Origin of the sequence: Terrilactibacillus tamarindi (genome assembly GCF_009718825.1) — a bacterium.
Classification (GTDB): domain Bacteria; phylum Bacillota; class Bacilli; order Bacillales; family Sporolactobacillaceae; genus Terrilactibacillus; species Terrilactibacillus tamarindi.
The window spans coordinates 1-57671 of record NZ_WNHB01000006.1 but is presented as its reverse complement, the minus strand read 5'-3'; the positions used below and the strand labels follow the sequence as shown (position 1 = coordinate 57671).

Here is a 57671-nt window from a genome sequence, read left to right as displayed (position 1 = left end):
CGATAAGGGGAATATTTTCTAAGTCTTTTAATAGAAAGGAAGACTGCGAGGGGCGCCAATTCCGTTTTTTGGGCACCACAAAGACAAAAGGATCGGAGGGTAGACTAAGAGTTGAATATCTAATTGGATCATAATTTGATTCAAAGGGCAGTCTTGTCAAGACCAATTCAATATTCCGGCTCTCTAAATACTCACCTAATACGGTATGATCCCCTTCTAAAATTTTAAAGGTGACGCGTGGATAGTGTTCACGAAACAAAGCTATTTTTTCCGGTAATAAGGATACGCATGAGAATACTGAACCAATGGAAAGCATGCCTTGGATTCCTTGATCTATTTCCTGTATCTCAGTCACCGTTTCATTGAGTTGTTGAATAATACTTTCTGCTTTAGCTTGTAAAATGGTTCCGGCTTCGGTTAATTTCATTTGTCTTCCACTTCGATCAAATAACGTGACACCGAGTTCTTCTTCTATCATTTTTAATTGCCGACTCAATGGGGGTTGTTCAATATTCAGTTTCTTTGCTGCCCGAGTAATTTGCCCTTCTTTGGCTATAGCTAAAAAATAGCGGAGCTGTCTAATATCCATCAATGATCCCCCTGACTAGTATACCTTTTAGGTATGATAAACAGATAAAACAGATATTATCCATATACCTAATAGGATGATATCATAAAATTATACTTAAAGAAATTTAATGGTGGACGGAAGAGTTGAGAAATTCAAGGAAGAGTAGCTTAGTGCACTGAAACATATGGTTGAGGAAAGGATAAGTAAGCTGACGTAGAAATCTGGCAGCACTTTTTCCCAGACTTTTTAAACATCATCTAAAAGAGAAGGAGGAATGGATCCCATGCAAACGCGCCAAATCTCGGTTATTGTTAAAGATCAGCCTGGAATATTAACTAAAGTGTCTAGTTTGTTTAGTCAATCGGGACTTAATATCGATACATTAACGGTTGGAAAGTATAAAGAACAACATACTTCCCGAATGAAAATTTCTCTTACAACAGAGGATAACAACCTTGAAAAAGTGTTAAAGCAGCTCGAAAATTTAATCGATGTCATTCACGTGAATGTCATTGATCAGAATCCCGCGCTGAATATCATTGGGAACCGATTAAATTCTATTTTTTCCAATCGTACCGTAGCATTTTGGCTGGTTGCCTATAGTCTATTCATCACGCTTCTCGGAACGAATATTCCTTCCCCATTGTTAGCTGTTTACCGTATAGAATGGCATTTATCACCAGGTATGGTTACGCTCCTTTTTGCCATCTATGCCATTGTTGTGATTCCAACGATTATTATATCTGGACAGTTATCAGACCAATTGGGGAGAAGAAAACTACTCATCCCAGGTGTGATGTTTTCGATCATTGGATCTCTGTTCTTTGTCCTATCAAACAATATTACTATGCTCTTAATCTCTCGCGTTTTCCAAGGTCTGTCCGTAGGTATGTTAAATGGGGTTGCCGTTGCAGCATTAACGGAATTAGATAAAAAACAAAACAGAATCAAAGCGGCTTTCATTGGCGCAATGGCTGTTACAGTAGGTAATGCACTTGGGCCAATATTATCCGGGTTCTTGGGCGAATATGCCCCGCTTCCGACGAAACTATCGTATCTCATCCATATCTTACTCGCCGTTCCAGGCTTTATTGGATTACTATATATGAGTGAAAAAGTTAGACCCCGAAAAACGATTCAACTTCATAAGCCTTTTGTGCCAAATGCCATTCGTGGACGATTCTATTTATCTGGGATGACATCTTTCGTGGCATGGTCAATCATGAGTTTAATGCTTTCGGTTATTCCGAGTTATACGAATCAATTAGTTGGGAGTTCTAATTTAGTTATTTCGGGAGCCATCGTTGCTCTTGTTCTTATTATTTCAACCGTTAGTCAACTCACTCTGAAAAAGTTACCCGTGCAAAGTTTAGTGTTAACAGGATATCTTCTATTAATCTTAGGGCTCGTAGCTTTAGTTTTAACATTATTAACACAATCGCTTGTCTTGTTATTTTTAACAACTGTTTTAATTGGCTTTGGACATGGTCCAACTTTTGCAGGTAGTCTGGCATTAACGAATAACATTTCGCCAGATCAACAACGTGGTGACATCATTGCATCGTTTTATGTATTAACGTATTTAGGCGTGAGTCTCCCTGTATTAGGTCTAGGATTTATTGCGCATTGGATTGGGCTAAATCAAGCTATTGAGTGGTATACAATATTAATGACAGGGATGATACTGCTTAGTATGTACTATTGGTTTATGGATAGAAAAGCAGAGAAACAAGTCAGAGAACTTACAGTAGAATAAGGTGAAAAAATGACACGACCCAATGAAAACGTTAAAAGGTTTTCATTGGGTTTATTTTGATTGGCATTCATATGGTGTTATTGTTCATTGATGACTGAGAGTATTTTCTACCTTATAGGTGTAGAAAGATGGTCTGACACCGTTTAAACAAGTGAAGATAAAGGTAAAATCAATAACAGATGACATATTTATATTCCAAAAAAAGTTGGTGACCTTATATGCCTTGTAAAACAAATAGTGAATTAGAAACATTTTTAAAAAAAGCAAAACATTACACCAAGATGGGAAAAGTGGCAGATTATATTCCGGCATTAAGCAAGGCAAATCGCGATGATTTATCCATTGCGATTTATTTTCCTGATGGAAAGTATGTTTCTGCAGGGAATGTAAAAGAAAAAATCACACTTCAAAGTATTTCAAAAGTATTGACGCTTGCGCTTGCATTAATTCAGCGTGGAGAAGAGCTTGTTTTCAGTAAAGTTGGCTATGAACCTACAGGTGACCCTTTTAACTCTATTGTGAAATTAGAAATGAGTAAGCCATCCAAACCGCTTAATCCGATGATCAATGCAGGAGCACTAGCTGTGACTCATATGATTAAAGGAAATTCTGTTGAAGAAAGATTTACAAGTATTTTATCTTTTATTCAATTGCTAACAGGAAATAAAGAGATCCACTATTCAAAAGAAGTGGCGCAGTCTGAGTTCGAAACGTCGCATTTAAATCGATCTTTATGTTATTTCATGAAACAGCATGGCATCATTGATGAAAACGTGGAAGAGCTGTTAGATTTATATACAAAACAATGCGCAATTGAAGTGGATTGCTTAGATTTGGCGAGAATTGGAATCGTATTTGCGTTAGGTGGCATCGATCCAGTTACAAAAAAAAGAATCATGCCAGCGCATGTTGCCCGTCTATGTAAAACGTTTATGGTAACATGCGGGATGTATAATGCATCAGGTGAATTTGCGGTCCGTGTTGGCATTCCGGCAAAAAGTGGTGTGTCCGGCGGCATATTAGGCGCTGTCCCAAACCGGTTTGGCATTGGCATTTCAGGACCTGCCCTTGATGACAAAGGAAATAGCGTTGCCGGGGTAAAATTATTAGAAATGCTGGCAGAAAAATATTCATTAAGTATGTTTTAATTGAACTACCCCGCGTAGCAAGCTTGAATGTAATGCACCCAGCTCCTCGAATCCTTAAGTCTTTGAAAGACCCCATCTCCCCGGTGATGATAGTAGAAGACTAGTACAATTTTTAGACATTGAATTAATACATTATTTTAAATATTGTGAAACGGTTGAATCAATTTCATAAATTAAACCCTTAGAGCCTCAAGGCTTCTGAGACGCAAAAAAAGGAGTACCTCCCCAAAATGTCGAAATGAGTAAGTAACCACACTAACTCTAAGACTGGAGGAAGACTCCCTATGACTATTATACGACAAGGAAGCCTATTTGACCTGCAAGAATTATATGATTTAGAACCTACCCAGCGATTTGAGGCTATTTTTTCTACTATTGACATTGATCCAATCTTTGCTTTAGTAACGAAAAAATCACGTTTTGGCAGACCGGTTGAGCTAAATTATGCAGCTATGATTTACTCCTTGGTTGCTAGAATTTCAGAACGGATTCCATTCATTAAAGATTTAATTAAACGCTTAAAGAATGATTTGATTTTCCGTCTTGACTGCGGTTTTTTGGTATCCGATTCGGTACCTTCAGAAGCTGCCTATTCAAGAATGATTACGATCATCAGTGAATCGAACGTTATGGAAGAGGTTCAAGAAACACTTCTTCATCAAGCGATCACAGAAGAATTTATCACGGACGATACAGTTGCCATTGATGCTACACACTTTGAAGCAAAAGATCAGGCACCTCCAAAAGAGGAAAAACCAAAAACTGAACCTAAGAAGCGTGGGCGCAAATCAAAGGAAGACCGCGAACAATGGTTGGTTGAAAAAGCAGAACGAGAAGCCAGTACCCCTCTTTTTGAAAAGAAAATTGAAGATCAGTTGGACGTTCCTTTAGCCGAGCTTCGTGCTGAGATTCCCCAAGATCCAGAGTGGGGCGTGAAGAAGAATAGCGAAGGGAAAAATGTCTTTTGGTACGGCTATAAGGCTCACTTAGCTGTTGGAACAACGAGCCAATACATTCTTCAATCGCTCTTCTCTTCTGGCAATCTGAATGACGGAAAGGCAGCGATTCCTTTATTAAAAGGGATTCAAGGGCGAGTGCCTATTCCAACTCTACGTTATGAAACAATGGATGCAGGTTATGATTTCGAACCTATTTATTCGCAAATTCATCGAATTGGACATCAAGCTGTTATTGCTTATAATAAACGGAATGAGCCTGAACCTATTGGCTTCGATAAACATTTCACACCTACTTGTGTCCGTGAGCATTCCTATCGTTATGATAGTTTTGATAAAAAATATGAAACACTAAAATACACTCGGCCTAGTGAATGCAAAGACTGTCCTTTAGCTAACGAAGGTCTCTGTCAAAAGGTGTACAAAGTGAAAATCACAACAGATCTTAGAAAATATACAGCACCAGCTCGAGGATCAAAAGCTTGGAAAACGATATTTAAACGTCGTACTGCTGTGGAACGTGTAAATGCTTATCTCAAGGAATACTTTCAACTGAACAATGTTCGTTATCGTACTGGAAAACGTGCCAAAGTTCATTTTGACCTAGTGACTTTAGTTTATAATGCTTCAAAATTAGCTGCTGATCGCATCAATGCCATGTTAAATCAACAACAAGTTGCTTAAACTTAAAATTTTTTAAAAGTATCAAAATTCTGCAGGTCTATGTTTCTTTAAAATATGGAATTATGAAATTGATTCAGTTATTTAAAAAATGTAACAAGATAAGAAGTAAATAGGTCCAATTATTTTCTGCTAAGGGAAACAATATTTTTATTAATAAATAGGGATTACACGGATGCGCTTAGTATGTCGTTGTTTTTATGCAGAGAGCGATACTATAAAATTTAAAAGTGAATTTTGAAATTTCTGGTTAAGACAGGATGTCTCCTTGAATATAGTTTCTACCATGAGACTTTTATTAACGGGGGTAGCGACTTGGGATATTACGTGAGAGTAGAGTCGGATGTGCATATTTATGTAGAGGATATCAATCGGATGAGCCAAAAGACGATCTTATTTATTCATGGCTGGCCGGCGAATCACAAGATGTTTGAATATCAATTTAATCAGCTTTCCCAAATGGGTTATCGTTGTATTGGCATGGATCTTCGAGGATTTGGCCAGTCAGATAAACCTTGGGAAGGATATGATTATGATCGCTTAGCTGATGATGTTCGAAGTGTCATTGGTGCTCTCAAATTACAAAATATTACGCTTGCAGGTCATTCTACAGGAGGAGCTGTAGCCGTTCGATATGTAGCGAGGCATCGTGGGTATGGAGTTTCAAAGCTAGCTCTTCTTGCAGCTGCGGCACCTAGTCTTATACAACGTCCGTATTTTCCTTATGGACTTAAAACAGAGGATGTCAAGCAAATTATTCAAGATACTTATCATGACCGTCCGAATATGTTACAGGGATTTGGTAACATGTTCTTCTTCCAACATATCACAGAGCCTTTTTCGGATTGGTTTTTTCAATTAGGATTACAAGCGGCAAGTTGGTCAACGGCAAAGGTTGCCAACACATGGTTATACGAAGAAAAGTTATTTCAAGATATGGGGGAAATTCAGATTCCTACACTCATTCTGCATGGCATTCATGACAAAGTATGTCATTTTCCACTAGCAGAGGCTCAAAAACAAGAAATAAAAAATGCTAAACTTGTCCCATTTGAATATAGTGGTCACGGATTATTTTGGGATGAGCGAGACAAATTCAATCAAGAATTAGCAAAATTTATAGGGTAATATAGGATTTTGGGGATATCTATGAGTCTATAATCCGTCGTGACTAAACGTGTTATAATAGATAAAAAAGTTAGAATGGGGGCGGAATATTGAAACATTATCGGACGCTTTTATTTGACGTAGATGATACACTTTTAGATTTTCAGGCAGCGGAAGATTTTGCTTTGCGGTCACTTTTTGAGGAACAAAGTATTCCTTTAACCATAGATATTGAGGCACGGTATAAACAAATAAATCAAGGATTATGGCGGTCTTTTGAAGAAGGGAAAATTGAGCGTGATGAAATTGCGAGTACACGTTTTTCCTTACTATTTAAGGAGTATGGACAAGAGGTCGATGGCTTTAGTTTAGGAATGAAATACCGTAATTTTTTGAAAGAGGGTCATCAGCTGATTAGTGGGGCAATTGAATTAATAGAAGATCTCAAAAACAAGTTTGATTTATATATTGTGACGAACGGTGTTGCTGAGACTCAGGACAAACGGTTGCGTGACGCAGGGCTATTTCCTTTGTTTAAGGATATTTTTGTTTCAGAAGACACAGGGTTTCAAAAGCCAATGAAGGAATTTTTTGATTATGTGTTTGCCCAAATTCCTCATTTTTCTTTGGAAGAAACCTTAATAATCGGTGATTCATTAACCTCTGATATAAAAGGTGGCGAGGTAGCCGGAATCGATACGTGTTGGTTCAATCCTGAAATGACACCTAACCACACCAAGATTAAACCAACCTATCAAATCCAAAAACTTGAGGAACTCTATGATATCGTGAATATAAAGTCTGTTAGTCAGTGCTGATCAATAAACGTTTAAAAAAGGGGGCAAAATTTAATTGACACCCCTTAAAAATAGCCTTTATCCCGCCTTAACGGGCAGTAAGACCCCCAAGATCCTGGAGTATTCAAAGAAGATAGGTGGGGGTCAACTGCCCGTAAAGGTCCGATTGGTTCAGCTAACCATCAGTGGGGAATGAAGAAAACCCACTGATGGAAGCTTCACTTTATTTATCAGAGTCTTTTTGATCATTTTCTGTTGATGTATTCTTATGAATTGAAGTTATAGATTCCAAATCAGCATGTACTTTTAATTCTGGCACTTCGGATCGAGGATGACCATTCAGTTGAACATAGATTTCTTCAATTTCCTCACCTGTAAGATCCCCGCGTTTCAATAATTCTTCTGCAATGTTATGAACGAATTCTGCCTGTTCTTTGACTAATGCTTTGACTTGATTCATTTGATCTTTCAAAAGCACGTTAATCTTTGGACGAAGTTGTTTAAGAGCATCAGCCGGAGAACCTATGGATAGCCAGCTGAATAGCTCATCACCCATGCCAACCATTCCGAGGTAAACACCAGCGAGCTCCGTGGCTTGTTTTAAATCGGATGTTACCCCATTTAATTTTTTCCCTAAAAACGTTTCTTCAGAAGCCCGTGCTGCTAAACAAACTTGGATTTCTGCTAAAATTTCACTGTCACTTCGATTATACCTCTCGTGTGTTGGCTTCGTCGCAGCTAGACCAAGAGCACCGCCTCGGCGAATAATCGTCACTTTCCAGACCCGTTCATGAGGCTTTAATAAGTACTGTGCAACGGCATGGCCGGCTTCATGGTAGGCGACGTTTCGTTTCTCATCTTCATTCATTGAGCGAAGTGGCTGCTTAAGACCCCACTCATAGGTCTCCATGGCGGAACGGAAATCTTCATAGCTGGCGTCTTGAGAGCCACGTTGATGAGCGATCACGATCGATTCGTTAACGATGTGTTTAATCTGTGCTGGACTATAGCCAATCGTATCTAATGCTGCTTTCTCCGGAGTTAGGGAATCGTCACAGTTCACCTTTTTAAGGTAATATTGGAAGACATCGACACGTCCATCATAGTCGGGCGAATCGACCCAAAGTTTTCGATCAAAACGTCCGGGTCGTAGTAAGGCAGGATCAAGAACATCTGGCAAGTTGGTTGCCCCAATGGTTAACACGGCACGTCGTTCGGCTTTCTTACGACGCAGTCCAAGGGAGCGAAGAAACTTAGCAAAGCGGGAATTATCAATGTTCGGCGGGTCCATCTGTAAGAGCAGTTCGTTGAGTAGACCCGAGCCACCGCCCATACCGAACATCGCCCCGAGTCCTCCTCCGCCTCCGCTTGCTTGCCTAGACATCCCAATGGCGTCGATTTCATCGATAAAGATGATGCAGGCACCGTATACTTTGGCTAGTTTTCTTGCCTTTCGGTAGAGATTCATCACTTTCAAGTTCCCTACACCAAAGAACATATTTTGAAAACTTGGAGCCGATGCATAGGCAAAGGGAATTTGGGCTTCATTCGCGATGACTTGAGCGAGATAGGATTTTCCTGTACCCGGTGGTCCGCAAAGAAGCATTCCCCGGATCGCTTCACCCCCCATTTTTTTAAATTCCTTTACTCCCTTAAGTAAGGTTACAATCCGTTTGGCATTTTCGACAATTTCAGGGTTACCTCTGTAATCATCCCAAGTGGACCCTGTCTCACCCGGCATAATCCAGTATGTACGGCCTCGAGCCAGAAACCAAAATAGTGCGACAAACTGAATGATGATAATGAGTACGGCAAAAAACAGCTGGAATAACATGCCTATAATCGCAAAAGCAATACCCCAAGATGTTGGCCCGCCTATCCATAACAAAACACCGATGATGACGACAATTGAGAGCCAAATAAGGAATGTTCGCCATTTAATCCAATGGTATCTCTTCATGACCTCGCTCCTTTTAGTGAATATTCATATAACTATGGAGGGTTAAGTAAAATGATACCACGTTTTTAATGAAAAGAGGTACTCCCTGATTTTGTAGAACTTTTTCTTTTTGAAATAGTAAGGTTCAAACCCATCATTTTAAATCTCTACGAAAAAGTTTTCTAACATTAAACATATTAGAAGAAAATGTGAGCATCCTTTTAAATAACATGTTTTTTAAGCAAAAAATAAAGTAAGGTGGTTAAAAATGATCTACGATTGCATTATTATCGGAGGCGGCATTGCTGGAATGCAAGCGGCTATCCAATTAGGAAGATACAAACATCGTGTGATGGTTATCGATTCGAATGATGGAAGATCAACTTTATGCAAGAGCTATCATAATGTTTTAGGGTATCCGGATGGAGTCAGTGGTCAAGAACTTCGAAATATTGGAACCGAACAAGCCAAAAATTTGGGAGTAGAATTTTTAAATGACAAGGCTGTCAAAGCGGAAAAAAATAAAGATCATTTTGAAATACAGACTGAATCAAATAGCATGATTTTAGGTCAAACGGTATTAATAGCTACAGGTGTTATGGATCGCATTCCTCACATCCCTAATTTGTTCTCCTGCTTAGGAATAAGTGTCTATATTTGCCCGGATTGTGACGGTTATGAAGTGAAAGATAAGCCAACATTGGTGATTGGTTCAGGAAATGTCGGTGCAAATATGGCGTTAATACTCACTTATTGGACAAAGGACCTTATTTATATTAATCACGAGCAAAAAAAGGTAAGTGAGACGATAATGGACAAACTTCACAGTCAACGTATTCAATACATAGAGTCTCCGGTTCAAGAGGTAGAAGCTGATGAATCGAAATTAAAAGCTGTCATTTTAACAAATGGTCAAAAAATAGCCGGGGAGCATGCATTTGTTGCTTTTGGAGGAAATGAAGTGAAATCGGATTTGGCTAAACAATTAGGCGTCGAGATTCTAGAAAACAAACACATTCTAGTCAATCCTAGAACAAAAATGACCAATATTCCTGGCGTTTGGGCTGCTGGAGACGTCGTCGCTCATTCAGAACAAGTGACCATTGCTATGGGAGATGGATCACAGGCCGCCATTTGGATTCATAAATGGTTGATGGGAGAAAGGAATGGGTAAAATCTTGGATCATGTTGAGAAAACAGGCACCAAGGTTTGGACTTTCCAGTCAACAAGATTTCTTCTGTGTCAGGACGCTAGGTGACAATGAAGGACACAATAATCTTTCTCATCTCTTGAGCAAATGTTTGATTGAAAAAACGGGATGATAAAGCAACATCCACATACCGGCGTAGCGCATCACCGTTTTTATTTTCCTACGGTATTCCGGACGGTAACAGTGAATCTTGCAGTTGGAACAGGCACTTTTCTTTTCGCCAAATGGGCAATAAGAAAGCCGCGTCAGCGCATAGTTCTTTAAGTTGTGGCAGTCGTCGCACAACGCTTGACGATGATGCTTCTTACGGCAATAAATCTCAATCATTTTCGTGATGGTTTCTTTCTCCATCTGAATGACCGGTCCATCATTGGTTTTTCTTGGCATGACACATCACCTTCTTTGAGTAAAATGACTTGAATCATTGTCCACCACACCTTCAATAGTAATACAGGAAAGTGTTATACGGAATGATAAAGATCACGACTTCGGACAGACTCAACCATAGAAAATGTCGTCCTTGGCTTCATTTTTTTATAAGTTTCCCCTCGTAACTAAGTGAAGGCGGGAGTCTCGAATAGGCGGTGCGAGTGTTCCCATTTGATTTTCCGATGTTTCATCTCGCTGAAACATGTTCACTCGACTAATTCGATTCGCTATTTCGAACCTAATGCACAGGGATCGTTACTAAATTTTCTGGCTTTAGAGATTTGTGATAAAAACCAGAATCCGTTTAAGGAATGATGAAACCCGAATATAAAACTTGAAAATGATAATCATTATCAGTAAAATATAAAGAGTTCCGAACGATAATTGTTTGGATCAATTTTGAACAGGTTGCAAATCTTTGACAAAAAAGCATAGATTTTTGATGGGTTGAGCAATTCCCCAAGATTATGGATTTCTGATTGGTTGATTGTGTTCGTAAATTATCAATAATCATTTTAAATATAACGAAAGATTTGTTATTGAGAGTTGGTACGTAAAGATGACGAAAATAGATGTTGGTATTGGGACAAGTAGCAGCAAAGTAATCCTGATCGGCGAACATTCTGTGGTTTACGGTCAGCCAGCGATTGCGATGCCCGTTCCCGCAGCACGCGCAGTTACGGAAACGACTGGATGCCAGGGAGCTATTCAGCTGCATTGTGCCTTCTATGATGGTATTTTAAGTGAAAGTCCGGATAAAATTGCTGGATTGAAGAAAATTATTCCGGTGACATTGCAGGTCTTGCATAAGCCTGAAGAAAACATAGCTGTATCTATTGACAGTACGATTCCAGTTGAACGGGGGATGGGATCGAGTGCTGCCATTGCTATATCAGTCGTACGCAGTCTTTTCGATTATTTTAAAACACCTCTGGATCAAAAGACTTTGCTTAGGCTAGTCGGCATCTCAGAGAAATGTTGTCATGGTAATCCGAGTGGGCTTGATGCGACTGCAGCTAGTGGCAGCCGTCCGATATATTTCACCAGAGAGAAAGGACCCGAGTGGATTAAGCAAACTCTTCGATCCTGCTTGGTCATTGCTGACACCGGGATCAAAGGTGAGACTAAAAAAGCGGTTGCTGCGTTAAAACAGCGCTGGACACAGGGGTTGAGTGTTCAAAGCAAAATCGAAAAGTTAGGTTTTCTCGCTTCGCATGCCCGCAAGGCACTTGAATCGGCAAAAGAAGAGCAATTCGGCCGTATCCTTCTGGATGCCCATCATCTTCTGCGTGAGCTTGGCGTCAGTCATCCTTTTGTAGACCAGCTGGTACACATTGCAATGACCGGCGGAGCCATCGGGGCAAAAATGACTGGAGGCGGCTGCGGCGGCTGCATGATTGCACTGGCTCCAAATGAGCATACAGCCAAACACCTCGCAGCAAAACTGATGCGTGCCGGAGCGCATCAAACGTGGATTCAGCCATTTGGCGATGAAATGAGTGCATAACTTCAGATAAACTCACTGGCCTATGCCAAGAGAAAGAAGGTGAACACTGTGCAGGCTGCCGCACGCGCATATACGAATATTGCCCTCATAAAGTATTGGGGTAAAAAGGATGAACAACTCATTTTGCCGATGAACAGCAGTTTATCATTGACGCTCAACGCTTTTTATACAGAAACCCGTGTTACACTGCAGCAGAGTTTATCGTGTGATGAAATAATAATGGATGGAAAAGTGTTAAGTGGTCATTCTGCTGAAAAAATCATCCGATTTATGAATCAAGTCCGGGATCAATCAGGAAATCGGACATACGCGCTGATCGTAACCAACAACCACGTCCCAGTCGCCTCAGGCTTTGCATCTTCAGCGTCAGGGTTTGCAGCCCTGGCAGCATCTGCTGCTCGGGCTTATGGATTGGACTGCTCCGGAGTTGCACTTTCACGGCTCGCGCGGCGCGGATCGGGATCCGCTTCACGTTCAATTTACGGCGGCTTTGTTAAGTGGATGAAAGGCACAAAGGATGAAGACTCTTATGCTGTTCCAATCGATCCAGCAAACTGGGGGATTCGTCTTGTGGTTGTTGCTGTCAATCGGCAGAAAAAAAAGATATCCAGCCGTTTAGGAATGAAGAGGACCGTCCAGACATCACCTTTTTACCCGATTTGGATGAAGGAAGCAGAAAAGGATCTCGGTAGGATGGAGCAGGCTATTCATCATCACGATCTGGAGATGATTGGGGAAATAGCCGAAGCAAATGCGCTGAAGATGCATGCCACAATGCTGGCTGCGACTCCCCCTTTCACCTACTGGGAGGAGGGTACATTGACCGTGATGCGGCGTGCTGCCCATCTACGTGAGCAGGGAATCCCGTGCTATTTTACGATTGACGCCGGTCCCAATGTCAAACTGATTTGTTCAGTAGAACATGTGGATCAGATTCTAGACGATCTATCCGACTTTTTCCCTTTAGAAGCATTAATAACTGCCGAGCCCGGTCCGGGTGTTCAGTTTCTAGAGGATCCTATTCATTAAAGGAGAAACAGACGTGTCATCTTTTATTCAGAAAGCACCTGGAAAGCTCTATATAGCAGGAGAATATGCAGTGACTGAACCGGGGTATCCGGCAATCATTGCTGCAGTCGATCAATTTGTTTCAGTCACAATCAGTCAAACTGAGAAGGTCGGACGTATTCGATCGTCGGATCAAGCCACCAGCTGGAAGCGCGAGAAAAATCATTTGCTTGTTTCTGACCAAAAGCATCCGTTTCGATTCGTTCTATCAGCGATCGAACATACAGAAAGCTACATACAAGCCATTGGCAAAAAGCTTACAGTTTATCAATTGACGATCAGCAGCGAGCTGGCGCATAGAAACGGCAAAAAATATGGACTGGGATCAAGTGCTGCGGTTACGGTTGCAACCGTTCGTGCCCTGCTTGCCTTTTATGGAATAAAGGTGGATCAGAGCATCGTATTCAAATTAGCAGCATTGTCTCATTTAACCATTCAAGAAAACGGCTCATGCGGAGATGTTGCTGCCTGTGTTTATGGTGGATGGATCGCGTACACTTCGTTCGATCGAATGTGGTTAAAGCAGCTCCTCCAATCAGAAAGGGATTGGCTCAAGCTGCTTCATCTAAATTGGCTGGGACTCTCGGTGCAACAGCTTGTGCTTCCGTCTGCTCTGCATCTGCTTGTCGGCTGGACTGGGACACCGTCCTCGACGCCCCAGCTTGTGAGTCAAGTGGAACAGGAAAGAAAGGGCAGGGAGGACGCCTATCTGGATTTTCTGAAGCAAAGCAAAACATGTGTTGACCAAATGATCGCAGGCTTTTTAACGCAGCGGCCAAAGGACATACTCAGTGGGGTTCGGGAAAATCGCAGGATTTTATCTCGATTTTCTTCACTTTTTGGTCTCTCGATCGAAACAGAAAAATTATATGAACTGTGTACAATTGCTGAAAAATATGGCGGAGCGGCTAAATCGTCGGGAGCTGGCGGTGGAGATTGCGGTATTGTACTTGTTGATCGCAAAACCGATGCCAGTGCGATCAAAGAGGCATGGAAGAAGGCAGGAATTGTGCCTCTGGAGCTCCATGTATGTGATAAGAAATACGAAATGAAAGGAAGCTAGGGAGATGGAATCACGTAAAGATCAGCATGTTCGACTGTTCGAGAAAACCTACCAGACGCATCAAACAAATGATTTTGATTCCGTTCGATTCGTCCACAATTCGCTTCCAGAGTTGAGTTTGTCAAAAGTTGACAGTTTGACGACGCTGCCGTTTGGCACTTGGTCGTCTCCTTTTTTCATTAACGGAATGACCGGGGGAAGTGAGAAAACAAAAAAGATCAATGAATCGTTGGCTCACGCGGCTGCTGCAACCGGTATTGCCATCGCATCGGGCTCACAGAAAGCGGCTTTAAAAGATCCGGCACTGCATGATACCTTTCGTGTGCTGCGCCAAGTGAATCCAAACGGATTTATTTTTGCAAATATTGGAGCTGAATTGGATGAAGAGGCAGCAAAGCAGGCTATTGATATGTTGGATGCGAATGGTCTTCAAGTCCATTTAAATGCCTCTCAAGAAGTTGTGATGCCAGAAGGAGATCGAGACTTTTCGTCCTGGCTGAAAAATCTGGAAAGAATCGCCCATTCCATCGACCTGCCGGTTGTTGTTAAAGAAGTGGGGTTCGGGATGAGCCGTGCAACTTTTCGAAGGCTCATTGATGCAGGTGTACAAATCATTGACGTGGCGGGTAAAGGCGGTACTAATTTTATCACGATCGAAAATCAACGCCGCGACCGAGCGCGCTTTGATTACTTACAGGATTGGGGACAATCGACCGTGATCTCAATGCTCGAAGCACAGCCGTATTTGGACCAAGCAACTTTTTTTGCATCTGGCGGTGTGCGTCACCCACTTGATGCCCTTAAAGGTCTTGCGCTCGGCGCACGTGCGATTGGTGTTTCCGGAATTTTTCTGCATACTGCGCTTTCGAGCGGTAGCGAGGGACTAATTACACTCATCGAAGAATGGAAGCAGCAAATGAATGAGATTATGTTGCTTCTTGGTTGTGCAAGTCTGGATGAATTGCGTCGGACAGATCTGATTCTCAGCGGGACGCCCGATCAATGGGCCAGACTTAGAGGTCCAAAGCCAGAAGAGATGGCCACGCGTTCACAAAGGATCAGCTAAAGCATTGTTTTTAACCGAGTAATTCGAGAGAGTCAAAGACTTTTGAAGAAAGGAGTCAGAAACGATGACATTACAAAGAAGAGATCAGTCGGATACCATTGAAATCTGGGATGATGTTGTGCGGATCAGGGATTTGATTCTTGCCATCATCATAAATAGTTTGACAACATTGGGCGGCTATTTTGCAGCACCTGATGATCCGCCTATGCCGTTATTATTTGGTTTAATCGGAGCAGTTACCGGATTCATCCTCAGTTCGTTCATTATTAAACCAAAACGGACTTTTGAGGAGAATGAAAGCGAGAGGTAATAAATGGATTTAGTTCTTATTGCCGAGATGATCGGTGCGGCAATTGCCGCGGCAATGATTTATACGATTATTGGGATTATTCCAGGGACGGATGAAACGGCTGTGTTGGTGCCTGTGACGCTAATTTTGGTACTTGCAGGTGTTCAACCGATTATTATTCTGTGTTTCTTTATTTCGGCTATTATTGCCAACAATTTGATGGATGCCGTCCCAGCAGCGGTTGCCGGTATACCCGGCGGTGTTATGACGAGTCCGATGGTGGAACATGCCCAGCTCTTGAAAAAGTACGGATTAGCTGGTCAGTCGCTGCGCAAAATGGCTGCGGGTTCGCTGATCGGGGTATTGGTCAGCGTTCCAGTCAGCTTGCTCTTAGCCAGCAGCTTAATTCCCTTTGCCCATTTAATCCAGGCCTATGCCAACCCGCTTTTTTTTATCGGCGCCATTGTACTTGCGTTGCTCAGTAAAAACAAAGCGTTGGCGCTTGCATCTATTTTGCCTTTTGCGCTTTTGATTGAAGGCATGCGTCATTTATACTGGGGAGTTGAAGCTATTCCCAGGGGGACGACTGTTTTTATTTCTTTCTTTTTAGGGATTACAATCGGACCGGTGATACTGACGTTATTTGAACTGCTGGATAAGGAAAAAAGGGAGTCCATGATACATGCGGAACCGCGAACGATTGTCTTAAAGAAAGACCGTTTTGAATGGAAATGGTTGAATCCATTTAAAATCGTTAATAAACGTGAATGGGTCACGAGCGGAGTGGCTTCCCTGATAAGCTGCTTCACATTTATACTGAGTCCGGTCGGGGTGACGATATTTCTCGGCGAACTCTTCGCAAGGCGCAGAAAGAACCCGGTTGAGCGATCATCGCTTGCGATTGTAACGATGAACGCTTTAGCGAATGCAACGTATATCTCGGGGACCCTCATCCCGCTCATCGCCTTGGGGATTCCCTTATCCCCTGTTGCGATTGGACCTGCGCATGCGTTATTCGATGCGCCGCCGGTTTTTACGGCAACTCGTAATATGCATCATCTTTTAACGACGGGTGATTTTATTTGGGCTACTGTGATTGGTGCAGGCATCGCAATCATCATGACCTATGTGATAACCGTCAAATATGCTCAGTCAATTTGCGCCTTTGTGTTTAAACATATTCCTCATGAGGCGATACTTGGCTTGTTTTGTGGCTTCGTTCTTTTGCTTGCTTATATGGATGCAGGCTGGATCAATATCGGCGGCGTGCTTCTGATCGGTTTGGTTGCGGGAATGCTGCACCGGTGGGGCGTGAACTACGGAATTTTATTTATGACTTTATATGCAGCCCCGTGGCTGGTTGGATTATTTGGGTAACAGCAAAGCAAACTACTCATTTGTCCAGCACGTAAAATGAAAAGACGACTCACTTTCAAGCTGCCTTTTTTTGCCAAATGATGAATTTTGTCACGGTGGAACGGTCAAAAGATTGTACTTTTACCGGGCGGGTTCGCTTACCGCTTCACTTCATTTGACGCACACCGTGACGTGACGAGCCGAACGCCTGGTTGTGCATCTTATGAAGGAAAATCATGAATTTTCGCATCTGCCGCTTCGCTATTTGAATTGGCTTTCCGTTGGCTTTTTTGTTGCTACAGGTGTCGTGAACAGGTTGTCTGAATCACAAAGATGTTGAATAGTGCCGCAGTGCTCCCGTTTTCCGCGGAAGGAGAAAGAACAAAACCAATGATGAAAAAGCTGGTGAGGTAATGAAAAAAATTTCAGACATATTAAATGCCACGAGCATAAATCTTGAACGCCAATTCGTCAAGGAAAAGAATTGTGAACGTTGCGGCAAGAAACGGAACGTGTACAGAATGCCCTTGATAGGCGGTCCTAAAAAGGGGCAATGGATGACTCTCACAGAACCGTGCGATTGTACGTTATCAAGACAGGCGGTGGCGTCAGTCCAAAAAAAGCGTCCTCAGTATTATTGGAGTCAGTCAACAATCAATGATGCACTAAAAGACGCAACACTTGAAAACTTTTTACCTGAAAATGACACACAAAGTCATGCCGTTAAAAAGGCAGCAGAATTTATAAAAAAAGTGGTGCATCATCAACAAGCACGTATGATCTTATATGGTGAACCGGGTGTTGGAAAATCCCATCTCGCTGTTGCTATTGGCAAAGTACTGGCGAATCGTTTCAATAAAGCTTGTTTGTTTATTGAAGCGACCGCATTAAAACAGATGGTTAGATCTACTTGGTCAAGAGAAAGCAAGCTGACGGAATCGGAACTTATGCGGTTAATTTTCGAAGCAGACTTAGTCATCCTCGATGATGCAGGATCAGAAGGAATGACGTCGTGGACGAGAGAGTTGTTGTTTTCTCTGTTGAATGCACGATTATCAAAGAGTCTGCTAGTGACCACAAATATGACAATTTCTGAAATCGAACAGGCATATGGTACAAAGATTATGGATCGACTGCTTGAGAATATGTCAAAGCAAGATCTCTTATTAATGGAAGCTGATTATAGTCATCGCTTAAAGCACTTGATCGAAGATGCCCCCCTTAAGTAAAAGGCATTGATTCCCTTTTAAAGAAATATTTTCGGTTTTAATGATCTTATCGTTGGTCTTGATAGATTGATAACTCTTGCGGTCATCAGTGCCATTCTTATCGTAGTATTCTTGAGCTGCAGCTGTTACCTTCCTGTTCATACCAAACGATTATCTGGAAGCAAGGACGAAGGTGAATTTAATGAATCAAAGAATCAAAGCAAAATGTTCCGTTCTCCCCGAGCAGCCCGGCTGTTATCTCATGAAGGACCGGCGGGGAACAATCATCTACGTTGGCAAGGCAAAAATTTTAAAAAGACGCGTTTCTTCTTATTTTACCCGCACACACGATCGAAAGACTGCACAGCTTGTCAAGCAAATCGCGGATTTTACCTATATCCTTACGGCATCAAATGTCGATGCGCTCATTCTTGAAATGAATCTCATCAAGAAGTACCGCCCGAAATACAATATTTTGCTGAAAGATGATAAAAGCTATCCATTTATCAAGATTACTGCTGAACGGCATCCGAGACTAATTATGACGCATGAGATTAAAAAGGATAAAGGGATATACTTCGGTCCTTTTCCTAATGTGCACGCCGCTTATCAAACCAAGAGGCTGCTTGACCGACTCTATCCGCTGAGAAAATGCCTGCTGAATACCAAAAGGCCTTGCCTTGATTATCAGATCGGACAGTGCATCGGCTGCTGCGCACGATCGGTGAGCGAATCGGAATACCGCCGCGTGATCCGACAAATCATGGATTTCTTTAATGGTGGGTTTAAGAATAGTAAGCGTGAATTAACGGAGAAAATGGATCAAGCTGCAAAAGAAATGAATTTTGAATCGGCAAAGAAATACCGCGATTTGATTTCAGCTATTGAAGCGACGATGGAGAAGCAAAGTATCAATACAATGGATTTCGCTGATCGTGACGTATTCGGATATGCCATTCAAAATGGCTGGATGTGCGTTCAAGTGTTCTTCATCCGCCATGGGAAGATGCTTGAGGGACGAAGATCGATCTTTCCAGTGTCCGAGAAACCGGAGACGGAGCTGCTGGCCTATCTCGAGCGTTTTTATCAGCCCAACTGTCATACTAAGCCAAGAGAAGTACTTTTGCCGGAGACCGTCAGTGGACATGCCGTACAGAAAATTTTGCAAACACACTGCATTCAGCCAAAGCGCGGGCAGAAAAAGAAAATAGTGGCGCTCGCCACTAAGAATGCGCGCGTGCAGCTGCAAAATAAGCGCTCTTTGGCCCCGTAACCGAGACGCATACGCGCTGTCAAGGCTGACTGGTCATGAATATTAATATAATTTAGAAGGAAACGTACTCCATAATTACATGGTCTCCATGGTTTTTAGTGATAATCACACGCAGCATTTGGCCTTGTGCTTCTTGTTCTCTAGTATTTTTTCATTATTTTAGCGACATTTCGGTAAATCTACACTTCATGTTATAAGCACTAACTTCATTAATATTTATCAAAACTAGTCTTTTAAATGATTAAAGTCTATAACGGTTTATTAAAAACCGCGTTTTCGACGAAACATGTTGAGAATTCCCTGATCTAAGATGTTCATGCCTTTCCGCATTATCCATATTAACAGCCTGTATATTGAACTACCTAAGCATAGGTAGTTTTTCTTTATGTGAATGAATGACTCTATACGATGAAATCTTTTTCGAATAAACTAAATATCTTTAAGAACGTCTTCAATTAGAACTTGAATTAAGGTTCTTATAATAATATGATAATTGGAAGAAACTTTAAATGGAGAAATTTAAAAAGGAAGGAAGAAGGACGTGGGTTCGATAACAACATCCGTACATAAGCAACCACAGTCTTTTCAAAAAGAGACTGGAACAATTTATAGTATATTATTTATTATTGGTCTTTGTCATCTATTAAATGATACCCTTCAATCTGTTACAACAGCGATGTTCCCAATTCTAGAAAAATCGATGGGACTAACCTTTACGCAGCTTGGGTTGATTGCTTTTACATTAAACATGGTGTCATCCGTTATGCAGCCCGTTATCGGCTGGTATTCAGATAAACATCCCATGCCATTTGCTTTACCTGTTGGATTAATGAGTAGCTTGCTTGGTATCTTAGGTTTAGCATTTGCGAATTCATTTTTTACTATTATTATAAGCGTTGTATTTATTGGACTTGGTTCCGCAGTATTTCATCCCGAAGGATCTCGAGTAGCCTATATGGCTGCAGGAAGTCGAAGAGGATTAGCCCAATCGATTTACCAAGTTGGCGGAAATTCCGGTCAGGCATTAGCACCCGTGATTACTGCACTTGTCCTCGTTCCATTAGGTCAATTTGGAGCCGTGTGGTTTACTATTGTCGCAGCTTTGGCTGTTTTATTTTTAGTTTATATTGCTAAATGGTATTCCAATCGTTTGTTAACCACTCAAATGATGAAATCAAAGAAAAAAGTTCAAGAACATCGCCCTGTCACGAAATCTATCATTCTCGCACTACTCATTATTATATTTCTTATTTTTGCTCGTTCTTGGTATGGAAGCGCGATCTCAAACTTTTATACCTTTTATGCGATAAAAAAATATGGTTTAACCATTGCTCAATCTCAATCTTACATTTTTGCTTTTCTCTTTATGGGGGCTGTCGGCACTTTTTTAGGTGGACCGCTAGCGGACCGGTTCGGTAAACGGAATGTCATCTTATTTTCATTATTAGCAGCTGCACCGCTTGCCCTGCTTCTCCCGTTCGTAGGACCGCATCTTGCCTTCATTATTCTAGCTGTCATTGGCCTGATCCTTATGTCCAATTTCTCTGTTACAGTTGTTTACGCGCAAGAACTCATCCCAGGCAAGGTAGGGACGATGTCAGGCTTGACAGTTGGTTTGGCTTTTGGAATGGGGGCGATTGGTTCGGTTGCGCTCGGTTCACTCATTGACAGTATTGGATTAAGACCAACCATGATTGGTATATCGTTACTTCCACTCATAGGGATTTTGGCTGTATTTCTGCCTAATGATAATAAATTAGAAGTACGATGAAGATTAATTGATAAAAAGTAAGACTTGTTAGAATCATTCTTATCTAAAAGGCTCTGTAAAGCTAATTGTTGATGTAGACACTTGATTAGAGCCGGTATGTGAAACTTCTTGCGGGAAAAGTGAGTCAAGTGAGACCCCCGCAGGAACAAAGCGTCAAGGAGCGTCTGATCACCCGCGGAAACGAATACCGGTGCAGAAATCAATAGACAAGTTAAACAGAATAATTTTACAAATCTAGATCACTTCATATGGTACAAGTTATAAAATCTTTTGTAACATGATTGAAGGGGAAGATAGTACGTTGGTATTAGTAAAGGATCCAAAAGGAAAAATGTATCATGAACTTTTAGATTTAGTCTTTGTAGTTTGTGATCAGTTTCAATTTATCTTTATAAAAAAGATATGGGGACGTTAACATCAATCAGACCGATTTTAAAATAAATCAAAAGCTTGTTAATAGCAATGAAAGAGCAATTCGAATGGGCGAGTACGACACTAGGTGAGGAAACAACGGAAGTATATTTTTATTGGACTGATGATAAGAGTATATACGTAGATTAGATGTTTGAGCATACAGCTCTTTGAGAATTTAATAATAAGAATAGCAAGATTTAATGGGGGACAGTCTACATTGTTGGTGGTAGGCCAAAATTTAATTCAATGCTAATCTATTGTCTAGTAGAATGTAAAAAAATCTCATGGGTCGACAGAACTAGGTTTGTTAAGTTATGATAAACGTAGGGATTTGCCTGTGAATAATAACATTGGTGTGATTATAACTAATAATTTTAAAATAATATAACCGTAACAGAAATGTATTTAAATTTAAAATGAAAAATATTAGCCAAATTTTATTCATTACTTGAACCTTAACATCAGATGTAAATAGTCAAAATTTAATAGTCTGAAAGTATTGACACTTTAGAAATATAGTAATATAATTAAAAAAACCATTAAAATGACTCGTTAAAATGAAATATATTCGAAAGAAGGAATGATAGTTGAATACAAACGAACTAATCATAACATCATTATTAAAAAAGGATTGTCATTTTAGTGAAAGTCAAGAAAAAATAGGCGGCTTTATCAGTGAAGCAATGTTAAAGGATCCTGAATTAAAAGCACTGCATGCTAAAGAAAGAATTTATAAGGGGTATGTCTTTTCTAATTTTTATCCGCTAGGAGAACAAGGAGTGTACAAATCAGGTCAGATCTATGTTTGGCGTATACGTGCTATTTCGTTAAGTCTTCTTAAAAAAATTAAAGTATGTATAACCAAATTAAATAGTCCTTTTATTAAAGTAATCGCCACAGAAATAAAAACCTCACCTCAGAAGCACATCTCCGAGTTATATACCATAAACCCTACTATTTTGACATTAAAAAACAATCAGCCATTCTTACCTAACTCTAATATCTCGCTCTTAATCAATACAATACAAGGAAATTTAGAAAAAAAGTATAAATATTTTATCGATCAAAATGTGGAATTTGGCTTTCCATTTATTAGATACATTAAAATACTTAATAAAAAGCCAATAAAAATAAGATATAAAAATATGTCTATGCTTGGAAACAAGGTGAAAATTCAAGTAAGTGAAGATGAAGGTTCTCAAAAGTTAGCTCAAATAGCAGTAAATTGTGGTATAAATGAAAAAAATTCCATACTTGGCTGTGGTTTTGTCTTTGCTAACTTTACATATTAATAGGAGGTGAGAAACTTGATTGTGGATTTAACAAAGAAATTTCTTGCGGCTGTTGAAGAGGACAAATCTATTATTTTAGATCAGTATAAACTAAAAGAAGGAATATATCTACTTCTAGATTATCGACAAACTTGGGAACAAAACTTATCAAATATTATAGAGCGTTTTACGATAATTGACAAAGATGATACATATGTCAATAAATCATTAAAAGAGAAATTTAGAGAATTAGATTATTATAGCAGTGTTTTGTTTGATGATAGTAATAAGATGATAGATTTACCTGCCCGGAAAATTCACAGTAGTACACCTTTGGCTTTTTTTATGAAAGAGCAGACTTTCTTGTTCAGTAAATCGGAAGAAGAAATGACAAATGCCGAGTTGAAAAAGGTTTTGTTTCCAGAGCAATTAAAGGAACACATCAAACAATTTTATGAAAAGATAGATACTTCTGATGAAAAATTTTTAGATTTATACCCAATTACTGCACGTATGAAAAAAGATAAAGAGATACAATTATTAAAACGAGACCAGTTTTTTTCAGAAAATTACCCTCAGCTAGTTTCAGCCATAACGAATAAGGAAAGAAAGGCTAGAAATTGCCAAATTAAAGATTTTCTAATAACAAATATAGATCATCTTATGAAATGGCTTAAAGATATTAAACAAAAACATCCCTACAAAAATTATGTCAAAATTTTTTTTGAAGCTCCTCTTGAAGATTACCAACTTGAAAACCAACTTTATTTAATTCCAAGAATATTTACTGTTAATCAATTTAGTGCCATTGATGGCTCTAATATTGTCGGTTTACCTTCCGGAGATATTACAGTCAATAGCAAGAAACCTTTTTTAAAACTCAAAACAATGCAAGCAGAAGTACCTTTAAGAATATCCGTTAACGAAGCCATTGCTAGAAAAGACCTTTATAAATGGCTAGAAAGTCAAGGGAAATTCAAAGTACAAATGTATCCTTATAATAAATTATTCAAATTTAATGATGACGATAAAGAAGGAATGTATCACTTGACTTTAGATGCTGATACAAGTGTTGTTTATTTTGAAAATGTACCTTTTAATCCAGCTCAGCAAAAGATAAATATACCTATAAAAATGGTTGAATATAATAAAGAGGAAAAAGAGTATAAAGAATTAGACTATAATATTACCGATCGTGAAGAACTTTATCATTATATTAATAGATGTTTTTTTAAAAAACAAATGAATGGAAATTGGTTGACTAAAGAGGTCGAAGTTAATGATTTTATGACGCCGACACTGCAGTCAATATTTCTTCAAAGTAGACAAGCCTGGTTTGATTTATTAAATAAAGGTACAGTATTGACGCTAAAGCCAATGGTAAATCGTATGACTTGGCAAATCATAAACGAACTTTTAATGCAATTCGAAGGTAATAATATGAAAGCCATCTTGCAATCATATTATCTTCGTTTGGGATTGTTAGATTTTCTTAACGAAAAAATAGGCGATATGAAAGGAAAAGATGTAATGGATCAATTATCAGAATTGTATAACGTAACAAATGAAGTTTTAGATAATAAAGAACTGTTTAAAATTCAAAGCGATAATCAATTTTATTATCTTGTAGGGCAACTTACCTATTATCTAGCCTCTCAAAGTGAATCAGCTAATATGACTCATGATTTATATAATCCAGTTTTATTAGCATTTGAGAAGGTAGATAAAATGAAAGAGAGACTTGAAGAACTAAGAAGCTTATATTCTTATCGTATCTATCATAGTAATTATCGATTTAATTACAGTTTTGCAGCAGTAATGGGTTATCAACCTAGCACAAAAGTATCACCTATAAATAAAGAGTTATTATTAGCTGGTCTGCTTTCTGAAAATCTATTTTTTAAGAAAAATAAGGAGGAAAAATAACTATGAAATTTAATCAACGTGTATATGGGATCATAGGTGTAGCAAGTTACATGGCAAATTGGAATGCTGATTTTACCGGAAGACCAAAGTCGACGTCAAGTGGACATGTATTTGGAAGCGATAAAGCTCTAAAATATGCAATTAAGCATTATTGGGAGCAAAATGAAGAAAAGGTGCTCTATATAAAATCCTACACCATCGGAAAGTCGTCTAAAAAATTTATTCCACGAGATCTAACAGAACGTTATCAATATATATTTAATGAAGAAGTGAAAAAGAAAGATGAATCTGAAAAAGTACTTTCAAATCTATTTTCAGCTATTGATGTTTTGAATTTCGGTGCAACATTTGCTGTTGAGGGACAAAATATTGGCTTGACGGGGATCGTTCAAATTGGTCAAGGGATTAATAGACTTGAGGATTCAAAAACAGAAATTCAAGATATCCTTTCACCGTTTCGTAATTCTAAAAAAGAAACTCCTGAAAGTTCAGAGCAAAAAGATGCTGCTTCAATTGGTAAAAAAGTAGTTAGTAATGAAGCTCATTATTTTTACCCATTCTCAGTCAATCCAAATCATTATGATCAATATATTGGTCTGGTTGATGGATTTGAAGGCTATACAGAAGAGGCCTATCATAAATTTAAAGACGCTGCTTTAGTGGCTGCTACTGCTCTTAATACCAACAGTAAATCTGGTTGCTCAAATGAATTCAGCTTATTTATTACATGTAAAGAAGGTTCCCACCTTTATTTACCACAACTAGATAATTATATTGATTATCAAAAAATGGATAATAAAAATGTTATAGATTTAGAAAAATTAGATGCACTCATAAAACCTTTTACTGAACAAATTGAACAAGTTGAAGTATTTTATGATCCTTATCACGTTGAGGTTGTAAATGCAGAAAACTTCATGTTAAAAAATATATTTACAAAAGAATTAGTTTAAAGAGGTGATTTTTCTTGGAAACAATCGCCTTTGAATTAAAAGGAAAAACGGCGTTTTTTAAAAAACCAGATGTGAATAGCAAAATTTATTTTACTTATTCCCATATCCATAAAATTGCACTAATGGGTTTGTTAGGTGCCATGTTAGGTTACGGCGGCTATACCCAACAAAAAGTTTCGATTGATCGAAATGGGAAAAATATAACTAATCAATATCCTGAATTTTATAAATATCTAAGAGATTTAGATCTCGCTATTGTTCCTCATGGCGATCGGGGTTATTTTTCTAAGAAGATTCAAGTGTTTAATAACTCGGTTGGTTATGCAAGTAATGAAGAAGGAGGAAATTTAATTGTCAGAGAACAATGGATAGAAAATCCTCACTGGACGATTTATTTGTTTAATAATGACAAAATTGAAACTGAAATTTTCGATAAACTTAAAAGAGCAATTATTAACCACGAAGTTGCTTATATTCCGTATTTAGGTAAGAATGATCACGTTGCTAATATAGAAAAACCTCGTCTTTGTGAAAGTGTATTGAAGGAACGAGTAGAGATAATAGACTCACTATTTTATCCAGAAGGAATCATCTATGATGATTTTGCTGATCCACCAGAAAATGAAACCTTTTACTACTTTGAGGAAATGATGCCTTATCAGCTAGATCCAGAACTAAATTATTATAAGTTCAAATCAATGGGTTATACCAATAAAGTTATTGAATCAATTAATTCTGATACAATTATTTACCAAGCTGAAGATCGGACTTTAGCTTTAATTTAATTTCCAAAGCTGTAATAGAGAGGGGGTGTTGTATTGAAACAATACATTAACCACTTGGACGATTTGCTTGCTCACACTAAAAATGGTCGTAAGGAAACATTGTTTCAACACTCGCAAAAAACACTATTTTATTTTCAAAAGTTGGAGAAAGAAAAACATCTAAATCCAATTATTAAACAAACGATAAGTCGGATAACTTTTAAAGAGGATTACTTAAACGAGACGGTAAAAGAATATATTTATAACATGTTCGTTCAAGCAATATATTTGCATGATATAGGGAAAATCAATCCAAATTTTCAATTAAAAAAACTAAAGAATAAAATAGTTCAAGGATTTAATTATTACGATACCAATCATTCTATGCTTTCTGCTGTCGTATATTTGGATCTTTTTTGGTGGGAAATTGAAAACTTAAACCTTAGTCGTAAAGAGATATTTATATTGCGATATTTCGCTTTTAGCTTCTCATATTGCATTTCTCGGCACCATTCACAGTTATTAAATGTAATCGGTAATGATAAAGAAGAAAAGACTTATATTAATGAAATAGAAAATTTTTACGATAAACTACGAGATCATCCAGAGTTATTACGATATTATAAACATACAAAACGAATTCTAGATCAGTTTCCTCTTGAAAAAATAAGGAATACACAAAAAAAGGTGTATGGGTATTTATCGGAATTTACAGTTTTTGTTTTGAATAAGCTTTGTTATTCCAGTATTGTTTCTTGTGACTTTTTTGCGACTCAAAGTTTTATGGCTAACCAAGATGTAGATATTTTTTCACTTAAAAAAGAAGACAAAGTATCCCTTTTCAATTGCTATGCTGAAACGAGCGTTTATCAGTCCATTCAACGGTATAAAAATAATAAAAGTAGTTTTAGTGGTGATCCGATAAATAAACTGCGATCAGATTTATTTATAGAGGCTGACGAAAATCTCCAAAACAATCTTAATAATCATCTCTTTTTTTTAGAAGCCCCTACAGGAAGTGGAAAAACAAATACTTCTATCAATTTGGCACTTTCTTTACTGAACAATGATAATACACTTCAAAAAATGATTTACGTTTTTCCATTTAATACACTGATCGAACAAACTAAAAATACCCTTGTCGGTATTTATCCACAAGAATTACAAAAAAAATATCCAATATCAGTTATTAATTCTATCGAGCCTATTATTAATAAGACTAAAGAAAAACAAATAGATGAAACTGTAGACTATGAGAATGAGTTATTGAAGTATCAAACGATTCAATATCCATTTATATTAACTTCCCATGTTAATCTATTTAATCATTTCTTTGGTACTAATCGAGAAGCTAACTTAGGGCTTGTACATTTGTCAAATAGTGTTATTGTTCTTGACGAAATACAAAGCTATAAAAATGAGTTGTGGCCAGCAATAGCTGAGCTTTTGAGTGAGTTTGCCCATTGTTTAAACTTAAAAATCATTATTATGTCAGCTACACTACCAAGAATAGACGAATTTCTACCGGATGAAAAACATTTTATCAATCTTATTAAAAATAGAGATTACTACTTTAACCACCCGCTATTCAAAGAAAGGGTTCGTTTGAATTTTGAGTTGCTTCATTTACCAAGAGAAGAATTGTTTGATCGTTTTTGTGAATTTATTGATGAACAAGGTTCAAAACGTTATTTATTTGAGTTTATTTATCGAAGTGTTGCACGTGATTTCTATGACAAGTTTTGTGAAAAATATCCTGACAAGCTAGTTGTTGAACTGACAGGTGATGATAACAATTTTTATCGTAAAGAAATGATAGACCAATTAAACAGTGAAACAAAAAATAGTTTTACGCTTAAAGATATCATTGTTGTTGCCACACAAGTTATTGAAGCAGGTGTAGATATTGATATGGATATCGGTTTTAAGGACATCTCTCTATTTGATAGTGAAGAACAATTTCTAGGAAGAATTAATCGATCTTGTAAAAGAGAAGGATTGGCATATTTTTTTAATTATTCCGACGCCAGTGTACTTTATAAAAAAGATGCTCGACTAGAACATGATTTAATGAAACCAGAATATCAGCAAGCATTAGTAGAAAAAAACTTCAAACCCTTGTATGAAATGGCTTTCGAGTGGCTCCGTCCGAATCGTAACGATAATTTATATTCTCAATTTAAAGCTTTACGCTACAAAGATGTTGAAACGAGTATGAGATTAATAGACCAAATTACAGTAACCATTTATTTACCATATAAATTAAAAACTAAAGATAAAGTTATTGATGGTGAAAAACTTTGGAAAGATTATAAATATTTAATATGGGATAATCAGCTATCCTATGCAGAGAAAAAAATTAAATTATCGCAAAAACAAGTAGAGATTAGTTATTTTACATATACATTATATTTAAAGCCTGGGGAAATACCGCTCTATTCAGATGAATGTATAGGAAATATTTATTATATTTCAAGTGGTAGCAGATACATGAAAAAAGATAAAAATACAGGATATTACAAATTTGATAGAAATAAATATGAACAAGACAGCGGGAGTGAATTTTTTTGAATCCTAAAATAACAGGAACAATGGTTAACTACTACTTTCATTGTCGTCGTCAATGTTGGTTATTTTCTAATAGAGTAAATTTGGAAGATAACAGTGAAGATGTTCGGATAGGACGGATTTTACATGCATTAAAAGCAGAAAAAGCAAAAAAGAAAGAGGTAGCTATTGAAAGCATAAAGATAGATAAACTTACACCAGAATATTTAGTTGAAATCAAAAAATCAGATGCAGACTTGGAAGCGGTAAAGTGGCAGACATTATTTTATTTGTATGTTCTAAAACAAAAGGGTATTAAGCGTAAAGGAAGAATTGAAGTTATAGAAAAGAAAAAGAAGGATCATAAAATCTATTATGTTGAGTTAAGTCAAGATATTATAAATCAAATAAAACAATTAATTATTGATATTCATGAATTAATTGAGGAGTCGGTACCGCCAAAACCTATTCATAAAACAAAATGTAAGAAGTGTGCTTATTATGAGTATTGTTATATTTAATTAACAATGGGGGATGAATGTGTCATGGCACAATCAACTAAATATTTAGTGACTATGGGAGAGTTAAAACGGAAAGATAATTCTTTAATATTTAGAAATGAAAAAGGGCACCGATATGTTCCTATTGAAGGAATAAAAGAAATATATTGTTTAAATGAAGTTAGTTTTAATACAAAACTACTTGATTTTTTATCTAAAGCGCAAGTGACAGTTCATTTTTTTAATTACTTTCAGCAATATTCAGGAACATTTTATCCTAAAGAAAATTTGGTTAGCGGTTGTTTGCTTATTAAACAAGTTCAACTTTTCAATGAAAGTCGCCTTGATGTTGCTAAAGCAATTGTTCAAGGCATTGCAAATAATGTCTATTATATTTTATACCATTATTATTCTCATGGTAAGACCGATTTGAAACCATTTTTACATTGGCTAAGAAAGAGTGTACCCCAATTACTCCAAAAAGAAATTAATATTAAGCAAATCTTATTTATTGAGGGTACTATTTGGAAGAAGTTTTATGATTCGTTTTCTCTTTTTTTACCGAAAGCATTCCTCATGAATAAACGAGTTAAGCGTCCGCCTGATAATCCGATGAATGCAATGATTTCATTTGGGAATTCCTTATTATATGCAAAAACGGTTTCACAAATATATCACACTCACCTTGATCAAAAAATTAGTTTTTTACATGAACCAGGTGAAGGGCGTTTTTCGCTTAGTTTAGATTTATGTGAGGTATTTAAGCCAATTATTGTCTATAAAACCATTTTTGAACTGGTGAATAATAGAAGAATCCAAGTAGGTAAACATTTTGATAAGGAATTAAATTACTGTTTACTTAGTGAAAAAGGAAAAATGATTTTTTTAAAAGCATTTGATGAAAGAATAAATCAAACATTTCAGCACCCAATTTTAAAAAGAAAAGTTTCATACCAAACTGCTATTAAGTTAGATGCATACAAGTTGATCAAAATGTGTATCGAGGGGAAAAAGTTTGTTCCATATGATTTTAAGGAGAAATGTTAAGTGAGAAAATTTAATGCAAATTATGTGTTCCTATTTTACGATGTTGGTGAAAAACGAGTTAATAAAGTATTTAAAATATGTAAGAAATACTTATATCCTTATCAAAATTCTGTTTTTAGAGGTCCAATCACTCCCTCACAATTGTTAATTTTAAGAGCTGAACTGTCAAAAAAAATCGACAATGAACATGATTTTATATCGATAATTACTTTTAAAAATCAATTGGATTTTAATGAAGAAATAATAGGCAGTAAAAAGGAAAATAACTCAGAGGATTTATTTTTATAAATTTACAAAACTATGTACAAGTAGGATCAAATCAACGTTTAGGATCGTTAGATAGTAAAAGATGTTTTTTGTAAAATATAACATTTTATAATACGATACACTTGGTATTAATTATTTTTCCAACCTAAAAAGGGAAAATGTATTTATATCAATTGTTTGAGCGTTTTTAAGAAAGTCATGTTTGGTTGGAAAAATATCGAAAATACGTTGATATAAAAGGGTTTATTATATATTATTAATTTCAGAAGGCTGATAACATAGGAGTAGAACATTAACATTAGATGTATTTAAATTGAAGATATTTTTTAATGCCACTGATACGGTTTTCTGTAGAACATTAACATTAGATGTATTTAAATAGTACAGAATTGAAAACAAAGACTTTATACCAATCGTAGAACATTAACATTAGATGTATTTAAATTATATCAAAGTAAATTCATTTTCTCGCTCAGTTGGGGTAGAACATTAACATTAGATGTATTTAAATAATGTACAAACTCCTTTCTTACATATATCGCCCTAGTAGAACATTAACATTAGATGTATTTAAATAATGCTACTTGAAGGCGGTTATTCTCTTCTCTTAGTAGAACATTAACATTAGATGTATTTAAATTCTTGCATTTCCTTGAGTTCATAATCCACATCATCCGTAGAACATTAACATTAGATGTATTTAAATGTCACAAGAGAAACTTGGTTTTCAAAAAGCTGTTTGGTAGAACATTAACATTAGATGTATTTAAATTTCTCTCAATCTCGTCGATTGCCTTTCGAGTCGCATGTAGAACATTAACATTAGATGTATTTAAATAGAAAAGGTGGTTCGGTTTCCGGTACACGCAAAATGTAGAACATTAACATTAGATGTATTTAAATTTATTAATCTGTGCAACAATATAGTTGTGTTTTCTCCATTGTAGAACATTAACATTAGATGTATTTAAATGTTATTGCGAAAAACTAACCCATATGACCATGAGTGTAGAACATTAACATTAGATGTATTTAAATATACAGGCCATAGAGTTATCAGAAAACCATTTTCTCGTAGAACATTAACATTAGATGTATTTAAATTTTCTACGGTTATTGAGTCATTGTTATTGCTCATTTGTAGAACATTAACATTAGATGTATTTAAATGAATAGATTGTTTAACAAGTTGCGTGACTGCGGTAGTAGAACATTAACATTAGATGATTTAAATTGTCCCATGACCCCTCAGTTAAGTTACCTACGTTCCGTAGAACATTAACATTAGATGTATTTAAATTAATTTAATTTACCCGCTTTTAATTTGTTTTCACGGTGTAGAACATTAACATTAGATGTATTTAAATTTCCATCCCCTTTCGTGGTTTTATTACATTGGCAATATGTAGAACATTAACATTAGATGTATTTAAATTTTACAACACCACTTATTATAATCACTGTATTGACGTAGAACATTAACATTAGATGTATTTAAATTCATACATGACCGTGTTCTTTCCATTTGTTGCCGCGTAGAACATTAACATAAGATGTATTTAAATCACTCTACTTGAGTGCGTGGGTTGAAATAAAGAATAGTAGAACAATAACATAAGATGTATTTAAATTTTACATTTCAATAATACGTAGATTAATACGTTAGAGTAGAACATTAACATAAAATGTATTTAAATCAATACCTATCGATAAACTCACGCTGTTCTGTAAAACATTAGATGTATTTAAATAACATTGTTCCTATGAATGGTGGTATTTCTGTTTGTAGAACATTAACATTAGATGTATTTTAATTTTCGATAGAATCAAAGTTAATTCTGGTGGAGGGAATCTTATGTCTGATTCCAGATTGTTATTGTTCAAGGAATTTGATTAAGAGGAATGCTCCTAGCCAGTTTATTAAAGACAACCTTAGGGTCAATGATCCAGTTAGGCCATCAAAATGACGAGCTTGTCACTCAAAAAATCTATCAGCATATTACGGGCTATTATATAGATGAACATGCTGATCATTGGCTGTAATCACAAACTAATTATCTTCCCTTACTTATGTTTGATGGCTTTACCGGTAATTGTATCAAGGCTATCCGTGCTGGTAATTTATATACGTCTCGGAATGTCGTTGGCTTTGTGCTCATTAATTGTACAAAGGTATGAAGTGGTAAACAGCATGGCATTTACTGGTACATTCCGTGTCATTCGATGATAAGATCTATGTCAGAGGCGGTACATTTCAGTGGCCGTAATCACCAAATACTGATGTCAATAGGAATATCATTAAGGTTTAAAGGATAAATATTTTCCCAACAAACTTCCTTCACATCGGACACGTTGTCAATAATCTAAGTCGATAACAATTCATCGCAGTTTCTCCTAAATGACCAAGTAGGTTGTAATTCGCATACGCACCGACAACAGCACCTATCCCAGGTACCAGCTGAAGCATCTTAGCAAAATCAATGTAATCGCGGTATTCTTGTTGGAATTCTCTCCAATTCATATCCATATAGTCCTTTTTAAGTTCCTCCCAATTTTCAATAATGGTCATGGTTTCATCTCTTGTCTGATCACTTGAAAAAGCGAGTTTGAAAATTTGTAGAATAAAAATTCGTTCTTCGTAGACACTTGTGTCAAATCCGTAGATAGAGGCGGTTGTAAATAGGAATTTTATTTTTATCGAAAGCAAAAGAGGAAAATCTGCCAATCCCAACAATAAACCTCCAGCACCAGTACCCGCTCCTTCTAGCATCGCTGTTTTACGGTAAGCGGCTATTTTTTCGACAACCTTTTGATCTCTTTCAGCGAGGGACAATCCACGGGATAAGTTTTTCTTCGTTGTCAGATTTGATCCTGTTAAGGTTGTTTGAACCATAGCTTTGATTGCATTGGTTATAACCACGTGAGCTTTTTCAGGAATTAATTGATTAACCTTCGTTTGAATCTTTTTCGACGTCCGATTAATCCATCCCGAGCGTTTAAGCATCTGACGTTTCCATTCCAATATGTCTTGATAGACTTTTACCTCATAGTCATTCAACAAAAACACTCCTTTTCTTTCCTATTTACGTGTAACTCCTACATAGTGTTTCAATTTGGCAAAGATTATAGTGTCTCTTCTCAATTTTATTTTTTATGGGAATCTTTCCTTTTTAGCTTAAAATTGGTTGGATAAAAAAGGCTAGAATCCAGTGTACCAATGTAAAAAATTAAGTTGAAAAAGTCAAATTGCGTGTTTTTTAGAATAATTCCTTTCGTTCATTCGGAGTATTTTTCTACATCTTTAGAGGTAACATGACCAATCGAATTATCTAATCTGCCAAAAGGTCATTAACATTTTTGGCTATTTTAACTAATGATTTAATGATAGAAATATCTTAATATTTAAATATAAAGTATATAGATATTATCTATTATTCGGGTAAGCAGAAAAAAGAAGGAGATGAGCCGTTTGGAAAAGAAAATTGGTCCACTCAAGTTGACTTCACTAGGATTACAACATGTCTTTGCCATGTATGCTGGTGCTATTCTAGTTCCACTTATCGTTGGAGGGGCATTACACTTAAATGCTCAACAATCAGCTTATTTGATTGGTATTGATTTATTAACCTGTGGGATTGCCACTTTGTTACAAGCTTGGAATAATCGGTTTTTCGGTATTGGTTTACCCGTTATATTAGGTAGTTCATTCGTTGCACTTACGCCTATGATTTCTATCGGAAGTCAATATGGTATCAGTGCAATATATGGATCAATCATAGCTGGTGGGTTGTTCATTGTTTTATTTTCAAAATATTTAGGGAAAATGTTAAGGCTTTTTCCACCTGTTGTGACGGGAACTGTCGTGACGATAATCGGAATGTCTTTGGTTCCATCAGCCATCCGAAACATGGCAGGAGGAGTGGGAAGTAAGGATTTTGGTTCTATTTCAAATTTACTTCTTGCATTTGGCGTTATCGCTTTTATTTTAGTCTTAAATCACTTCTTTACTGGATTTGTTCGTGCCCTTTCTGTATTAATGGGTCTTATCATAGGGACAATCGTTTCTTCATTTATGGGGAAAGTCAGTTTAGCCAATGTAGCAGAAGCATCATGGTTACATATTCCAAAACCATTTTACTTTGGTGCCCCTACCTTTGAAGTTGGACCGATTTTAACGATGATTTTGGTCTGTATTGTCATCATTATAGAATCTACAGGTGTCTTCTTAGCATTAGGTAAAATTTGTGACCGTCAGTTAACGGAAGAAGACTTCAAAAAAGGATATCGTGCAGAAGGCTTAGCAATTATATTAGGTGGACTATTTAATGCTTTTCCTTATAATACATTTGCTCAAAATGTAGGACTTGTCCAATTATCCAAAGTTAAATCAACAAATGTTATTGTAGCATCTGGATTTATTCTCGTATTACTTGGATTTGTTCCAAAAATCGCAGCCTTTGCGACCATCATTCCTGCACCTGTGTTAGGTGGAGCCATGGTTGTTCTCTTTGGAATGGTTATTTCATCAGGAATTAAAATGCTAAGTGTGGTCAATTTTGAAAAACAAAGTAACTTATTAATTATTGCTTGTTCCCTTGCGTTAGGATTAGGAGTAACGGTAGTTCCGGATCTATTTGCTAAACTGCCTGCCGCTTTAAAAATTATTGTAAGCGATGGTGTGATCACTGGAAGTTTAACGGCTATTATCTTAAATATATGTTTAAACATACTAGGGAAAAAATCTGAAGACGTTCATGTCGACGCTAAAGATTCAACTGAATACACAGAACCGATGTATGCCCAAAAGTAAAGGATTAAATTACGTCCAGATCAACTGTGATTTAAAGAGCGGGAATGTTCCGCTCTTTTTGTCGATTGCACCACTTCGGCAAGAATTACGCCACGACCAGTTTGCACTAAAATTGCACCGCTTCGAGAAAGAATTGCACCATATCACATCAGGATTGCACCACTACGACAATGAATTGCACCAGTTCACATCAGGATTGCACCACTATGAGAAAGAATTGCACCACTTCCTGTCTGTAATACTCAACATCAAATCCGATAATTAGATTTGAGTAGTGTCACAACTATTCTAAAGTTAGTCTTATTTTGGTGATAATTCACTTTCAACAACCCATTTATGATTTCTCACCATTTTTCCACCTGTTGTTGGGGTATAATCAACCATATAAACAGTGGTTTTCTTAGAAAAATCAATCGTGGCTTTAGCCCCTTTCATGCCTTCCATATGATCAGCTTCGATGATCACTTTTGTCCCGGGTGCTAAGGTTTTGTCACCTACGTTTTTTAATTCTTCTTGAATGACCCATTTATGATTAGTGACTCGCTTGCCACCATTGGTTGGCGTATAGGAAACGGCGTAGGCAGTCGTGTCGTAAGCGCCTACTATAGTGGCTGTGGCCCCTTTCATTCCTTTCATATGATCTGCATGGATAATGACCTCGCTCCCGACTTTATACTTGGGGTCTTTGGCGACCTTTAATCCCTTGGGAACAGTTGCACTAGAATGTAAATGTGAATGTGTTGTCGTAGTCTTAGACTCGGAGTGATTTCTTTGATCATCATTAGTGGAACATGCAGTTAGAGCGAGTAGTAATACCATAACAAGAGAAGTCATAACATAAATGCCCGAATTTTTTTTATTCATATTGAACCCTCCTCAAAATCTAATCGTTAGAAGTTAATGTTACTTATACTATACCCTTGTAGTGTATCCCCTAATCCAAAACAACTGAATTGTGTCTTCAATATTTATGACCAAAAAGATGTTTTATTTTCTCTTTTTATAAAATAGGCTTTGGAATTTTTTACAATTACATATCCTTCTTTTTCGGTGGCATACTAAGTTCGCAAAGGAGGGATGAATAAATGCCAAAACCAAAACCAGATGATCGTTCTGATAACGTGGAAAAAATCGAGAATAACATTGGTCATACTCTGCAAAACATGGATGAAGCGAATGACTATTTAAAAGCACATAGTGATGAAATCAGCGAGGAAGAGAAAGAACGAATCAAAGAAAAAAATCATCGCCGTGAAGAGAGTATTGAAGGTCTGCGTCAAGAAATTAAAGACGAAGCCGCTTATCAAGATCACCAATAAGGATAATTTAGCGAACAACGAACCCTTTTAAAATGAAAAACCCCCTCGGCGGATCAATCGATATAGTCCGAGGGGGTTAAATTTTAAGAAATACATATAATATAGACAATTCGATTGACAGGTGAAATAAAATAGGAGAAATATGAATGAATGGAGATAGATCAACTATCTAGCATCTTGGAGGTACCCATGCTAAACACACAGAAAACTCAAGTTCTTGACTGCACCATTCGAGATGGTGGACTTGTCAATAACTGGGACTTCAGCATCGATTTTGTGCGGGATTTGTATCACTATTTAAATACCGCTGGTGTCGATGTTATGGAAATTGGCTACAAAAACTCACCGAAGTTGGTGTCAACAGAAGGAGTTGGTCCATGGCGTTTCTTGGATGATCACTTCTTAAAAGAAGTGATTCCAAATAAGCAGCAAACCAAACTTTCTGCCATTGTAGATATTGGTCGAGTCGATGAAAATGACATGCTACCATGCACGGAAAGCCATTTAGATATGATTCGTATTGCGTGTTATTTAAAGGATATTGATAAAGCGATTAAATTAAATAATACGTTTAAGGCTTTAGGTTATGAGACAAGTGTCAACATCATGGCGGTCTCTAATGCCATGGAACATGATTTATCTGAGGCTCTGGTCAAATTGAATGAGAGCAGTGTTGATATCGCGTATATCGTTGATTCTTATGGAAGCCTTTATCCAAGGGATATTGCTTATTTAGTCGATAAATTCAGCCTGCAATGCCCTAATAAAAAACTGGGTATCCATGCTCACAATAATCTTCAGCTCGCTTATGCCAATACCTTGACTGCTATAGAAAAAGGGATTCAATATCTCGATTGTTCCGTTTATGGCATGGGAAGGGCGGCTGGTAATTGCCCAACAGAATTAATTTTAGGTTATTTAAAGGATCCTCAATATGAGGTCAAACCAGTATATGAAGGCATTGAAAAATTAATGATTCCACTAAGGAAAAAAGTTGAGTGGGGATATATTATTCCCTATACCATCACAGGTCAATTAAATGAACATCCGCGATCAGCGATGGCATTGAGACATAGTGAAAATAAAGATCGCTATAAAGACTTTTACGATCAATTAACCACAGTTGAAACAACTTTAGATTAAATATTTAGTGAGAGATAAGTTTTATGTGTCCCTCACTTTTTTTAATTACATGAGTAAAACGAAAGGGCTAAAAAACAATTGTGAATTAAACTCGTACTATTATCCTGATTTTCTTAATAATTCGTTTTAAAAAAAGTCATATATAGATGAATTAAGTCGGGAGATAGTTTGATAAAAACGCCGATGTTCTTCTATAATACGATTTTTATATCCAATTAATACCAAAATAAACCATAAAAAATAAAATAATCGACATATAATCCCAATTCACCTAAGATAATATCTATTTATCTGGGTATTTCTTTTTGTGTAACAATAATGTTAATAATGACCAAAATCACAACCGTTTTGACCTAGTTACAAACGACTATCGTTAACAATGTTGATTTTTTTGTAACATTAGGTCGAATTGACGCATCTTTATCATCCCCTGTAACCTATGCTGTGAAGAAACTCACTCAAAACTTAATTTAGAGTTTTTGCTAGTGATAATGCACACTTATACATAAAGTAATCTTTTAACCTTAGCACTTTAATCAAAAGTTAATGGTAAAGCTTTTATAAAAGGGTGTGCATGCTTGTTAGCCGATCTATCTAAATAAGGGATGGGTGTTTCTTAAGCTAAATGGATTGCTAACAATGCCTATAAAAGAATAGGTTCATTGTTTACAAACTTTTTAGTATTTGTTTTTATAAGAGAGGGAGGATTTTGATGAAGATCAGTAAGTATCTTAAACAAGCTACAGCAGTTACTTTTGCTGCAGCATTACTTGTGGGCGGAGGGGCCCAATCGTTTGCGAAAGAGAAAAATAGTACGGACTATAACGAGGATTATGGTATGTCCCATATCACACGTTATGACATGCACAAATTTCCAGAACAACAAAAAAGTGATCAATTTAAAGTTCCTTCATTTGATGCATCATCAATCAAAAATATTCCTTCAGCTAAAGATTATGATAAAAATGGGAATTTGATTGATTTAGATGTATGGGATAGCTGGCCTTTACAAAATGCTGACGGTACAGTTGCCACTTACAAAGGATATAACATTGTTTTCGCCTTGGCGGGGGATCCTAAAGATGGAAATGATACACATATCTATGTATTCTATCAAAAAGTAGGTGAAACTTCGCTAAATAGTTGGAAAAATGCCGGACGAGTATTTAAAGATAATGATAAATTTGTTCCAAACGACCCTCATTTAAAATATCAAACTCAAGAATGGTCTGGTTCGACAACTCTTACAAAAGACGGTAAGATACGTCTGTTTTACACTAATTTCTCTGGCGCACCAGAAGATGGCGGTACAGGTTATAGTAAACAAACATTAACGACGGCTCAAGTCAATCTCACGCAGCCAGATCACAATACATTAAAGGTCGATGGTGTAGAAGATTATAAATCAATTTTTGACGGAGACGGAAAAATTTATCAAAACGTGCAACAATTTATTGATGAAGGAGCTTTTGCTTCAGGTGACAATCACACGCTAAGAGATCCTCACTATGTTGAAGATCATGGACATAAATACCTTGTCTTTGAAGCTAACACAGGGACTGAAACAGGCTATCAAGGTGATGATCAACTTAATAACAGTGCCTTCTATGGTGGAAATAAAACTTTCTTCCAATCAGAAAAAAAGGCACTATTACAAGGCGCGAAAAAACATGATGCCTCACTTGCTAATGGAGCTCTCGGTATTATCGAAATTAATGACGATTATACGCTGAAAAATGTGATGAAACCATTAATCACTTCAAATACGATTACGGATGAAATTGAACGTGCTAACGTATTTAAAAAAGATGGAAAGTGGTATTTGTTCACGGATTCTAGAGGAGCTAAAATGACGATAGACGGTATTGGCACAAAGGACATCTACATGTTAGGATTTGTATCGAATTCTCTAACAGGTAAATACAAACCGTTAAATGGTAGTGGACTCGTTTTACACATGGATTTAGATCCATATGACATTACGTTTAATTATTCTCACTTTGTTATTCCAAATAACTCAAAAGATAACAATTTAGTGGTGACAAGCTATGCAACAAATAAAGGATACTTTAACGATCATCATTCTACGTTCGCACCAAGCTTCTTATTAAATCTTAAAGGATCAAAAACATCCGTCGTAAAAGACAGTGTTCTTAAACAAGGACAATTGACAAGATAACGTCTTGATTTATAGTAGAAAATTGAATAGAATATAGAAAATGCCGATAATCTGTTATCGGCATTTTCTTTCTTTAACAACATGATAGACAACAAAGCGAGGCATAGACGTGAAGAAAAAGATAACGCCTAAGCAAAAATATATCTGGTTTTTAGGTTCAATGATAGGTTTGATTGGTCTTATTATCGTTGGAGTAGTGCTTCTTCAAGAACCTCCAAAGAAAAAGGAAAAGGTCACTCAGCCTAAGGATCATAAGCCAACTTATCGGTCGACCTATCACTTTACAACACCCGATAAATGGATGAATGATCCGCAAAGGCCAATCTATTTAGATGGAAAATATCACTATTATTATCTCTATAATCGGGACTATCCCAATGATAATGGAACGGAATGGCGTCATGCCACGTCCAAAGATTTGGTACACTGGAAGGATGAAGGGATTGCTATTCCTAAATATACAAATAAAAATGGGGATCCTTGGACGGGCTCAGTCGTTATAGATCAGAACAATACAGCGGGCTTTGGAAAGGGAGCTTTTATCGCCATTGTGACTCAACCTTCAGCCGATGGCGGAAAGCAGGAACAATATCTTTGGTATAGTACAGACAAAGGAAAGACATTCAAATCATATCGTGATCATCCTGTGATGCCGAATCCAGGTACTAAGGATTTTAGAGATCCGAAAGTTATCTGGGACGATCAAGAAAATAAATGGGTACTACTTATGGCTGAAGGCTCTAAAATTGGTTTTTATGAATCTCACAATTTAAAAGATTGGCGTTACACCGGAGCATTCATGACACAAAATATCGGGATTGTTGAATGCCCTGATCTTTATCAAATGAAAACAAATGATGGGACATATAAATGGATTCTAGGTGCAAGTGCAAACGGTAAATCAATCGGCAAGCCAAACACCTATGCCTACTGGATTGGTGACTTTACTGGAAGTGGATTTAATACCGATCAAACTGAGCCTAAGTGGTTAGATCATGGCTTTGACTGGTATGGTGGAGTTACCTTTGAGAGCGGGAAAAAGAATGAAAAGTTCACCAAACGTTATGCGATAGCCTGGATGAATAGTTGGGATTATCCAAACGAAACACCTACAATGGATGAAGGGTTTAATGGGTTTAATTCGGTTGTTCGGCAGATTCAATTAAAGCACATTGGGAGCCATGATTACAGCTTGGTATCACAGCCCATATCATCACTTGAAAAATTGACATATAGAACAGATTCAATTCGTAAACTTAAAGTAAAAGGTTCGAGAAAATTAAAAGCATCAGGTGATGCCTACCAACTTGATGCGGATATCTCCTGGTCAGAAGCGAAAAATATCGGGATAAGACTGAGGGAATCAAAAGATAAATCGCGACATATAGATGTGGGAATCTTCCCTCAAGGTGGTTATTCATATGTAAACCGGGGATCTACTATTCAGCCTGATAAAAGCAATAAGTATGTCGAAAGCAGAGCGTATTTTGATAAAAATAAACACAACGTCCATTTAAAAATACTTGTCGATAAAACGAGTATTGAAGTGTTTATTGATGATGGTCAAGTTGTTCATTCAAGTGAAGTGTTTGCTCCCTTAGATGATCGAGAAATTTCATTATTTTCAGATGACGGTACGGCAATCTTTAAGAACGTAAAGATACAACACTTTCACTCGATCAAGGAAAACTAAAAAAATGGAATACACATTCGGTAAAGAAAACTTGCCGATTGCGGAAAGGCGTAGACAGAGCCCTAGTTGCACTTATACTTTCTTAAAGTATAAGAAAAGCTTGGAAAGAACTTAAACGTGTTCTCTCCAAGCTTCTTTGAATATATGGTTAATCTTCAATTGGAAACCATCCAGGTGTATTCATTATCGCTTGCCAGAGTGGGTCCGGAATAACTAATTTTTCTTGGTCATCCCTGTTTAGTTTAGTGATGATTTCATTCTCTCTTCCTTCTTTAATCTTTTGAACCCAGTCAGGATCAATGATTAATTCACGTCCGATAGCGAGTAATGGAATACCTGTTTCAAATGCTTTTAAAGCATCATCTGCTGTATAAATGGATCCAACACCAATGACTGGTACACGATCACCTATCCGCTCTTGGATGATCTCAATACGTGATCGAGTATCTTCAACTCCTCGTCTAGGTTTTGACCAGAAATCGAGGACGGATACATGAAGGTAATCTAGATTTTCATTTGTTAAAGCATCGACGAGTGCAAGTGTATCTTTCATTGTGATTCCAGGTGTTTCGGGTTCTTCAGGAGAGAAACGGTATCCGACAAGGAAAGGGTCTTTTGCATGGGTGTCTACTACTTTTTTTACTTCATTAACAACCGCAAGTGGGAAGGTTAAACGTTTTTCCAAACTACCGCCCCAACGATCCTCTCGGTGATTGGAGTGAGGTGAGAAGAATTGCTGAATCAGATATCCATTTGCACCATGAATTTCTACGCCATCAAATCCCGCTTCAATGGCTCTCCGAGTGGTTTCGCCAAAGTCATGAATAATCGATTCTATCTCTGAATCGGTTAGCTCTCGTGGAGTGGGTGAACCTTCTTGTTCGGCAGGAACAGCACTCGCACTGACAACATCGCCATTCGGAACTAAATCAGGAGGGCACATGCAGCCACCGTGAAAAATTTGCAGTACAGCTTTTGCTCCTTGTTCTTTAATGGCCGTTGCAAGACGTTTTAAACTAGGTATCATCTCATCTGTATGGCCAGCAAATTCGCCAGAGAATCCTTTCCCATTAGCTGAAACATAGGTGCAAGCAGTAATGACCATACTAACGCCTTTGGAACGACGAATGTAATAGTTCACTTCTGAGTCTGAAACCGTACCATCTTCATTTGAAGAGTAGTTGGTCATTGGCGCTAAGATAATCCGATTATCTAATTGAATGCCATTGGAAAAAGTAAATGGTTTGAATAGCCCATCATACTTTGGATTAGTCATAAAATTTCCTCCAATAAAATGTAATAAGAAAAATTACAGTTTTAAATCTATCTAATGAATAGTTTTATCCTAATCTAAACCACATATACCGTCAAAATAAATGCTCTAAACCTCGAAAGACCTTGCCATCCGAAATTTAGAGCTAACCTCTACAATTTTACTTTGTATTCTTTTGTTTCTTAAGACGAAGGACGTTGATAAAGAAAAGACCATGCCCAATAAAGTTTCTTTTCCACATTCTTCTAGGCTCTCGTGCCATTCGAAACAACCATTCTAAATTAAGTTTTCTCATTAATTTTGGCGCCCTAGGAACATTTCCCGATGCAAAATCAATAAAGGCACCGACAGCAAACCGTACTGGGGGATGGATCTCTTGATCATATTGACCAATAAATTTTTCTTGGAGAGGAACTCCCATACCTACAATTAGAACATCTGCTTTAGACTGATTGATTTTTTCAATTATCCTCTCATCGGAATTGAAATAGCCATGATGGTATCCTGCAATTTGAAGATGTGGATAAGAAGCTTGAATATTCGATACGGCGGCTTCAATATTCTCTTCTTTTGCACCTAGTAAAAAAATCGACGCACCAAGGTTTTCGCATGTCTTTAAGACGTGTGGCATTAAATCCGTTCCATTTAAATTTTCTTTTAACTCGATATTAAATAATTTGGCCCCAAGCGTAATTCCCAAACCATCATTTAAAACATAATCTGCATGATTTAAATAGTTAAGATAGTCGGCATCCTTTTGAGCGATATTAAAGCAGTGATCGTTTAAGAAAAAGATGTTCTTTTTGGATCCGCCTTTCATTTTTTCGACAAATTCGTTTAAAAAACGATCCTTAGTAATGACGCTGACGCCAATGTTCCCTATATATTTCTTGTTCATATTCGTTCCTCATTTGTAATTGACCTTTTTGGTTAATGTATCACTATTAATAATATAATCATAGAAAAGTCATAGTCAAGGTTGTAAGTTGAAGGGTTAGATCATGTATGTAAGATAAGAATCAATAAAAAACGCCGTTTTATAAAAATGTATATTACTTATTGTTTTCTTACGGATTGACCACTAAGCTTTTTTCTTATCATATTAAGAAAAACTAGTCATAATATCATAGGGCTAAAATAAGAACAAATGTTCTTTTTTGTGTGTTATACTAGAATAGTAAATAGAATAGTTCGAGGGCGGAACGCAAGCTGCCTCCTTTTAGTTAAAAGGAGGGGGGTGAGGCAATGACGACATTTGAAACGATCACGCTGATGATTAACTTCGCATCTTTAGTTGTTCTAATCGGGTCGTCTAAAGAAAAGCATAAAAAATAGCCCGCCCTCGAGCTGGCCACTCAAGCGGATTATTTTTTAATTGCAGTGCGATCGCCTTTTGAGCGATTCTGTTTACACTTCCGTCAGTGTTAGTGGCACTGACGGTATTTTAGAAATTTAGATCCTAATTCAGCTTAATTATACCTTATCTGATGGGTATAAACAATGAGATAGGGGTGATTAGGGCTTGGGTTGTTGCCCTGTAATACAATGAATATTTCCTCCCCCTAGGGCGATTTCTTTCGTGTTTACTTGGATAACTTTCCGATCAGGAAACAAGGCTTGTATTTGTTCAAGGGCATTTTTGTCCTGTTTATCTCCAAAGGCAGGCATGACGACTCCTCCATTGCAAATGTAAAAATTGACATAGGTAGCAGCAAGGCGTGTGCCTGACCCGCGCCTGTAGCTTTGTTTGGCACGATCAATTAAGCGAGCTTCTTCATCGGAAAGGACGAGTTGCTTAGGTATTTGGATTTTGTGTATGTCAAGTTGTCTTCCTTTTGCATCTTTTGAATGTTTTAACACTTCATAAGCGGCATTTAATACCTCATTTTGTGGATCACTCATGTCTTCAGTCCAACTCATACAAACGACGCCGGGTCTTACAAAAGTAACCACTTCATCGACATGTCCATCGGTTTCGTCATCAAGCATTCCATTTTTTAACCAAATGATTTTTTGTACATTTAAGTAATCGCATAAAAGTAATTCAATATCTTCACGTGTCAAATTTGGATTTCGGTTCGGATTTAGTAAGCACTGTTCTGTTGTAATCAATGTCCCCTCTCCGTCAACCGTGAAGGCTCCTCCTTCTAAAATAATATGACTCGCATCATAACGAAGTTTCCTCTCAATATCGAGAACTTTCTTTTTCACAAACAGATCCTGATCCCATGGAAAGTACAAGCCGTCTTTGAGTCCTCCCCACGCATTAAAACCCCAATCAATTCCCCGTACCTCTCCTTGCCCGTTTTTAACAAAAGTTGGACCGATATCTCGCATCCAGGCATCGTTGTAGGAAAGTTCAACTACACGGACCTGCGGAGGGAATAGGGACCGAACGTGTTCATACTGCTGACTCATAACGCCCATAGTCACTGGTTCGAATTGGGAGATTGATATCGCAACATCGTAAAAAGCCATTTGAGCAAGTTTGGCACCAAGTCGCCAGGTATCTGTTCGAATAGGCCACAACATCCACGTTCCTTCATGAGGTTCGAATTCGCCTGGCATCCAGAAGCCATCATGGGTGGGCTTGTTATTTTGAATGGTTGACCCTATTGTTAAAGGTTTCATTTTATACACCTCATATTTGTTTCTTTTAATTAGTGACGGACATTTTCATAAGTTCCTTTTAAAACCCTCATAAAAAAATGGTGAACATTCCAAAAAAGATTTGATCAGATCATATGCGGCACCTCCTAACTTAACGAAACATCTTTTTCTGTCTAAACAACTATCATGTCTTTTCTATAACATGATCATAAACTCTGGGGTAACACTAAAGTCAATAACCTTTTTAGAAATTTTCAGTTATTGTAAAAGTTAAATGATTTATAGTATAAAAGTAAGAGAGAGGGATACGGGGGATAAGTCATGAAGAAATTAACCATAAGTAAAATGGCTCAACTAAGGGGATTAAGCGTAGATACGTTAAGACACTATGATAAAATTGGTTTGTTTAAGCCTTCTGAAGTCGATCCGAGGACAGGCTATCGTTATTATTCAATTTTACAGTATGAAGTTTTAGGTACTATTAAAGAACTTCGCCAAATTGGTATGCCGATCAAGGAAATAAAAGCGTTCATGAGCAATCGAAATGTTGAACAATCACTTAATATATTAAAAAAATCGATTGCTGACATAGAGAGTCAGATCATCGAGCTAAAGAAAATTTCATCTATATTAAGTCAACGTGTTTCGCACATCGAGCAATTTAAAGATACCTACAGAAAGGCTAGTATTGTTCTTAAAAAGTTTAAAAAAAGAGAATACATTCTCCTGCCTAGAATTGTTAATATGGATGATGAAGAGACGTCGTCCTATGGTTTTATAGAGTTAGAGAATAAGGTCAAAGGGACCATACCGATATTGGCAAGTAATCGGTTTGGGGATATCCTGACAAAAGACTATCTTAATCAAGTACGTCAGACGTCTTCAGCCATAAATATACCCAAATCAGAGATGTTCATTATTGTAGAAGGGGATGCGGTGGATCAGAATACAAAGACGTTTGAAGAAGGTACTTTTATATGTTCGTATTATCGAGGGTTTGATCCCCAAAAAAGATTTGGGTGTTTGAAATCGCTCATAGACAATTGTGATGATCAAGGTTGGGACATTGTAGGGGATGCCTTGCATATTATTCAAATTGACATCACTATTACTGACAATGTAGAAGAGGCTTGTTACGAAATACAGATCCCTGTTAAAAGGCGTCAATCATAAAGTGAAACTTCAATTATTGTTTTTTTTATTTCCCACCTTTTCAGAGGCTGGGACTTACCAAACCTGTTAAAAATGGTGAAAACCATGTCATATTTACTACTGAATGTCGTTACGCTGATCTAGTTGAGGTCAACCCACAGTACGATTCAACGCAAACGACAAGCTTAATTTAAGGCTTTTAGTGTAGGTTTATGATGAGAAAATGATATATTTAAATGATAGAATGTTATGATAAATATAGCATGAAAATATATTTTAGATTGGAGTAAAAGTCAATGAAAGTACATATTATTCAGCATGTTCCCTACGAGAGTCCGGGGTTAATAGAAGATTGGTGTCATGAGAATAACCATGCTTTGGAAATCATTAAACAATATGAGTCAGATCAAGCACCGAATGTAGAAGACGTTGAATTCTTAGTTATCATGGGCGGCCCCATGAATATTTATGAAGATAACCGATATCCCTGGTTAACAAAAGAAAAAGAGTTAATCTCTGATTGTATTCTGCAAGGGAAAAATGTATTCGGTGTTTGCTTAGGGGCTCAATTAATTGCGGATACGTTAGGAAGCAAGATCTATCAAAATAAAGAAAAAGAGATAGGCTGGTTTCCTATCCAAAAATGCACTGATTTAAATGTTACTGATCACATCCCTCAGGAATTGATGGTTTTACACTGGCATGGAGACACCTTTACTTTACCTGATAAAGCCACGAGACTTTTTGAAAGTGAAGTTTGTGAAAATCAAGGATTTATATATGATAAACATGTTATAGGTTTGCAATTCCATGTTGAAATGACGGAAGAGAATCTAAAAGAAATTGTCAAACATAGTCAAGCTGAATTCCAAGAAAAGGGGGACTATATTCAAACAGAACAAGAGATTATGAAGTTTACTATTCCGAAAGAAAATAAAACGTTTCTTTTTGGTTTACTAGATAAAATGGTCAGAAAGTGAATTATCAAAAAAAACGAGCGGCTCGTTTTAACGCCTCCCTTAGTGCGATCGCAAATCATGCTTCATCAGCTGAAGTATGATTTACGATCTGAATCTCATCAAAGTTTATATTTTCACGTAATGCTAATCCAATTTCGGGCGTTATTTCTTCGTTATCTAACATATCTTGTACGATATCCCGCTTCATTCGTATCACTAAAATAAGAATATCATGAAATTGACGATTAAATTGGTCCTCTTGTTCGGGTGTTAATTCAAGTAATTGTATATCTCTTTCATATTTTTGTCTGATAAATTCTGCTTCTTTTTGGTTCGCTTGGGTTCTGTATTTTTTTATAGCATTAAGAGCTGCATTTAGGACGATTTTCTGCGTATCTCTAAAATGCTTATAAATAGCCAAGTCATCATTTATATCTATATTATCTTCTTGATCTATATTTCTTATTGATTTTCGTTTTTTGAAAAAATACCGGATATTTAACCAAAAACGGTAGAAATCAGGTAATTGTTCAAATTGCTCTCTTTTTTGTAAGTAAACAATATAAGCTTCTTGGAGATTAGGTGATATTTTTTTCTCTCGAGCAAGCGCTAAGAGTTTATCTTGTTCTGCTTGATAGGATAAAAAATATAACTTTTTGATTCGCTGGGCTGATTGGCTATGATTAATTCCTTGTTCAGTATATAAAAGTTGTTCTTTTATGTCTTTGATAACATGGTTCAAAGCCAATTGATTATCGTCAGATTGTTTTTTATTTAATAGAGAGATTGTTCTTTGTAGCATTAAACGATTCGCTTCATGGAAAGTCATTTTACCTTTTTGACTCTCTTTTGGCCTTTTTAACATTAATGGTAAAGTAATGGCGGCAAAAAGCAAGCTCAATAAAATGACCCCTGCTGCAATAAATAAGATGGTATTTCTTAAAGGGAAGGGCGCCCCATTTGATAACTTATATGGAATAGATAGCGCGATGGTCAATGTAATTGTTCCATTGATACCGCAAGTCGCTCCAATGAAAGCATAGCGAAGCCGAGAAAATTTTTCTGACATCATTGGGTCTAATTTGACCTGTACTTTACTAGACTTGATTTTAATAAATGGGTTTGTCCCTTCTTTTCCGAACCATTGATGTAGGGAAAAAATCCAAAGAAATCGGATAATGAATAATAACAAGGCAATCAAAAAGGTCATGAGAATCACTTGACCAAAGTTATCTTCTTTAAATAAATTTCTAAAGACGTTGGGTAAAAGGAAGCCAAGTAATACAAAAACAAAACTATTTAATGTATAGCCGAAGAAAGTCCAAGTGTTTGTTGAAACAATTTGCAAGTTCGGTGTCGTTCGTCTGAGCCGATCTTTTTCTATGGCATGCATGATGCCCGCAGCTACAACAGCTAAGATGCCAGATACATGTAGCTCCTCACTAATATAGTAGATGATGAAAGGGGTTAGAATTTGAATGAGAACAATCATCGGTACTTCTTCAAATTCATATTTATGCAAAACTAACCTTAATTTTAAAACCGTGTAACCAAGGATCATTCCAACAATGATTCCACCAAATGAAATAAATAGAAAGTTAACAATGGCTCCGTGTATGGTAAATACACCTGTTAATGCTGCCGCTAGAGCGACTTTAAATGAAACGATCCCAGCAGCATCATTAAGCAACGATTCACCTTCCAGGACCGGCATCATTCCCTTTGGCAAGGGAAGGCCTTTAGTTATGGATTTCATTGCAACATTATCTGTAGGTGAGAGAATGGCTGCAAGAGCAAACGAAACAGCAATTGGCATTGCAGGAATTAACCAATGAATAATTAACCCAACTAAAAGAACCGTCGTAAAGACAAGTCCTAAAGCCATTAGTATGATAGGAAATTTATATTTCCACATTTCTCTTGGCGATGCATGCCAAGCGTCACTAAAAAGTAAAGGTGCGATAATACATATTAAGAAAAGGTTAGGATCAAAATCGAATGATAAATGAAGAGGTAAAAATGATACAACAGCCCCTAAAATAATTTGACAGATCGCAGATGGAATAGCAGGTATTTGCCTATTTAATATTGTTGCTACAATAATAACCGTAAAAAAGATAAATAAAGCTAGTAGGAAAGTCATAAGTATCACCTCACACAATTTATTATCTATATTTAATCATGTCAATTTAGATTGAAAACAACAGATAACTTTTATATACCTCAATCTAATTTAATGAAACTTTAAAGAGATACCATTCTATAATTGGGCCCAATATATTAACCCTACTTTGGATAAGGTTGGTAGTTTAGATGAGATTTTAATGAATAACTCCCATATTAACTTCCAATTTTAGCCGTTTAATAATATCGTTCTTTTGTCCCATTAAATTTGACATATATATTACAAGAATTGCAAAATATTAAAAGAATGACATGGCTGTTTTGTGAGAAAAAAGGGATTAAATGATAATGTGACGGCAAAATGGTATAGGTTTGAAGATTATAGATTGAAAAATTAAAATTTTGAGTTCTTAAAAATGTTTACAAGTCCTTCATAAAAGCAAAAAAGATAATAGTAAATGTTACCTAGGAAAAATGATTTAAAATAGGTCATTAAGTATAATTCTAATCTTTTAGAACTAATTGACGAAAAGGCACGATCTAAGTAATCTTGTGTTGTTGAAGTAAACCTAGTTTTTTGGATTGTTAACCGGATAGTTTCTAGATTATCAAAAAACAATTCTAAGGAACCTATAGGATGTTTCCTTGAAAATTAACCATACACAAAATTCCACATCAACTTTGAGAGGGGAACATCATGAATATAAAAAAGTTTGTCAAACAAGCTTCAGTATTAACCTTTACTACGGCAATTCTCTTAGGCGGTGCGACACAGACTTTTGCAAAGGATAAGGATAGTAAGAGTTATAATGAGGACTTTGGAATTTCTCACATCACACGTTCTGATATGCTTAAGTTTCCAGAACAACAACAAAGTGATCAATTTAAAGTCCCTCATTTTGATAAAAATACAATTAAAAACATTCCTTCAGTCGATGGTTTAGATGTATGGGATAGTTGGCCATTGCAAAATGCTGACGGAACAGTGGCTAATTATTATGGTTACCAGATTGTCTTTGCCTTAGCGGGAAATCCAAAGGTTGGAAGTGACACGTTCATTCATGTTTTTTATCAAAAAGTAGGCGAGACATCTCTTGATAGCTGGAAACATGCGGGGCGTGTATTTAAAAAAGATGATCATTTGATACCGAATGATCTCATACTAAACGACCAAGCAGAAGAATGGTCTGGATCTGCTACGTTAACATCTGATGGAGAAATTCGTTTGTTTTATACAAACCGTGACAGTTATGCTCCGGAATCTGGACATTATGGGAAACAAACCTTAACGACAGCCCAAGTCAATGTCTCTCAACCAGACTACGATACTCTAAAAGTTGATAGTATAGAAGATTACAAATCTATCTTTGATGGTGATGGTAAATACTATCAAACCGTTCAACAAGGGATTGAATCAGAAGGTGATAACCATACGTTAAGAGATCCTCATTATGTTGAAGACAATGGTCATAAATACCTTGTTTTTGAAGCTAATACAGGAACAGACGTTGGATATCAAGGCGATGATTCTCTATTTAATCGAGCTTATTATGGCCATGGCAATAAGTTTTACAAAGATGAAAAGAACAAACTAATGCAAAGTCCTAAAAAGGTAGATGCGACATTGGCGAATGGTGCCTTAGGTATTATCGAATTAAATGATGATTACACGTTAAAAAAAATCATGAAACCATTGGTAGCATCGAATACAGTAACAGATGAAATTGAACGAGCTAACATTTTCAAAAAAGACGGGAAATGGTATTTATTCACAGACTCACGTGGATCTAAAATGACCATTGATGGAATCGGTAAAAAAGATATTTATATGTTAGGTTATGTCTCAGATTCTTTAACGGGATCATATAAGCCATTAAACGGGAGTGGCCTTGTTTTACAAATGGATCTCGATCAAAAGGATATTACTTGGTCTTACTCTCACTTTGCGATACCACAAACAAAAGGTGATAACGTAGTTATTACAAGTTATATGACAAACAGAGGAACCTTTGATGATCACCATTCTACTTTTGCTCCAAGTTTCTTAGTTAAGATTAAAGGATCTAAAACGTCTGTTGTAAAAGATAGTACGCTAGAGCAAGGGCAATTAACGGTTGAAGAATAAGTAAGGAATGAGAAAAAAATGTCGATAGTCACTATCGGCATTTTTTTGGTTATTTGTTAATAGGATAAGGTTATTTACCTTAATGAAACTTATTCTATCTAACGTTTTTGCTAATTTTTCCTTTAGTTGATAAGTGAAGATAAACTAGAGTAAACTATTTTTATTATCCATATCTCCAATTTTCCATCATTTTTTCATGTAGGGTTTACACTTCTTTAGAGTCATCATGTTACATAGAAAGTTGGGTACCTATGAATATTCAATCCGTAGAATTAAAGAGATTAGCTTTACCATTGAAATCCGCTTTTGAAACGAGTTTAGATCGTATGACGAGTAAGGATTTTATTCTAGTTAGTGTTTATGACAAGGATGGTTTAGTCGGTTATGGAGAGAGCACGGCTCTCGCTTCGCCGTATTATAATGAAGAAACAACAGATACAGTTTGGTATATGTTGGAAAAATTTCTCATTCCTTTATTATTCGATTCCGATATTCAGCATCCCGATGACGTTTTGAAAAGGTTTGCTCCGATTCGTGGTAATAATATGGCAAAAGCAACTCTTGAAGGCGCCGTATGGGACTTATATTGTAAAGAAAAGGGCGTATCGCTTGCGTCAAGGCTTGGAGGACAGAAAGACATGATTGATGTTGGGGTAAGCATCGGCATTGAACCTACTGTGGACTTGCTTCTTGGCAAGGTAGACCAATATCTTAATGAAGGTTACAAGAAAATTAAAGTGAAAATCAAGCCAGGTTTTGATGTGAGCCCGATTCGTGCGATACGTGACAGGTTTGGATCGGATGTACCTTTGATGGCAGATGCGAACTCTGCTTATACTTTAAAAAAGTTACCTATTATAAAGGAATTAGATCAATTTGGTTTAATGATGATCGAACAACCGCTCGCTCATGATGATATGATTGATCATGCAAAACTCCAGAGGGAAATTCAAACACCGATTTGTTTAGATGAAAGCATCCATTCAGCTGAAGATGCCCGAAAAGCGATTGAGCTTGGTAGCTGCCAAATTATTAATATTAAAATTGGTCGTGTGGGAGGTATATCTGAAGCAAAAAAAATCCATGACATATGTAAGAAGAAAAACATTCCGGTGTGGTGCGGAGGTATGTTAGAAAGTGGAGTGGGACGTGCCCATAATATCGCGCTTACGACTCTACCTAACTTTACAATTCCAGGAGATACGTCAGCTTCGAATCGTTATTGGGAAGAAGACATTGTATCACCTGAGGTCACTTTATGGAAGCCGGGTATCCTAAAAGTTCCTGAAGGACCAGGAATAGGCTATGAAATAAAGCAAGATACCGTAAATAAATACCTTACGCATAAAAAAGTCTATCGTAATGAAAGAGTTAAGTAGAAGAAGCAAAAGTGCGTGAAGAATGATTTGAAAATCAAAAGGATGAGGTGGATAAACGTTTTTGTTTATCCACCTTTTTTGGCGTGAAGATCAGAGGTCTTTATTCCTTTGTTTTTGAATAGTCATCGATTAGAGAAAGAACCCATTTGCACCATAAAATTTCTTCCTTTTCCATTTGGTGTCTTCTCTTAAAGAAAACGTAGCGTCCGAACTGCTTTGAGGTAATGTCTTTTATTTTTTCTTGATGTTTTTTTTCAATCGCCTGAAGAGTGGCTTCCCGGGAAGTCACTTTTTCTTCAAATATGGCAAGACGTTTTTCTATAAGTGATTTTGCCATATTCATGTCGATCAACCTCATTGCATAAATCTTCATCAGGAATTCGTCTCGAATAATGGGTTCAGGAGAGTCGGATTTGATCCAATCTATAAGTGCCTCTTCACCTTTTTCAGTAATAGAATAAATTTTTTTATTTGGTTTTCCCATTTGCTCGACATATTCAAAAGTCAGTAGACTTTGTTGCTCTAGTTTTGATAATAAAGGGTAGACTTGGCTGTGTTTAGCTTTCCAAGAAGCTGCAGCCATAATTTGGACAAGCTCATAACCTGTATACGGTCTGACGCTAATGATCGAAAGCAAGACATATCCAAGTGTGTTCATATTTCCTCCACTTTAACGACATAATTAGTTTATATGATGTTTTATTCAAATAGTAGTTATCCATTATTATAACATACGATTAAATTGATATGTCCAAATTTATATATGTAAATATTGACGTATTGATGACAATGTTTTATACTTATACGAGCAAACATATGTAAATAACGACATATACAGATAATCTTAGTGAAGGAGTGGAACAATTGGAATTAACGGAAGGTAAACGTAAGCGAGGAAAGGTGATTACGGTTTTTGCAACATTTCTCGCATTTATGGGAATAGGGGTTGTGGACCCTATTTTGCCTGTCATTGCCGAACAAATTGGAGCAAGTCATTGGCAAGTAGAGTTACTCTTTACAGCTTATATTTTCATGATGGCGTTCATGATGCTCCCTGCTGGTTTACTTGCAGGAAAATTTGGCAACAAAGCCATGATGGTTGTTGGTTTATTGATTGTTACGATTTTTGCGCTATTGTGCGGGTTCTCGAATACCATTACTGAATTGGCTTTCTTTAGAGCAGGATGGGGACTTGGAAATGCCATGTTTTTTGCAACAGCAATGACGTTGCTCATTGCTTTGTCTAAAGAAGCGAGTTCGGCTATAGGACTGTATGAGGCTTCAATAGGTCTCGGTATGGCGTTAGGACCTTTACTCGGTGGTCTTTTAGGTGGCTACACATGGCGTTATCCTTTTATTGCAACAGGTATTCTTATTTTTATTGCTTTATTATTAGTCAATTTTAACGTGACAGAACCTAAAGAAAAACAAGCAAAAAAACCTGCCGGAATTAAAGAGATGGCCCATTTAATCACGTATTTGCCATTTCTTCTTGTTGCATTATCCGGTATGTTTTATAATTATGGATTTTTCACCGTTTTAGCTTACTCACCTCTTGTCATTCACCTGTCAGCTATAGAGCTTGGATTCATATTTTTTGGCTGGGGCCTTTGTCTTGCCTATGGATCCGCTATTTTATCTCATAAGCTAGAAATGAAATACACGCCAAGATCAATCTTATCCTGGGCATTACCGACTTTTGCTATTGTCCTTATTCTTTTATTTGCAATTCATGTAGCGTGGATACAAATTGTTCTAGTTATTCTATCTGGTCTAGTTTGTGGGTTAAATAATGCGTTATTCACGACATATGCCATGGAAACCTCACCTTATGCACGTAATGTAACGTCGGGTGTTTATAATTTTGTTCGTTGGTTTGGTGCAGGATTAGCTCCGATTTTATCCGGAGTGTTTGGTGAAAAACTATTCTTACAGGCACCATTTGGAATTTCTGGAGTTATTGTCTTTATTGGATTTCTTTTATTACTTGTTCCAATAAAGAAAGCCTCAACAGTAGAAAATAAGAAAGAGATAGAAATGGAAGTTTAAACTCAATTAAACGATTTAATAAAGTTTAGAGATTGATTAAAGGAAGATATTAGTTCCTTTAATCAATCTCTTTTTTTTATCCCGCCTTAACGACAAGTAGAGACCACTATCCTTAAGATTCTGAGTATTCAAATAAGATAGGTGGGGGATCAACTGCCCGTAAAGGTTCAATTGGTTCAACTAACCATTCGTGGGGGATGAAGAAAACCCCCGCTGATGGAAGTTTTACTTTATGTGAAGACGTAAAAATAAAGAGTTATGGAAAGAACGATTATTGTGCATTTTTAACAAACGTTAATTTGTATTTGTTTAGTTTAAATAATGACTTTTTTCATTAGTACGTTAAAATAGTAAAAGTAATTATTAGAATTATTGATACTTTTAAATTATTTTTATTTATTAAAATTATGGAATGTCGAAAACAAGGGGGAAGCTAAATGTCAGGTAATCGGGATGAACTCTTTATGGGGTCGATTAGTGAGAAAAGCGAACGGCTTTATAATGAGGATTTGGCACCTGCAAAAGAGAGAAATTGGAAAGTCTACAGTCTGTTTTCTATGTGGATGTCGGATGTCCATAGCATCGGAGCCTATACGTTTGCGGCGGGGTTATTCTTCCTCGGGTTGACAGGATGGCAAGTTCTAATTGCAGAAATCATCGGGGCATTTATTGTTTATTACTTAGCTAATTTAACAGGCGTGGCAGGGACGAAATTAGGTGTCCCATATCCTGTCTTATCACGGATATCTTTCGGTGTATTTGGCGGTAATATTCCCGCTATTATTCGCGGTGTGGTTGCCGTATTTTGGTACGGTATTCAGACTTATCTATCATCCGTTGCTGTAACGGCTATTTTGCTTGTTATATTTCCGAATTTAAAGAGCTGGACAACACATAGCTTCCTTGGTTTATCACTTCTAGGTTGGGTCGGGTTCCTTTTTCTATGGCTCTTACAAGTCATCATTTTTACCTATGGAATGGAGTTTATTCGTAAGTTTGATAACTTTTGTGGACCAGCCGTCTATATCATGATGCTTGTTTTAATCATTTGGATCGCGGTTAAAGCTGGAGGGAAAATCAATATTGGGACTAGTCCAGTTCATGTTTCAACCGGTCAAGCGATCTTAGCCTTCTTTGGCGCGATTTCACTCGTTGTAGCCTATTTCTCAACGATTATTTTGAATGTGAGTGATTTTACTCGATTTTCACCTTCTGTTAAGACTACAAAAGCAGGTAATTTTCTCGGTTTACCTGTAAATTTCACAGCCTTTGCTCTTGCCAGTGTCGTGATTACGGCGGGAACTATCACGGTCTTTGGAAAAGCGATTACGGATCCAGTGCTGCTTGTTCAAAAGATTGATAATCCCTTCTTCCTAGTTGTTGGAGCCATTGTCTTTATTATTGCGACCATGGGTGTTAATATTGTGGCGAATCTGGTTTCACCAGCGTATGATTTATCCAATCTCATGCCTAAACATATCGATTTTAAACGGGGAGCATTGATTACCTCCATTTTGTCTGTACTCGTACTACCTTGGAAAATTTATGGAAGCCCTATGGCAGTCAACTATTTTCTAGGAAGTCTAGGGGCCATTTTGGGACCTATTTTTGCCATTATGATTGTCGACTATTATCTCATAAAAAGAGGAAAAATAGACGTCCACGCCTTATACAACGAAGGCGATTCCGAGCCGTATTGGTATCAAAAAGGGTATAATCCAAAAGCCTTTGTTGCTCTTGCAATTGGTATTGTTATTACTGTTCCTCTTGCCTTAATTCCTACTTTCTCCGTTTTGGCACCTTTCTCTTGGCCAATTGGTGTTGTCTTAACAGGAATTGTATATTTGGCAGTTACCAAAAAAGAACCATTTGTGACAAAAGAAGCCCATGAAACGATGTAAAGGCACTTCTAATTAAATAAGATAAAGAAGGAGTAAGGATAAATATAAAATCCTTACTCTTTTTTAGATT

The 57671-nt window shown here is 36.9% G+C and carries 45 protein-coding genes and 1 CRISPR repeat array (1 of these 46 running past the window's edge); of the genes, 35 read left to right on the top strand and 10 right to left on the bottom strand.

The window, feature by feature from the left end:
• Positions 1 to 589, bottom strand: partial view of a LysR family transcriptional regulator gene (locus tag GMB86_RS05105; protein WP_155217473.1) — the 5' portion only. Its footprint begins 314 nt before the window's first position; the window shows 589 of its 903 coding nt (coding positions 1-589); its start codon is at positions 587 to 589; the stop codon falls past the left edge of the window.
• A gap of 265 nt (positions 590 to 854) precedes the next feature.
• Here GMB86_RS05105 and ilvN point away from each other — a divergent pair, with 265 nt between their 5' ends.
• The 5 genes from ilvN to GMB86_RS05080 all read left to right on the top strand — a co-directional run bounded on the left by ilvN (position 855) and on the right by GMB86_RS05080 (position 7037).
• Entirely contained in the window at positions 855 to 2327 is a 1473-nt protein-coding gene (gene ilvN, locus GMB86_RS05100) for an acetolactate synthase small subunit (RefSeq protein ID WP_196220128.1), read from the top strand.
• A gap of 218 nt (positions 2328 to 2545) precedes the next feature.
• Positions 2546 to 3475 carry a glutaminase A gene (glsA, locus tag GMB86_RS05095; protein WP_155217469.1) on the top strand — a complete coding sequence of 310 codons (930 nt, stop codon included), beginning with the start codon at positions 2546 to 2548 and terminating at the stop codon, positions 3473 to 3475.
• A gap of 284 nt (positions 3476 to 3759) precedes the next feature.
• On the top strand, positions 3760 to 5115 hold the full coding sequence (locus tag GMB86_RS05090; protein ID WP_155217467.1) for an IS1182 family transposase: 1356 nt from the start codon (positions 3760 to 3762) through the stop codon (positions 5113 to 5115).
• 312 nt (positions 5116 to 5427) lie between these two features.
• Positions 5428 to 6240, top strand: a complete 813-nt coding sequence (locus GMB86_RS05085) for an alpha/beta fold hydrolase (protein ID WP_155217465.1) — start codon at positions 5428 to 5430, stop codon at positions 6238 to 6240.
• An 89-nt stretch (positions 6241 to 6329) separates the two neighbouring features.
• Complete coding sequence (locus GMB86_RS05080) at positions 6330 to 7037, top strand: YjjG family noncanonical pyrimidine nucleotidase (protein ID WP_155217462.1); 708 nt, start codon at positions 6330 to 6332, stop codon at positions 7035 to 7037.
• Between the two features lie 202 nt (positions 7038 to 7239).
• Here GMB86_RS05080 and GMB86_RS05075 read toward each other — a convergent pair whose 3' ends face one another.
• Positions 7240 to 8976: an AAA family ATPase gene (locus GMB86_RS05075; protein WP_155217460.1), complete on the bottom strand. Its 1737-nt coding sequence runs from the start codon at positions 8974 to 8976 to the stop codon at positions 7240 to 7242.
• A 247-nt stretch (positions 8977 to 9223) separates the two neighbouring features.
• Here GMB86_RS05075 and GMB86_RS05070 point away from each other — a divergent pair, with 247 nt between their 5' ends.
• Positions 9224 to 10129, top strand: a complete 906-nt coding sequence (locus GMB86_RS05070; protein ID WP_155217458.1) for an NAD(P)/FAD-dependent oxidoreductase — start codon at positions 9224 to 9226, stop codon at positions 10127 to 10129.
• 109 nt (positions 10130 to 10238) lie between these two features.
• Here GMB86_RS05070 and GMB86_RS05065 read toward each other — a convergent pair whose 3' ends face one another.
• The gene (locus tag GMB86_RS05065; protein ID WP_155217456.1) at positions 10239 to 10553 is read right to left on the bottom strand and encodes a nitrous oxide-stimulated promoter family protein; all 315 of its coding nucleotides are present in this window, start codon (positions 10551 to 10553) and stop codon (positions 10239 to 10241) included.
• A 601-nt stretch (positions 10554 to 11154) separates the two neighbouring features.
• Here GMB86_RS05065 and mvk point away from each other — a divergent pair.
• The 17 genes from mvk (at position 11155) to cas2 (ending at position 30906) form a co-directional block, all read left to right on the top strand.
• Positions 11155 to 12102, top strand: coding sequence for a mevalonate kinase (gene mvk / locus GMB86_RS05060; protein WP_155217454.1), 948 nt, complete (start codon positions 11155 to 11157; stop codon positions 12100 to 12102).
• A 48-nt stretch (positions 12103 to 12150) separates the two neighbouring features.
• A complete protein-coding gene (gene mvaD / locus GMB86_RS05055) occupies positions 12151 to 13131 on the top strand; it encodes a diphosphomevalonate decarboxylase (protein ID WP_329602771.1) in 981 nt (326 codons plus the stop codon).
• Positions 13132 to 13144: 13 nt separating this feature from the next.
• The gene (locus GMB86_RS05050; RefSeq protein ID WP_329602760.1) at positions 13145 to 14233 is read left to right on the top strand and encodes a phosphomevalonate kinase; all 1089 of its coding nucleotides are present in this window, start codon (positions 13145 to 13147) and stop codon (positions 14231 to 14233) included.
• Between the two features lie 4 nt (positions 14234 to 14237).
• A complete protein-coding gene (gene fni / locus GMB86_RS05045; RefSeq protein ID WP_155217450.1) occupies positions 14238 to 15299 on the top strand; it encodes a type 2 isopentenyl-diphosphate Delta-isomerase in 1062 nt (353 codons plus the stop codon).
• Between the two features lie 64 nt (positions 15300 to 15363).
• A complete protein-coding gene (locus GMB86_RS05040; RefSeq protein ID WP_155217448.1) occupies positions 15364 to 15609 on the top strand; it encodes a hypothetical protein in 246 nt (81 codons plus the stop codon).
• 3 nt (positions 15610 to 15612) lie between these two features.
• The gene (locus GMB86_RS05035; RefSeq protein ID WP_155217446.1) at positions 15613 to 16965 is read left to right on the top strand and encodes a tripartite tricarboxylate transporter permease; all 1353 of its coding nucleotides are present in this window, start codon (positions 15613 to 15615) and stop codon (positions 16963 to 16965) included.
• A 392-nt stretch (positions 16966 to 17357) separates the two neighbouring features.
• The gene (locus GMB86_RS05030; protein WP_155217444.1) at positions 17358 to 18173 is read left to right on the top strand and encodes an ATP-binding protein; all 816 of its coding nucleotides are present in this window, start codon (positions 17358 to 17360) and stop codon (positions 18171 to 18173) included.
• A gap of 181 nt (positions 18174 to 18354) precedes the next feature.
• Positions 18355 to 19425 (top strand): excinuclease ABC subunit UvrC, encoded by a 1071-nt coding sequence (gene uvrC / locus GMB86_RS05025; RefSeq protein ID WP_155217442.1) that lies wholly within the window; start codon positions 18355 to 18357, stop codon positions 19423 to 19425.
• A 550-nt stretch (positions 19426 to 19975) separates the two neighbouring features.
• On the top strand, positions 19976 to 21196 hold the full coding sequence (locus GMB86_RS05020; RefSeq protein ID WP_329602770.1) for an MFS transporter: 1221 nt from the start codon (positions 19976 to 19978) through the stop codon (positions 21194 to 21196).
• Positions 21197 to 22197: 1001 nt separating this feature from the next.
• Positions 22198 to 22902 (top strand): CRISPR-associated endoribonuclease Cas6, encoded by a 705-nt coding sequence (locus GMB86_RS05015; RefSeq protein ID WP_155217440.1) that lies wholly within the window; start codon positions 22198 to 22200, stop codon positions 22900 to 22902.
• Between the two features lie 15 nt (positions 22903 to 22917).
• Positions 22918 to 24807: a hypothetical protein gene (locus GMB86_RS05010; RefSeq protein ID WP_155217438.1), complete on the top strand. Its 1890-nt coding sequence runs from the start codon at positions 22918 to 22920 to the stop codon at positions 24805 to 24807.
• A 2-nt stretch (positions 24808 to 24809) separates the two neighbouring features.
• Positions 24810 to 25760 carry a type I CRISPR-associated protein Cas7 gene (locus tag GMB86_RS05005; RefSeq protein WP_155217436.1) on the top strand — a complete coding sequence of 317 codons (951 nt, stop codon included), beginning with the start codon at positions 24810 to 24812 and terminating at the stop codon, positions 25758 to 25760.
• A gap of 14 nt (positions 25761 to 25774) precedes the next feature.
• On the top strand, positions 25775 to 26545 hold the full coding sequence (cas5b, locus tag GMB86_RS05000) for a type I-B CRISPR-associated protein Cas5b (RefSeq protein ID WP_155217434.1): 771 nt from the start codon (positions 25775 to 25777) through the stop codon (positions 26543 to 26545).
• Between the two features lie 33 nt (positions 26546 to 26578).
• On the top strand, positions 26579 to 29095 hold the full coding sequence (cas3, locus tag GMB86_RS04995) for a CRISPR-associated helicase Cas3' (RefSeq protein ID WP_155217432.1): 2517 nt from the start codon (positions 26579 to 26581) through the stop codon (positions 29093 to 29095).
• Entirely contained in the window at positions 29092 to 29592 is a 501-nt protein-coding gene (gene cas4, locus GMB86_RS04990; protein ID WP_230459003.1) for a CRISPR-associated protein Cas4, read from the top strand. Before cas3 ends, cas4 begins: the two co-directional genes overlap by 4 nt.
• A 24-nt stretch (positions 29593 to 29616) precedes the next feature.
• Complete coding sequence (gene cas1b / locus GMB86_RS04985; RefSeq protein ID WP_155217430.1) at positions 29617 to 30618, top strand: type I-B CRISPR-associated endonuclease Cas1b; 1002 nt, start codon at positions 29617 to 29619, stop codon at positions 30616 to 30618.
• Positions 30619 to 30906 carry a CRISPR-associated endonuclease Cas2 gene (gene cas2, locus GMB86_RS04980; RefSeq protein WP_329602759.1) on the top strand — a complete coding sequence of 96 codons (288 nt, stop codon included), beginning with the start codon at positions 30619 to 30621 and terminating at the stop codon, positions 30904 to 30906.
• Between the two features lie 263 nt (positions 30907 to 31169).
• Positions 31170 to 32582: direct repeats of the CRISPR family, unit length 30 nt; unit sequence GTAGAACATTAACATTAGATGTATTTAAAT.
• Positions 32583 to 33223: 641 nt separating this feature from the next.
• Here the strand turns inward: cas2 and GMB86_RS04975 are convergent.
• Entirely contained in the window at positions 33224 to 33943 is a 720-nt protein-coding gene (locus GMB86_RS04975; protein WP_155217428.1) for an EcsC family protein, read from the bottom strand.
• Between the two features lie 411 nt (positions 33944 to 34354).
• Between GMB86_RS04975 and GMB86_RS04970 the strand changes: the two genes are divergently transcribed.
• On the top strand, positions 34355 to 35695 hold the full coding sequence (locus GMB86_RS04970; protein WP_408033831.1) for a nucleobase:cation symporter-2 family protein: 1341 nt from the start codon (positions 34355 to 34357) through the stop codon (positions 35693 to 35695).
• A gap of 300 nt (positions 35696 to 35995) precedes the next feature.
• Here the strand turns inward: GMB86_RS04970 and GMB86_RS04965 are convergent, their stop codons facing one another.
• Entirely contained in the window at positions 35996 to 36559 is a 564-nt protein-coding gene (locus GMB86_RS04965) for a YdhK family protein (RefSeq protein WP_155217424.1), read from the bottom strand.
• Between the two features lie 221 nt (positions 36560 to 36780).
• Between GMB86_RS04965 and tlp the strand changes: the two genes are divergently transcribed.
• From tlp to GMB86_RS04945, 4 genes are all read left to right on the top strand, one after another.
• Positions 36781 to 37014, top strand: a complete 234-nt coding sequence (gene tlp / locus GMB86_RS04960) for a small acid-soluble spore protein Tlp (protein WP_155217422.1) — start codon at positions 36781 to 36783, stop codon at positions 37012 to 37014.
• Between the two features lie 189 nt (positions 37015 to 37203).
• Entirely contained in the window at positions 37204 to 38157 is a 954-nt protein-coding gene (locus tag GMB86_RS04955; protein ID WP_155217420.1) for an aldolase catalytic domain-containing protein, read from the top strand.
• Positions 38158 to 38869: 712 nt separating this feature from the next.
• Complete coding sequence (locus GMB86_RS04950; protein ID WP_155217418.1) at positions 38870 to 40336, top strand: glycoside hydrolase family 68 protein; 1467 nt, start codon at positions 38870 to 38872, stop codon at positions 40334 to 40336.
• 160 nt (positions 40337 to 40496) lie between these two features.
• Positions 40497 to 42029: a glycoside hydrolase family 32 protein gene (locus GMB86_RS04945; protein WP_155217641.1), complete on the top strand. Its 1533-nt coding sequence runs from the start codon at positions 40497 to 40499 to the stop codon at positions 42027 to 42029.
• A 148-nt stretch (positions 42030 to 42177) separates the two neighbouring features.
• On the opposite strand, the gene GMB86_RS04940 is transcribed toward GMB86_RS04945, so the two are convergent.
• Together GMB86_RS04940 and GMB86_RS04935 are read right to left on the bottom strand one after the other, a co-directional pair.
• The gene (locus GMB86_RS04940; RefSeq protein WP_155217416.1) at positions 42178 to 43305 is read right to left on the bottom strand and encodes an NADH-dependent flavin oxidoreductase; all 1128 of its coding nucleotides are present in this window, start codon (positions 43303 to 43305) and stop codon (positions 42178 to 42180) included.
• Between the two features lie 157 nt (positions 43306 to 43462).
• On the bottom strand, positions 43463 to 44200 hold the full coding sequence (locus GMB86_RS04935; RefSeq protein WP_155217414.1) for a WecB/TagA/CpsF family glycosyltransferase: 738 nt from the start codon (positions 44198 to 44200) through the stop codon (positions 43463 to 43465).
• A gap of 347 nt (positions 44201 to 44547) precedes the next feature.
• Here GMB86_RS04935 and GMB86_RS15690 point away from each other — a divergent pair, with 347 nt between their 5' ends.
• The gene (locus tag GMB86_RS15690) at positions 44548 to 44637 is read left to right on the top strand and encodes a putative holin-like toxin (protein WP_219995051.1); all 90 of its coding nucleotides are present in this window, start codon (positions 44548 to 44550) and stop codon (positions 44635 to 44637) included.
• Between the two features lie 180 nt (positions 44638 to 44817).
• Here GMB86_RS15690 and aguA read toward each other — a convergent pair whose 3' ends face one another.
• On the bottom strand, positions 44818 to 45933 hold the full coding sequence (gene aguA, locus GMB86_RS04930) for an agmatine deiminase (RefSeq protein ID WP_155217412.1): 1116 nt from the start codon (positions 45931 to 45933) through the stop codon (positions 44818 to 44820).
• A 300-nt stretch (positions 45934 to 46233) separates the two neighbouring features.
• Here aguA and GMB86_RS04925 point away from each other — a divergent pair, with 300 nt between their 5' ends.
• Together GMB86_RS04925 and GMB86_RS04920 are read left to right on the top strand one after the other, a co-directional pair.
• On the top strand, positions 46234 to 47085 hold the full coding sequence (locus tag GMB86_RS04925; protein ID WP_155217410.1) for a MerR family transcriptional regulator: 852 nt from the start codon (positions 46234 to 46236) through the stop codon (positions 47083 to 47085).
• Positions 47086 to 47360: 275 nt separating this feature from the next.
• Positions 47361 to 48044 (top strand): type 1 glutamine amidotransferase, encoded by a 684-nt coding sequence (locus GMB86_RS04920; protein ID WP_155217408.1) that lies wholly within the window; start codon positions 47361 to 47363, stop codon positions 48042 to 48044.
• 55 nt (positions 48045 to 48099) lie between these two features.
• Here GMB86_RS04920 and GMB86_RS04915 read toward each other — a convergent pair whose 3' ends face one another.
• Positions 48100 to 50166 (bottom strand): cation:proton antiporter, encoded by a 2067-nt coding sequence (locus GMB86_RS04915; protein WP_155217406.1) that lies wholly within the window; start codon positions 50164 to 50166, stop codon positions 48100 to 48102.
• A 678-nt stretch (positions 50167 to 50844) separates the two neighbouring features.
• Between GMB86_RS04915 and GMB86_RS04910 the strand changes: the two genes are divergently transcribed.
• Both GMB86_RS04910 and menC read left to right on the top strand, forming a co-directional pair.
• Positions 50845 to 52272 carry a glycoside hydrolase family 68 protein gene (locus GMB86_RS04910; RefSeq protein ID WP_155217404.1) on the top strand — a complete coding sequence of 476 codons (1428 nt, stop codon included), beginning with the start codon at positions 50845 to 50847 and terminating at the stop codon, positions 52270 to 52272.
• A gap of 251 nt (positions 52273 to 52523) precedes the next feature.
• Positions 52524 to 53651, top strand: coding sequence for an o-succinylbenzoate synthase (menC, locus tag GMB86_RS04905; protein WP_155217402.1), 1128 nt, complete (start codon positions 52524 to 52526; stop codon positions 53649 to 53651).
• A gap of 100 nt (positions 53652 to 53751) precedes the next feature.
• Here the strand turns inward: menC and GMB86_RS04900 are convergent, their stop codons facing one another.
• A complete protein-coding gene (locus GMB86_RS04900) occupies positions 53752 to 54309 on the bottom strand; it encodes a PadR family transcriptional regulator (protein WP_155217400.1) in 558 nt (185 codons plus the stop codon).
• A gap of 206 nt (positions 54310 to 54515) precedes the next feature.
• On the opposite strand from GMB86_RS04900, the gene GMB86_RS04895 reads away from it, so the two are divergent.
• Both GMB86_RS04895 and GMB86_RS04890 read left to right on the top strand, forming a co-directional pair.
• The gene (locus GMB86_RS04895; protein WP_268987291.1) at positions 54516 to 55700 is read left to right on the top strand and encodes an MFS transporter; all 1185 of its coding nucleotides are present in this window, start codon (positions 54516 to 54518) and stop codon (positions 55698 to 55700) included.
• A 437-nt stretch (positions 55701 to 56137) separates the two neighbouring features.
• Positions 56138 to 57601, top strand: a complete 1464-nt coding sequence (locus GMB86_RS04890; protein ID WP_155217398.1) for an NCS1 family nucleobase:cation symporter-1 — start codon at positions 56138 to 56140, stop codon at positions 57599 to 57601.
• The last annotated feature ends 70 nt before the right edge of the window (positions 57602 to 57671 follow it).

Bases quoted from the DNA above. Each gene is read 5' to 3' on its own strand.
- GMB86_RS05070 (WP_155217458.1), top strand. From the start codon at position 9,224: ATGATCTACGATTGCATTATTATCGGAGGCGGCATTGCTGGAATGCAA.
- GMB86_RS04890 (WP_155217398.1), top strand. From the start codon at position 56,138: ATGTCAGGTAATCGGGATGAACTCTTTATGGGGTCGATTAGTGAGAAA.
- GMB86_RS15690 (WP_219995051.1), top strand. From the start codon at position 44,548: ATGACGACATTTGAAACGATCACGCTGATGATTAACTTCGCATCTTTA.
- cas1b (WP_155217430.1), top strand. From the start codon at position 29,617: ATGGCACAATCAACTAAATATTTAGTGACTATGGGAGAGTTAAAACGG.
- GMB86_RS05065 (WP_155217456.1), bottom strand. From the start codon at position 10,553: ATGCCAAGAAAAACCAATGATGGACCGGTCATTCAGATGGAGAAAGAA.
- GMB86_RS05030 (WP_155217444.1), top strand. From the start codon at position 17,358: ATGAAAAAAATTTCAGACATATTAAATGCCACGAGCATAAATCTTGAA.
- GMB86_RS05035 (WP_155217446.1), top strand. From the start codon at position 15,613: ATGGATTTAGTTCTTATTGCCGAGATGATCGGTGCGGCAATTGCCGCG.
- GMB86_RS04900 (WP_155217400.1), bottom strand. From the start codon at position 54,309: ATGAACACACTTGGATATGTCTTGCTTTCGATCATTAGCGTCAGACCG.
- GMB86_RS05075 (WP_155217460.1), bottom strand. From the start codon at position 8,976: ATGAAGAGATACCATTGGATTAAATGGCGAACATTCCTTATTTGGCTC.
- GMB86_RS04935 (WP_155217414.1), bottom strand. From the start codon at position 44,200: ATGAACAAGAAATATATAGGGAACATTGGCGTCAGCGTCATTACTAAG.
- mvk (WP_155217454.1), top strand. From the start codon at position 11,155: ATGACGAAAATAGATGTTGGTATTGGGACAAGTAGCAGCAAAGTAATC.
- menC (WP_155217402.1), top strand. From the start codon at position 52,524: ATGAATATTCAATCCGTAGAATTAAAGAGATTAGCTTTACCATTGAAA.
- GMB86_RS04920 (WP_155217408.1), top strand. From the start codon at position 47,361: ATGAAAGTACATATTATTCAGCATGTTCCCTACGAGAGTCCGGGGTTA.
- aguA (WP_155217412.1), bottom strand. From the start codon at position 45,933: ATGAAACCTTTAACAATAGGGTCAACCATTCAAAATAACAAGCCCACC.
- ilvN (WP_196220128.1), top strand. From the start codon at position 855: ATGCAAACGCGCCAAATCTCGGTTATTGTTAAAGATCAGCCTGGAATA.
- GMB86_RS04945 (WP_155217641.1), top strand. From the start codon at position 40,497: ATGATAGGTTTGATTGGTCTTATTATCGTTGGAGTAGTGCTTCTTCAA.
- GMB86_RS05090 (WP_155217467.1), top strand. From the start codon at position 3,760: ATGACTATTATACGACAAGGAAGCCTATTTGACCTGCAAGAATTATAT.
- uvrC (WP_155217442.1), top strand. From the start codon at position 18,355: ATGAATCAAAGAATCAAAGCAAAATGTTCCGTTCTCCCCGAGCAGCCC.
- GMB86_RS04925 (WP_155217410.1), top strand. From the start codon at position 46,234: ATGAAGAAATTAACCATAAGTAAAATGGCTCAACTAAGGGGATTAAGC.
- GMB86_RS04955 (WP_155217420.1), top strand. From the start codon at position 37,204: ATGCTAAACACACAGAAAACTCAAGTTCTTGACTGCACCATTCGAGAT.
- GMB86_RS04950 (WP_155217418.1), top strand. From the start codon at position 38,870: ATGAAGATCAGTAAGTATCTTAAACAAGCTACAGCAGTTACTTTTGCT.
- GMB86_RS05005 (WP_155217436.1), top strand. From the start codon at position 24,810: ATGAAATTTAATCAACGTGTATATGGGATCATAGGTGTAGCAAGTTAC.
- glsA (WP_155217469.1), top strand. From the start codon at position 2,546: ATGCCTTGTAAAACAAATAGTGAATTAGAAACATTTTTAAAAAAAGCA.
- GMB86_RS04940 (WP_155217416.1), bottom strand. From the start codon at position 43,305: ATGACTAATCCAAAGTATGATGGGCTATTCAAACCATTTACTTTTTCC.
- GMB86_RS04910 (WP_155217404.1), top strand. From the start codon at position 50,845: ATGAATATAAAAAAGTTTGTCAAACAAGCTTCAGTATTAACCTTTACT.
- fni (WP_155217450.1), top strand. From the start codon at position 14,238: ATGGAATCACGTAAAGATCAGCATGTTCGACTGTTCGAGAAAACCTAC.
- GMB86_RS04915 (WP_155217406.1), bottom strand. From the start codon at position 50,166: ATGACTTTCCTACTAGCTTTATTTATCTTTTTTACGGTTATTATTGTA.
- GMB86_RS05040 (WP_155217448.1), top strand. From the start codon at position 15,364: ATGACATTACAAAGAAGAGATCAGTCGGATACCATTGAAATCTGGGAT.
- tlp (WP_155217422.1), top strand. From the start codon at position 36,781: ATGCCAAAACCAAAACCAGATGATCGTTCTGATAACGTGGAAAAAATC.
- GMB86_RS04965 (WP_155217424.1), bottom strand. From the start codon at position 36,559: ATGAATAAAAAAAATTCGGGCATTTATGTTATGACTTCTCTTGTTATG.